The sequence below is a fragment of the Streptomyces sp. ME19-01-6 genome (assembly GCF_033793745.1).
Classification (GTDB): domain Bacteria; phylum Actinomycetota; class Actinomycetes; order Streptomycetales; family Streptomycetaceae; genus Streptomyces.
In genome coordinates this window covers 745885-801614 of the sequence record NZ_JARAXF010000001.1, presented here as the reverse complement: position 1 = coordinate 801614, position 55730 = coordinate 745885, and the positions used below count along the sequence as shown (strand labels likewise).

Annotated in this window: 54 protein-coding genes, 2 pseudogenes and 1 riboswitch (1 of these 57 running past the window's edge); of the genes and pseudogenes, 26 read left to right on the top strand and 30 right to left on the bottom strand. The window is 72.5% G+C overall.

Annotated elements, in window-relative coordinates; all coding sequences use genetic code 11:
• Window positions 1–177, bottom strand: the 5' portion of a protein-coding gene (locus PV419_RS03765; protein ID WP_319686170.1) for a Zn-dependent alcohol dehydrogenase. Its footprint begins 909 nt before the window's first position; only the first 177 of its 1086 coding nucleotides appear in the window; it begins with the start codon at window positions 175–177; its stop codon lies off the left edge, out of view.
• A 33-nt stretch (window positions 178–210) separates the two neighbouring features.
• A complete protein-coding gene (locus PV419_RS03760) occupies window positions 211–1086 on the bottom strand; it encodes a MaoC/PaaZ C-terminal domain-containing protein (RefSeq protein WP_319686169.1) in 876 nt (291 codons plus the stop codon).
• A 337-nt stretch (window positions 1087–1423) separates the two neighbouring features.
• On the opposite strand from PV419_RS03760, the gene PV419_RS03755 reads away from it, so the two are divergent.
• Window positions 1424–2677 (top strand): sensor histidine kinase, encoded by a 1254-nt coding sequence (locus PV419_RS03755; protein ID WP_319686168.1) that lies wholly within the window; start codon window positions 1424–1426, stop codon window positions 2675–2677.
• A complete protein-coding gene (locus PV419_RS03750) occupies window positions 2674–3279 on the top strand; it encodes a response regulator transcription factor (protein ID WP_319686167.1) in 606 nt (201 codons plus the stop codon). The genes PV419_RS03755 and PV419_RS03750 overlap by 4 nt, the downstream gene beginning before the upstream one ends.
• 73 nt (window positions 3280–3352) lie before the next feature.
• On the opposite strand, the gene PV419_RS03745 is transcribed toward PV419_RS03750, so the two are convergent.
• The 6 genes from PV419_RS03745 to PV419_RS03720 all read right to left on the bottom strand — a co-directional run bounded on the left by PV419_RS03745 (window position 3353) and on the right by PV419_RS03720 (window position 10630).
• A complete protein-coding gene (locus tag PV419_RS03745) occupies window positions 3353–4333 on the bottom strand; it encodes a hypothetical protein (protein ID WP_319686166.1) in 981 nt (326 codons plus the stop codon).
• A complete protein-coding gene (locus PV419_RS03740; RefSeq protein ID WP_319686165.1) occupies window positions 4330–4869 on the bottom strand; it encodes a SigE family RNA polymerase sigma factor in 540 nt (179 codons plus the stop codon). The genes PV419_RS03745 and PV419_RS03740 overlap by 4 nt, the downstream gene beginning before the upstream one ends.
• 65 nt (window positions 4870–4934) lie before the next feature.
• Window positions 4935–6407 (bottom strand): MFS transporter, encoded by a 1473-nt coding sequence (locus PV419_RS03735; protein ID WP_319686164.1) that lies wholly within the window; start codon window positions 6405–6407, stop codon window positions 4935–4937.
• A 121-nt stretch (window positions 6408–6528) separates the two neighbouring features.
• Window positions 6529–8964 (bottom strand): acyl-CoA dehydrogenase, encoded by a 2436-nt coding sequence (locus tag PV419_RS03730; RefSeq protein ID WP_319686163.1) that lies wholly within the window; start codon window positions 8962–8964, stop codon window positions 6529–6531.
• A 93-nt stretch (window positions 8965–9057) separates the two neighbouring features.
• Window positions 9058–9513, bottom strand: a complete 456-nt coding sequence (locus PV419_RS03725; protein WP_319686162.1) for a MerR family transcriptional regulator — start codon at window positions 9511–9513, stop codon at window positions 9058–9060.
• 55 nt (window positions 9514–9568) lie between these two features.
• Window positions 9569–10630 carry an NADP-dependent oxidoreductase gene (locus tag PV419_RS03720; protein WP_319686161.1) on the bottom strand — a complete coding sequence of 354 codons (1062 nt, stop codon included), beginning with the start codon at window positions 10628–10630 and terminating at the stop codon, window positions 9569–9571.
• 103 nt (window positions 10631–10733) lie between these two features.
• On the opposite strand from PV419_RS03720, the gene PV419_RS03715 reads away from it, so the two are divergent.
• From PV419_RS03715 to PV419_RS03695, 5 genes are all read left to right on the top strand, one after another.
• A complete protein-coding gene (locus PV419_RS03715; RefSeq protein ID WP_319686160.1) occupies window positions 10734–11408 on the top strand; it encodes a class I SAM-dependent methyltransferase in 675 nt (224 codons plus the stop codon).
• Window positions 11409–11640: 232 nt separating this feature from the next.
• A complete protein-coding gene (locus PV419_RS03710; protein WP_319686159.1) occupies window positions 11641–12549 on the top strand; it encodes an N-acetylmuramoyl-L-alanine amidase in 909 nt (302 codons plus the stop codon).
• Window positions 12550–12714: 165 nt separating this feature from the next.
• The gene (locus PV419_RS03705) at window positions 12715–13539 is read left to right on the top strand and encodes a DUF5336 domain-containing protein (protein ID WP_319686158.1); all 825 of its coding nucleotides are present in this window, start codon (window positions 12715–12717) and stop codon (window positions 13537–13539) included.
• A 170-nt stretch (window positions 13540–13709) separates the two neighbouring features.
• A complete protein-coding gene (locus PV419_RS03700) occupies window positions 13710–14720 on the top strand; it encodes an LLM class F420-dependent oxidoreductase (RefSeq protein WP_319686157.1) in 1011 nt (336 codons plus the stop codon).
• 42 nt (window positions 14721–14762) lie between these two features.
• Window positions 14763–15056 (top strand): hypothetical protein, encoded by a 294-nt coding sequence (locus tag PV419_RS03695; protein ID WP_319686156.1) that lies wholly within the window; start codon window positions 14763–14765, stop codon window positions 15054–15056.
• Window positions 15057–15098: 42 nt separating this feature from the next.
• On the opposite strand, the gene PV419_RS03690 is transcribed toward PV419_RS03695, so the two are convergent.
• From PV419_RS03690 to PV419_RS03680, 3 genes are read right to left on the bottom strand one after another with little or no spacing between them, the layout of a single operon-like run.
• Window positions 15099–16196 carry a prenyltransferase/squalene oxidase repeat-containing protein gene (locus PV419_RS03690; RefSeq protein WP_319686155.1) on the bottom strand — a complete coding sequence of 366 codons (1098 nt, stop codon included), beginning with the start codon at window positions 16194–16196 and terminating at the stop codon, window positions 15099–15101.
• Complete coding sequence (locus tag PV419_RS03685) at window positions 16193–16927, bottom strand: class I SAM-dependent methyltransferase (protein ID WP_319686154.1); 735 nt, start codon at window positions 16925–16927, stop codon at window positions 16193–16195. The genes PV419_RS03690 and PV419_RS03685 overlap by 4 nt, the downstream gene beginning before the upstream one ends.
• Before the next feature lie 60 nt (window positions 16928–16987).
• Window positions 16988–18370 (bottom strand): glycosyltransferase family 4 protein, encoded by a 1383-nt coding sequence (locus PV419_RS03680; RefSeq protein ID WP_319686153.1) that lies wholly within the window; start codon window positions 18368–18370, stop codon window positions 16988–16990.
• Between the two features lie 395 nt (window positions 18371–18765).
• Here PV419_RS03680 and PV419_RS03675 point away from each other — a divergent pair, with 395 nt between their 5' ends.
• Together PV419_RS03675 and PV419_RS03670 are read left to right on the top strand one after the other, a co-directional pair.
• Window positions 18766–19437, top strand: coding sequence for a TetR family transcriptional regulator (locus PV419_RS03675; protein WP_319686152.1), 672 nt, complete (start codon window positions 18766–18768; stop codon window positions 19435–19437).
• A gap of 123 nt (window positions 19438–19560) precedes the next feature.
• The gene (locus tag PV419_RS03670; RefSeq protein ID WP_319686214.1) at window positions 19561–20193 is read left to right on the top strand and encodes a response regulator transcription factor; all 633 of its coding nucleotides are present in this window, start codon (window positions 19561–19563) and stop codon (window positions 20191–20193) included.
• Here the strand turns inward: PV419_RS03670 and PV419_RS03665 are convergent.
• The 6 genes from PV419_RS03665 to PV419_RS03640 form a co-directional block, all read right to left on the bottom strand.
• A complete protein-coding gene (locus PV419_RS03665; protein ID WP_319686213.1) occupies window positions 20170–21990 on the bottom strand; it encodes an ABC transporter ATP-binding protein in 1821 nt (606 codons plus the stop codon). The genes PV419_RS03670 and PV419_RS03665 overlap by 24 nt on opposite strands.
• A 97-nt stretch (window positions 21991–22087) precedes the next feature.
• Complete coding sequence (locus PV419_RS03660; RefSeq protein WP_319686151.1) at window positions 22088–23911, bottom strand: ABC transporter ATP-binding protein; 1824 nt, start codon at window positions 23909–23911, stop codon at window positions 22088–22090.
• Window positions 23912–24139: 228 nt separating this feature from the next.
• The gene (locus PV419_RS03655; protein WP_014180165.1) at window positions 24140–24274 is read right to left on the bottom strand and encodes a SapB/AmfS family lanthipeptide; all 135 of its coding nucleotides are present in this window, start codon (window positions 24272–24274) and stop codon (window positions 24140–24142) included.
• 94 nt (window positions 24275–24368) lie between these two features.
• Window positions 24369–27047, bottom strand: coding sequence for a class III lanthionine synthetase LanKC (gene lanKC / locus PV419_RS03650; RefSeq protein WP_319686150.1), 2679 nt, complete (start codon window positions 27045–27047; stop codon window positions 24369–24371).
• A 176-nt stretch (window positions 27048–27223) separates the two neighbouring features.
• Window positions 27224–27484: a ferredoxin gene (locus tag PV419_RS03645; RefSeq protein ID WP_319686149.1), complete on the bottom strand. Its 261-nt coding sequence runs from the start codon at window positions 27482–27484 to the stop codon at window positions 27224–27226.
• The gene (locus PV419_RS03640; protein ID WP_319686148.1) at window positions 27484–28950 is read right to left on the bottom strand and encodes an aldehyde dehydrogenase; all 1467 of its coding nucleotides are present in this window, start codon (window positions 28948–28950) and stop codon (window positions 27484–27486) included. The genes PV419_RS03645 and PV419_RS03640 overlap by 1 nt, the downstream gene beginning before the upstream one ends.
• A gap of 127 nt (window positions 28951–29077) precedes the next feature.
• On the opposite strand from PV419_RS03640, the gene PV419_RS03635 reads away from it, so the two are divergent.
• From PV419_RS03635 to PV419_RS03625, 3 genes are all read left to right on the top strand, one after another.
• Entirely contained in the window at window positions 29078–30169 is a 1092-nt protein-coding gene (locus PV419_RS03635; RefSeq protein ID WP_319686147.1) for an MBL fold metallo-hydrolase, read from the top strand.
• Window positions 30170–30398: 229 nt separating this feature from the next.
• Window positions 30399–31841, top strand: a complete 1443-nt coding sequence (locus PV419_RS03630; RefSeq protein ID WP_319686146.1) for a cytochrome P450 — start codon at window positions 30399–30401, stop codon at window positions 31839–31841.
• A complete protein-coding gene (locus PV419_RS03625; RefSeq protein WP_319686145.1) occupies window positions 31805–32974 on the top strand; it encodes a cytochrome P450 in 1170 nt (389 codons plus the stop codon). The genes PV419_RS03630 and PV419_RS03625 overlap by 37 nt, the downstream gene beginning before the upstream one ends.
• 41 nt (window positions 32975–33015) lie before the next feature.
• Here PV419_RS03625 and PV419_RS03620 read toward each other — a convergent pair.
• From PV419_RS03620 to PV419_RS03610, 3 genes and pseudogenes are all read right to left on the bottom strand, one after another.
• A pseudogene (locus PV419_RS03620) lies at window positions 33016–33298 on the bottom strand (GNAT family N-acetyltransferase); the annotation flags it as partial.
• A 14-nt stretch (window positions 33299–33312) separates the two neighbouring features.
• On the bottom strand, window positions 33313–33459 hold the full coding sequence (locus PV419_RS03615; RefSeq protein ID WP_319686144.1) for a hypothetical protein: 147 nt from the start codon (window positions 33457–33459) through the stop codon (window positions 33313–33315).
• Between the two features lie 9 nt (window positions 33460–33468).
• Complete coding sequence (locus PV419_RS03610) at window positions 33469–34347, bottom strand: NAD(P)H-binding protein (protein WP_319686143.1); 879 nt, start codon at window positions 34345–34347, stop codon at window positions 33469–33471.
• 126 nt (window positions 34348–34473) lie between these two features.
• Between PV419_RS03610 and PV419_RS03605 the strand changes: the two genes are divergently transcribed.
• Window positions 34474–34929 (top strand): MarR family winged helix-turn-helix transcriptional regulator, encoded by a 456-nt coding sequence (locus PV419_RS03605; protein WP_319686142.1) that lies wholly within the window; start codon window positions 34474–34476, stop codon window positions 34927–34929.
• 219 nt (window positions 34930–35148) lie between these two features.
• On the opposite strand, the gene PV419_RS03600 is transcribed toward PV419_RS03605, so the two are convergent.
• From PV419_RS03600 to PV419_RS03590, 3 genes are all read right to left on the bottom strand, one after another.
• Complete coding sequence (locus PV419_RS03600; RefSeq protein ID WP_319686212.1) at window positions 35149–36357, bottom strand: transposase; 1209 nt, start codon at window positions 36355–36357, stop codon at window positions 35149–35151.
• The gene (tnpA, locus tag PV419_RS03595; protein ID WP_415925216.1) at window positions 36354–36788 is read right to left on the bottom strand and encodes an IS200/IS605 family transposase; all 435 of its coding nucleotides are present in this window, start codon (window positions 36786–36788) and stop codon (window positions 36354–36356) included. Before tnpA ends, PV419_RS03600 begins: the two co-directional genes overlap by 4 nt.
• Before the next feature lie 161 nt (window positions 36789–36949).
• Window positions 36950–37921, bottom strand: a complete 972-nt coding sequence (locus PV419_RS03590; protein ID WP_319686140.1) for a helix-turn-helix transcriptional regulator — start codon at window positions 37919–37921, stop codon at window positions 36950–36952.
• Between the two features lie 63 nt (window positions 37922–37984).
• Between PV419_RS03590 and PV419_RS03585 the strand changes: the two genes are divergently transcribed.
• Together PV419_RS03585 and PV419_RS03580 are read left to right on the top strand one after the other, a co-directional pair.
• Window positions 37985–39229, top strand: a complete 1245-nt coding sequence (locus PV419_RS03585; RefSeq protein ID WP_319686139.1) for an epoxide hydrolase — start codon at window positions 37985–37987, stop codon at window positions 39227–39229.
• Window positions 39230–39387: 158 nt separating this feature from the next.
• On the top strand, window positions 39388–39909 hold the full coding sequence (locus PV419_RS03580; RefSeq protein ID WP_319686138.1) for a GNAT family N-acetyltransferase: 522 nt from the start codon (window positions 39388–39390) through the stop codon (window positions 39907–39909).
• Between the two features lie 36 nt (window positions 39910–39945).
• Here PV419_RS03580 and PV419_RS03575 read toward each other — a convergent pair whose 3' ends face one another.
• The gene (locus PV419_RS03575) at window positions 39946–40938 is read right to left on the bottom strand and encodes a YafY family protein (RefSeq protein ID WP_319686137.1); all 993 of its coding nucleotides are present in this window, start codon (window positions 40936–40938) and stop codon (window positions 39946–39948) included.
• Window positions 40939–41000: 62 nt separating this feature from the next.
• On the opposite strand from PV419_RS03575, the gene PV419_RS03570 reads away from it, so the two are divergent.
• Window positions 41001–41732, top strand: a complete 732-nt coding sequence (locus PV419_RS03570; protein WP_319686136.1) for an alpha/beta hydrolase — start codon at window positions 41001–41003, stop codon at window positions 41730–41732.
• Window positions 41733–42019: 287 nt separating this feature from the next.
• Here the strand turns inward: PV419_RS03570 and PV419_RS03565 are convergent, their stop codons facing one another.
• Together PV419_RS03565 and PV419_RS03560 are read right to left on the bottom strand one after the other, a co-directional pair.
• The gene (locus PV419_RS03565; RefSeq protein ID WP_319686135.1) at window positions 42020–42580 is read right to left on the bottom strand and encodes a GNAT family N-acetyltransferase; all 561 of its coding nucleotides are present in this window, start codon (window positions 42578–42580) and stop codon (window positions 42020–42022) included.
• Window positions 42577–43839, bottom strand: a complete 1263-nt coding sequence (locus PV419_RS03560; RefSeq protein WP_319686134.1) for a Tat pathway signal protein — start codon at window positions 43837–43839, stop codon at window positions 42577–42579. The genes PV419_RS03565 and PV419_RS03560 overlap by 4 nt, the downstream gene beginning before the upstream one ends.
• Window positions 43840–44023: 184 nt before the next feature.
• On the opposite strand from PV419_RS03560, the gene PV419_RS03555 reads away from it, so the two are divergent.
• From PV419_RS03555 to PV419_RS03545, 3 genes are read left to right on the top strand one after another with little or no spacing between them, the layout of a single operon-like run.
• Window positions 44024–44485 (top strand): ATP-binding protein, encoded by a 462-nt coding sequence (locus tag PV419_RS03555; protein ID WP_319686133.1) that lies wholly within the window; start codon window positions 44024–44026, stop codon window positions 44483–44485.
• A 59-nt stretch (window positions 44486–44544) separates the two neighbouring features.
• Window positions 44545–44682, top strand: coding sequence for a hypothetical protein (locus PV419_RS03550; protein ID WP_319686132.1), 138 nt, complete (start codon window positions 44545–44547; stop codon window positions 44680–44682).
• Window positions 44679–45866 carry a methyltransferase domain-containing protein gene (locus tag PV419_RS03545; RefSeq protein WP_319686131.1) on the top strand — a complete coding sequence of 396 codons (1188 nt, stop codon included), beginning with the start codon at window positions 44679–44681 and terminating at the stop codon, window positions 45864–45866. The genes PV419_RS03550 and PV419_RS03545 overlap by 4 nt, the downstream gene beginning before the upstream one ends.
• A 40-nt stretch (window positions 45867–45906) precedes the next feature.
• On the opposite strand, the gene PV419_RS03540 is transcribed toward PV419_RS03545, so the two are convergent.
• The 3 genes from PV419_RS03540 to PV419_RS03530 all read right to left on the bottom strand — a co-directional run bounded on the left by PV419_RS03540 (window position 45907) and on the right by PV419_RS03530 (window position 47782).
• Window positions 45907–46755 carry a class I SAM-dependent methyltransferase gene (locus tag PV419_RS03540; protein WP_319686211.1) on the bottom strand — a complete coding sequence of 283 codons (849 nt, stop codon included), beginning with the start codon at window positions 46753–46755 and terminating at the stop codon, window positions 45907–45909.
• 47 nt (window positions 46756–46802) lie between these two features.
• Window positions 46803–47426, bottom strand: coding sequence for an RraA family protein (locus PV419_RS03535; protein ID WP_319686130.1), 624 nt, complete (start codon window positions 47424–47426; stop codon window positions 46803–46805).
• Between the two features lie 89 nt (window positions 47427–47515).
• Window positions 47516–47782 carry an LppP/LprE family lipoprotein gene (locus tag PV419_RS03530; RefSeq protein WP_319686129.1) on the bottom strand — a complete coding sequence of 89 codons (267 nt, stop codon included), beginning with the start codon at window positions 47780–47782 and terminating at the stop codon, window positions 47516–47518.
• Between the two features lie 228 nt (window positions 47783–48010).
• On the opposite strand from PV419_RS03530, the pseudogene PV419_RS03525 reads away from it, so the two are divergent.
• Together PV419_RS03525 and PV419_RS03520 are read left to right on the top strand one after the other, a co-directional pair.
• Window positions 48011–48157, top strand: a pseudogene (locus PV419_RS03525) (hypothetical protein); the annotation flags it as partial.
• Between the two features lie 59 nt (window positions 48158–48216).
• Entirely contained in the window at window positions 48217–48600 is a 384-nt protein-coding gene (locus PV419_RS03520) for a hypothetical protein (RefSeq protein WP_319686219.1), read from the top strand.
• Here PV419_RS03520 and PV419_RS03515 read toward each other — a convergent pair.
• A complete protein-coding gene (locus PV419_RS03515; RefSeq protein WP_319686128.1) occupies window positions 48572–49393 on the bottom strand; it encodes a DUF5984 family protein in 822 nt (273 codons plus the stop codon). The genes PV419_RS03520 and PV419_RS03515 overlap by 29 nt on opposite strands.
• A 114-nt stretch (window positions 49394–49507) precedes the next feature.
• Window positions 49508–49587: riboswitch (cobalamin riboswitch) on the top strand.
• Window positions 49588–49771: 184 nt separating this feature from the next.
• Between PV419_RS03515 and PV419_RS03510 the strand changes: the two genes are divergently transcribed.
• The 5 genes from PV419_RS03510 (at window position 49772) to PV419_RS03490 (ending at window position 55620) form a co-directional block, all read left to right on the top strand.
• Window positions 49772–51091, top strand: coding sequence for a prenyltransferase/squalene oxidase repeat-containing protein (locus tag PV419_RS03510; protein WP_319686127.1), 1320 nt, complete (start codon window positions 49772–49774; stop codon window positions 51089–51091).
• Window positions 51091–51765, top strand: coding sequence for an SCO2322 family protein (locus tag PV419_RS03505; RefSeq protein ID WP_319686126.1), 675 nt, complete (start codon window positions 51091–51093; stop codon window positions 51763–51765). The genes PV419_RS03510 and PV419_RS03505 overlap by 1 nt, the downstream gene beginning before the upstream one ends.
• A complete protein-coding gene (locus PV419_RS03500) occupies window positions 51762–52901 on the top strand; it encodes an energy-coupling factor transporter transmembrane component T (protein ID WP_319686125.1) in 1140 nt (379 codons plus the stop codon). The genes PV419_RS03505 and PV419_RS03500 overlap by 4 nt, the downstream gene beginning before the upstream one ends.
• Entirely contained in the window at window positions 52898–54562 is a 1665-nt protein-coding gene (locus PV419_RS03495; protein ID WP_319686124.1) for an ABC transporter ATP-binding protein, read from the top strand. The genes PV419_RS03500 and PV419_RS03495 overlap by 4 nt, the downstream gene beginning before the upstream one ends.
• Window positions 54563–54861: 299 nt before the next feature.
• On the top strand, window positions 54862–55620 hold the full coding sequence (locus PV419_RS03490) for an ECF transporter S component (RefSeq protein WP_319686210.1): 759 nt from the start codon (window positions 54862–54864) through the stop codon (window positions 55618–55620).
• Window positions 55621–55730: the final 110 nt, after the last annotated feature.

The following is a 55730-nucleotide window of genomic DNA, read 5'->3' as shown; positions in this document are numbered from 1 at the left end:
GGGGACGAAGGGCCCGGGCTGGGGCAGTACGCCGCTCATGGCGGACAGGTCGGAGTGGCACAGCCCGGTGGCCTTGACGCGCAGTCTGACCTTTCCCGGGCCGAAGCCCACCGCCTCCATGTCGTCCAGGACTTCGAGCTTGTCCTGCCCTGTCTCGTGCAGTACGGCTGCGCGCACAGCGGCTCCTCTCGTCGGTGCGAGGTCTGCTTCTCAGTCGTGCTCGGCGGTGTGCTCGACGACCGTGTCGGTCAGGACCGGCGCGTCGTCCCGTTCAACGGCCGTGGCCAGCACCTGGACGCGGCCCGGCGCGCCGGAGTCCCGCCACATCCGGATGCGCAGCGTCTCGCCGGGGAAGACGACTCCGGCGAACCGCGTGGTGTACGAGCGGACGCGGGCGACGTCACCGCCCAGGGCGGTGTCCACGACGGCCTTGAGCGCGATCCCGTACGAGCACAGGCCATGCAGAATCGGCCGGTCGAAGCCCGCGACCTTGGCGAACTCGGGGTCGGCGTGGAGCGGGTTCCAGTCCCCGGAGAGGCGGTAGAGCAGCGCCTGGTCCTCGCGGATCGGGCGCTCGACAGTCAGGTCGGGCTCGCGGGCGGGGGGCTCGATCCGGTCGGCGGGTCCACGTTCGCCGCCGAAACCGCCCTCTCCGCGTACGAAGATCCGGGTGTCGCAGGTCCACAGCGGCCCGTCCGCGTCGGCGACGTCGCTGCGCAGCACGATGACCGCGGCCTTGCCCTTGTCGTAGACGGCGGCGACCTTGGACGTCTGGGTGGCGTCCCCGGCGAGCGGGATGGGCCGGTGCAGCGCGATGGTCTGGCCGCCGTGCAGGACGGCGGCGAGGTCGACGTCGACGCCGGGGGCGCTCAGGCCGCCGGCCAGCGCCATGCCGCCGCCCGCGACCGTCGCGAAGCTGGGGAGAACGTGCAGCTTGCTCTCGAGGGTGTAGCGGAGCTCGTCGGGGTCGGTGGCCGGGATGCCCGCCCCCACGCCCAGGTGGTAGAGCTGGATGTCCTTGTGGCCCCAGGTCAGAGCCGTCGTCCTGGGTTCGGCCGAGACGGCCTTGGCGGCGTCGATGGGCATTGCTGAGAGCACTCCTCGCCACGGTGTGGAAGACCCCGGCCCGCCCGTCCGCACCGTCGGCCGCGCCGGGGTCGTAACTGGTCGGCCTCTGCCGGTTCCGCGTACGGGCGCGTGCGGGCACGTACGGCAGCCCGCGCGGCGGAGCCGCGTATCGACACTGGAACGCGTTCTAGCCGATGGCCCCCTGTATAGCCCAATCCCCATGCACTGGGAAGACCGCTGACGGTTTGTCAGATCGGGTGCCCGCCCCTTCGCGCCCACCCGGGACAAATGTCACCGTCCGGACCCTGACAACCGGGTCTGCCCTGCTCACCGACGACTTCCGTAATCTCTGACCATGCCTGCGAGTACCACTGATATCGAGCGCCGCAAGCCGCCCGGCCCACACGCCTTCCTGCCCTGGCTCTTCATGCTCACAGGTGACGTCCAGGACCTGATCCGGGGGAAGACCCCACTGCCGTGGCTCGGCGCCGCCGGGGTGGCCGCCTTCTGCGCGCTGTACGCCACCGCGGTCTACACCGGCCTCGACAAGCGGCGCCGCCACACCCCGCTGTGCATCGGCTCGCTCGCCGGGCTGGCCGCCGTCACCTACGCCCTGTCCATCGGCTACGCCGGCAACTGGCTGCTCTGCTTCCCGCTGCTGTCGCTGGCCACCGGCATCGTGGTCCGCCGCCGCCGGCTGGGGCCGCTGCTGCTGGGGTACGCGGCCTCCGCCGGAATCGTCTCCGGCTGGCGCGGCGGCGCGGACGACGCGCTGACGGTCGCCTACGGAACGGTCATGTCCGGCCTGGTCACGGCGGCGATCCTGTCGCTCTTCGACACCGTCGCCGAGCTGCGCGCGACCCGCCAGGAGCTGGCCCGCAGCGCCGTCGAGAAGGAGCGGCTGCGCTTCTCCCGCGACCTGCACGACCTGCTGGGCCACACCATGTCCGTCGTGGTGGTCAAGGCCGAGGCCGTACGCCGCCTCGCCCCGCGCGACCTGGACGCCGCGCTGGGCCAGGCCGCCGACATCGAGGCCGTCGGCCGCCAGGCCCTCACCGAGATCCGGGAAGCTGTCACCGGCTACCGCGAGGGCAGCCTGGCGACGGAGCTGGACCGGGCCCGCTCGCTGCTCGACGCCTCGGGCATCGACTCCGTCGTCCGCCGTTCGGGGCCGCCGCTGCCCCCGCAGGCCGAGGCGCTGCTGGGCTGGGTGGTCCGCGAGGGGGTCACCAATGTGGTGCGGCACAGCAGGGCGGGCCGGTGCGAGATCGAGGTCCTTCAGCAGGCCGATCAGGTGCGTCTGGAGATCGTCGACGACGGAAACGGCGTAGGCTCCCGTTCCGCCGGTACGACCGTGTCCGCCGGAACGGGAGGTACGGGCCTCAAGGGCCTGGCCGAGCGGCTGGCCGCGGCGGGCGGCTCGCTGGAGTCCGGACCGGCCGGGCGCCGTGGCTTCCGGCTCGCGGCGGCGCTGCCGGTGGACGGGGGCAACGAGGACAACGGGGACGACGGGGACGACGGGGACGACGGGGACGACGGGGACAACGAGTCAGACGGGGAAGACGGGGTCAAGGATCCGATGGACGTCAAGGAGGTCCGCCCGGCGTGATCAAGCTACTGCTCGCCGAGGACCAGGGCATGATGCGGGGCGCGCTGGCCCTGCTGCTCGGTCTGGAGCCCGACTTCGAGATCGTTGCGCAGGTCGGCGACGGCGACGAGATCGTGCCCCGCGCGCTCGAGACGCGGCCGGACGTGGCCCTCCTCGACATCGAACTCCCGGGCCTCAGCGGCCTGGACGCCGCCGCCGCGCTGCGCAAGGCACTCCCGGACTGCCATGTGCTGATCCTGACCACCTTCGGCCGCCCCGGCTATCTGCGCCGCGCGATGGAGGCGGGGGCCTCCGGGTTCCTGGTCAAGGACGGGCCGGTCGAGGAGCTGGCCGTCGCGGTCCGCCGGGTGCTCGCGGGCGAGCGGGTCATCGACCCGGGCCTGGCCGCGGCCGCCCTGAGCGCGGGCCCCAACCCGCTGACGCCGCGTGAGCGGGACGTGCTGACGGCGGCGGTGGACGGGGCGACCGTCTCCGACATCGCCGCCAAGGTCCATCTGTCGCCCGCCACCGTCCGCAACTACCTGTCATCGGCCATCGGCAAGACCCAGACCCGCAACCGCATGGAGGCGGTGCGGGCGGCGCGCCAGAACGGCTGGCTGTGACGGCGGGCCCGGGCGGCCCCGCGGCGTGCCCCGCGGCGTGCCCCGCGGTCGCCCCGCGGGGCCGCCCGCCCCGTCACCTCAGGCCGGTGATCTTCACCGATGTCCCCCAACTTGTCCTCGTCACGGCCTTCAGCTGCTCCTTCGTCACGACCGCCGGCCGCTTCTTCTCCAGCTGCTTCTTCTGGACCGCCGGATTCTTCTCCAGGTCCTCCAGCCGCACGGCGGGCCCCATCCGCGTCCGCTTTCCCTTGGCGTCGTAGAGGTCGATGAAATGGTCCGGCACCCCGTGGGCCGGGCGCTCGCTCACGATCCAGCGAACGTCGGTGCCCTTCACCGGGACCACCTTCGGCTCATCGGTCGAACCGTCCTTCCAGTGGACCACCACGCGCTTCACCTTCGGCGCCAGCCACGCCAGGCCCACCGGACCGGCCTCGGCGCCCTGGTGCTGATACGAGCCGCCCAGCAGCGTCTCTCCCTTGCCGGGCTTCGGCGACACCCAGTCCGCCATCCTCCGCGGCTTCCCCGTGCCCTCGGTCACCCGGGTGGAGAACCAGGTCACGCCGATGCGCAGGGTCTTCGGGTACTTCCCCTCCCACTTGCCGTCCAGCAGCGGGTAGGCGTCCCCCCGGCGCATCGCCAGGTCGTACTGGCGATGCGCCTCCCCCTTGTTCCGCGCGGGCCCGTAGACGGTGACCGAGACCTGCCACGGCGTACCGTCGACCTTCCCCTTGCCGACCACGGTCGTGACCGGCTGCAGCGCGCCCGGCGCCAACGCCGGGGCGGCGCCGGCCGTCGCCGTCCCTCCCTGGCCGAGGTCGCCGGACTGCCCCAGGCCCAGGCCTCCGGCCGCCAGCACGGCCGCGACCGCAAGGGCGGTGGCCCCGGCCCGGCGGCGTGCCCTGCGCCGGCGGCCGTCGCGGACCACGTCCGGGTAGGGCGCGGGGCCGATGGTCACCTCGTCCGCGACCGTGGCCAGCCGGCCCGCCAGTTCAGCCGCTTCCCGGCTCCCATCCCTCCGGTGCTCGGGCTCCACGTACCACGACTCCCTGTTCATCGCACCTCCCCGTGACCCGCGGTCACGTCTTCGCGCGCCAGCGCGGCCCGCAGCTTCGCCAGCCCCTTCGCCGCCTGACTCTTGACCGTTCCGACCGAGCAGCCCATGGCGACCGCGACCTGTGACTCGCTGAGGTCCTCCCAGTACCGCAGGACCACGGCCTGGCGCTGCCGGGGCGGGAGCCGCGCCAGGGCGTGGCGCAGCATCTCCCGGTCGTCGGCCAGGGTGATCCGGTCCCGGTCGGGCAGCTGCCAGCCGGCCGTGTCGTCCGGGCCGAGGGTCAGGAGCTCCTTCAGCTTTCTGCGGTGCCGCCGCGCGTGCTCGTTGACGAGGACGCGGCGTACGTAGGCGTCCGGCTCGTCCGCTGCGCGGACCCGTCGCCATGCGACATAGACGCGGACCAGGGCCGACTGGACCAGGTCCTCGGCCGTGTGCTGCTCACCGCAGAGCAGATACGCGGTGCGCAGCAGCCGCGGCCATCGCGTGGTGACGAACTCCCGGAACTCCTCGTCCCGGTCCGCCGTCGTGTCCCCCATGGGCACCTCCTCGTCCTACGGAGTCCACGAAGGCGGCCAACCGTTGCCCGGCCGCGGAGGAATTGTCAGGCCCGCCTGCGCGGCAGGGCCACGGCCATCAGGATGACGGCGGCCGCGATGATGCCCGAGGCGACGGTGAACGCGTGGCTGTACCCGGCCGCCAGCGCCACCGGCCCCGGCCCGTCCCCGCTGCCGCCGCTGCCGCCCCCGGCCGCGTTCGTGTTCGCGGTGGTGGAGATGCGCTCGGCGGCGACCGTGGTCAGCACGGTCAGGCCGAGCGCGCCGCCGATCTGACGGCTGGTGTTGACCAGGCCCGCCACCAGCCCGGCCTCGGACGGTGCGGCGCCCGAGGTGGCGGCCGTGGCCAGCGGGGTCATCATCAGGCCGGAGCCGAGCGACATGACGATCGCGGGGCCCAGGACCGTACCGGCGAAGGTGCCGTCGGCGTCCATCCGGCTCTGCCAGGCGTAGCCGATAACGGCCAGGATCCCGCCGGTCATCGCCAGCGCCTTGCCGCTGACCACCGCCATCAGCCGGGGGGCGAGCTTGGAGCCGAGGACGATGGACAGGGTGTGCGGGAGGAAGGCAAGACCGGCCTCGATGGGGCTGAAGTGCAGCACGTTCTGCAAGTAAAGGGACATGAAGTACCACATCGCGAACATGCCGCCGCCGCACACCAGCATCACCGCGTTCGCCGCCCAGACCGCTCTGATGCGGAACAGCCCGAGCGGCATCAGCGGCGCCCGGGTGCGCGCCTCGACGGCGAGGAAGACGCCGAGCAGCGCCAACCCGCCGAGCAGCGGTACGAGCGAGGCGGTGGCGGCCCAGCCGTGCCCCTCGGTCTGCACGATGCCGTACGCGAGCGCGGAGACCCCCGCCGTGACGAGGACCGCGCCCGGTACGTCGAGCCGGCGCCCGGCCGCCGCCCGGCTCTCGGCCAGCCACACCGTGGCGGCGACCAGCACCAGCGCGCCCACGGGGACATTGACCAGCAGCACCCAGCGCCAGGAGAGGTAGTCGGTGAGCAGCCCGCCGACCAGCCCGCCCGCGGCGCCGCCGCCCGCGCCGACCGCCGCCCAGGTGCCGATGGCCCGGGTGCGGGCCGCGCCGCCCGGGAAGGTCGTGGTGAGGATGGTGAGGGTGGCCGGGGAGAGCACGGCCGCGCCCAGGCCCTGGACGGCCCGGGCGGCGACCAATTGCCAGGGCTCCCGGGCGAGTCCGCCCGCCAGGCTGGCGGCGGTGAACAGGCCGAGGCCGACGAGGAAGGCGCGCTTGCGCCCGAAGAGGTCGGCGGCCCGGCCGCCGAGCAGCAGGAATCCGGCGAAGGTGAGCGCGTAGGCGTTGACCACCCACTGCAGCGCGGTCTCGCCGAGCCCGAGGTCCGTACGCATCGACGGCAGCGCGACATTGACCACGGACACGTCCAGGACGACCAGGAACTGCCCCGCGCACGCGGCCAGCAGCACGGCCCAGGCCGGTGGGGTGACACCTGGTGCGGCGGATGAGTTGTCCGTGGTGGAGGGGGTGTGGGCGGACATGGCCGTGATGCTTGCACCGAGCTCTGCGCACTGCATCGTATTTTTGTCGTACCTATGGGGGCTGTTGGGTGTAGGTCTCACGCAGTAGGCGCGCTTCCCCGAGCGCGAGCCGGGGCGCGCGCTACGCGGGCGCCGGGTCGCGAGGCAGTCCCAGCATCCGCTCCGCGACGACGTTCAGCTGCACCTGCGTCGTACCACCGGCGATGGTCAGGCAGCGGGACATCAGAAAGCCGTGCAGCGCCCGCTCCCCCGCTCCCTCGCGCACCGCGCCCGCCGGACCCAGCAGTTCTAGGGCAAGCTCGGCGACCTTCTGCTGGTGTGCGGTCTGGATGAGCTTACGGACGCTCGCGCCGGCCCCCGGCTCCACGCCGGACACCTGCCGCAAGGTGGTGCGCAGCCCCAGGCACGCCAGCGCGTGTGCCTCAGCGGCCAGCGCCCCGATCCGCTCCCGCACCCAGTCGTCGGCGTCGGCTGAGTTGTCGGTGTCCGCCGTGCGCGCGATCAGGGCCTCCAGGCCGGTGTCGAAGGTCAGCTGGTCGGCCATGTGGACGCGCTCGTTGCCGAGCGTGTTGCGGGCCACCGCCCAGCCGCCGTCCACCTCGCCCACCACCGCGTCGTGCGGCAGCAGGACCTCGTCCAGATAGACCTCGTTGAAGAGCGACTCCCCGGTGATCTCCCGCAGCGGACGGATGTCGATTCCGGCCATCCGCGCCATGTCGACGAGGAAGTAGGTGAGCCCCTTGTGCTTGGGTGCCCGGGGGTTCGTACGGGCCAGCAGGATGCCGTGGTGCGCCCGCCGCGCCCCCGACGTCCACACCTTCTGCCCGCTCACTCGCCACCCCTCCTCGGTCCGCTCGGCCTTCGTCCGCAGCGCCGCCAGGTCGGACCCCGCCTCCGGCTCCGAGAACAGCTGGCACCACCGCAGCTCGCCGCGGAGCGTCGGCAGCAGATAGCGCTCCCGCTGCTCCGGCGTCCCGTACGCGATGAGCGAGGGCACGACCCAGGTGGCAACCCCCAGGTCGCTGAGGGCCACCCCCGCGTCGGCCAGCTCCCGCTGCACCGCGAGCTGCTGTACGGGGCCGGCGCCGAGCCCGTACGGGGGCGGCAGATGCGGGGCGGCGTGGCCGGTGGGCGCGAGGGCGCGGCGGGCGGCGCCCGGATCCAGGCCGCGTGCCGCCTCGATCACGGCGCGCGCCTGCGTCCGGTACCACTCGTAGGCCCGGCGGACCTCCCCCTCGGCCGGAAGCTCGAACCGCAGCTCCCGCCGCGCGCCCGCGGCGGCCAGCCGGGCGGCCCGCAGCCGGTGCGTGCCGCCCGTGCCGAGCAGGGCCCGCGCGGCGGTCGCGCGGCGGAGGTGGAGGTGGGCGTCGTGCTCCCAGGTGAAGCCGGTCCCGCCGAGGATCTGGATGCAGTCCTTGGCGCATCCGTGGGCGGCGTCGAGCGCGGTGGCGGCGGCCAGCGCGGCGGTCAGGGCGCGCGGGCTCTGCCGTTCGCGCGTCGCCGACTCCGCGCGTGTCGGCGGCTCACCACATGTCGGCGACCCGTCGCCCGGCGGCGGCTCCTCGCGCGCTGCCGGTTCCTCGCCCCGCGCCCGTTCCTCGCCCGCCGCGCGGGCCGCGTCCCAGGTGAGGGCGCGCGCCTGCTCGACGCGTACGAGCATGTCGGCGCACAGGTGCTTGACGGCCTGGAACTGGCCGATGGGCCGCCCGAACTGCTCGCGCGTCCTGGCGTGCGCGGCCGCGGTCTCCAGAGCCCACGCCGCCGTCCCGCACGCCTCGGCCGCGAAGAGCACCGCGGCCAGGTCCCGCACCAGCTCCGGGTCCACGGCGAGCGCCCGATCGGCGGGAACGGCCGTGCGCGAGGCGCTGACCTCTGCGGTGGGGCGGGTCGGGTCGGCGCTGTCGTGGGCGCGGATCTCCAGGTCGCGGGCGTCGACGGCGAACCACGCGATGCCGTCGGCGGTCGCGGCGGCCAGCACGACGAGGTCGGCGTCGGCCGCGCCGAGCACGGGCGGCGCGCACCCGTCCAGCACCCAGCCCCGCGCCGCGCCGACGGCCGCCTCGCCGGGCGCCGCGGAGGTGGTAGACGCCGCGGTGCCGCCGGGCGTCTCTGCGTCGACGGTCGCCGCAGAGGTGCCGGGCGCCGTCGTGTCGACCAGCGCCGTCGGGGTGGCGGTCAGCGATCCGGCGCTTAGGGCGACCGCGCCGACGCGCGTGCCCCCGGCGAGCGCGGCGGTCAACTCGCCCTGCCCCGCGCGCGCCAGCACCGCCGAGGCCAGCACGGTCGGCAGATACGGCCCGGGGAGCACCGCCCGCCCGGTCTCCTCCAGGACGACGGCGAGGTCGAGCAACTGGCCGCCGCCCCCTCCGTACACCTCCGGCAGATGCGGCCCGAGCAGGCCCTGCGCGGCCATCCCGTCCCAGTAGGCGGGCCGCCCCGAGCCGCCCGCGGGGGCGTCCAGCAGCTTGCGCACCTCCTCGGGTGGCACGGCCCGAGCGGCCCACCCCCGCACCGCGCGCGCCAGTTCCCGCTGGTCTTCCGTGATGGCGATGCCCACGGAGCGCCTCCCTCGGATCTCGGAACTCTCGGCCTGCCTCTAATCTGACGGATGGTCAGAAATGAGGGAAGGCCGGCGCCTGAGGGACGCGGCTCAGGCCGCCGACTCGTCGGCGGCGTCCACACTGTCGGCTGTGTCGACGGCGTCCGCGCTGTCCGCCCTGGCGACGGTATCCGCGCTGTCCGCGGGCGCTGCCAGCCAGGGCATCCGACGGACGAGGATGCCTCGGAGCCTGATGAGCGAAGCGATCCGCGCGTCCAACTCGACCACCCGCTGCGCGCCGACGCCATAGCCGTCGGCGCACGTCGGCGAGTAGGTGAACACCTCGGGCAGGTTGTCGTCGAGGTAGGCCACGAAGGACTTCACGTCTTCGACGGTGAACCCGGAGGCCAGCAGGTCGCGGATGTTGCGGACCCGGGTCACCGCGCCCGGCCCGTACACGCGGTAGCCGTTGCCGGTCCGCTCGGACTCCAGCAGCCCCTGCGCCTCGTAGTAGCGCAGGGCGCGGGGCGTGGCCCCCGTCCGCGTCGCCAGTTCCCCGATCAGCATCGCCGTCACCTCCGCACCCACCCTAAGATCCGCGACCTCCGGCTGTTCCCCGAGGTCAACTTCCGAGCCGGACCACCGTCTTCCCGGTGTACGCGCCGCCGACCATGTCCAGGAGCGTCCGCGGCGCGGCGGCCAGTCCGTCGATCACCGTCTCCTCGTGGACGATCGCCCCGTCGCGCAGCCAGGCGCGGAACTGCGGGCCGAACTCCGCGGCGCGCTCCAGGTGGTCGCCCATCGTGAAGCCGCGGATGGTCAGCCGCTTGCCGAGGACGGCGAGCAGATCGCCGGGCCCGTCGTCGGGACGGGCCGTGCTCTGCCGGCCCAGGGCTCCGCAGACGGCGATGCGGCCGTGCACGTTCATGACCTCGATCGCGGCGCGCAGCTGCTCGCCGCCCACGTTGTCGAAGTAGACGTCGATGCCGTCGGGGGCCGCCTCGCGCAGCCGGTCGACCACCGGCCCGTCGTGGTAGTCGAACGCCGCGTCGAAACCGAGCTTCCCGGTCAGATGGGCGACCTTCTCCGGCGATCCGGCGCTGCCGATCACCCGGGCCGCGCCCTTGAGTCGGGCGATCTGCCCGGCCATGCTCCCGGTCGCCCCGGCCGCACTGGAGACGAAGACGGTGTCGCCGGGGCGCAGCCGCGCCGCGTCCATGAGCCCGACGTAGGCGACCAGCCCGAAGCTCAGGTGGGTGGAGGGGGTCGGATAGGCGTCCTTGTCGACGCGGCGGTACGCCCCGGCCGGGGCCAGGGCGTACTCTCGCCAGCCCATCCGGTGCACCACCAGATCGCCCTCGCCCAGGGACGGGTCCGCCGAGGCGACCACCTCGCCGACGGCGTCCCCGTACATCACCTCGCCGACCTCGTAGCGCGGCATCGGCAGGCCGGACTCGCCGGTCATCAGCATCAGCATGCCGGGGTCGAGCGACATGAAGAGATTGCGCACCAGCACCTGACCCGGTGCCGGATCAGGAACGGCCACCTCGGCGAGGTCGAAGTCGCCGAGCGCGGGAAGCCCGTCGGGCCGGGCGGCGAGCCGGATCTCCAGCCCCGTGCGGGGGCCACGGCGGGAGGGGTCGGACGTAACGGACAGGGCGGTGCCCTTCGAAGTTGTGATCATGTCGGCGACGCTAGGGATTGACCCATGGGTCAAGGTCAAGCCCGGCCGCCGCATCCCACCACCCCCGCCGCCCTGCCGCCGGGCGGTAAGGCACGATGACCGGGTGACCCAGCCTGCCTCCGCTCCCACCGAGACCCCCGACGCCCCCACGCTCGCCGCCTTCCAGGCCGCGAAGGGCTTCATGCCCGTGGACGAGGGCCTCGCCCTGTACGCCGCCGCCGCGAGCGCGGCCACCGCGCTGCGGCTGCCGCTCCTGGAGGTCGGCACGTACTGCGGCCGCTCCACGATCCTGCTGGCCGCCGCCGCCCGCGCGGCGGGCACGGTCGCGGTCACCGTCGACCACCACCGCGGCTCCGAGGAGCAGCAGCCCGGCTGGGAGTACCACGACCCGGAGGTCGTCGACCCGGAGGTCGGCCGGATGGACACCCTGCCGACCTTCCGCCGCACCCTCCACGCCGCCGGCCTCGAAGACCACGTGATCGCCCTCGTCGGCCGGTCCCCGCAGGTCGCGGCCATATGGGGCGGGCCGGTCGGCCTGGTGTTCATCGACGGCGGCCACACCGACGAGCACGCGACGGCCGATTACGAGGGCTGGGCCCCGCATCTGGCCCCCGGCGGGCTCCTCGTGATCCACGACGTGTTCCCCGACCCCGCCGACGGCGGCCAGGCCCCGTACCGGATCTACCGCCGCGCGCTCGCCTCCGGCGCCTTCACCGAGGTCTCCGTGACCGGCTCACTGCGCGTCCTGCGCCGCACGGGCGGAGACGTGCCCAGCTGATCTCTCCCCTGCCCCCGCCCCTTGCCGCTCCAGGGGCTTCGCCCCTGACCCCGGGATTCCGGGGAGGGCCCCCGGAGCGGGCAGGGGAGCCGCGCCGGCCCGCCGGGCGCCCGCCGGCACGCGGCGCCGGAAGCCCGCCCCGGGCATCCGCCCCGCGCCGGACACGCGCCCCGAAGCCGCGCCTTGACGACCCGGCCGCGCCCGCCGAGCCCACGCGACTACCATCGCCCGAGTGTCGAACGGAAGCTTTCCCCCCAGCCCCGGCCGCCGCGGCGGCACCCTCTCGGTCGTGTTGACCGCGCTGGTGCCCGTCTGTCTCGCCGGCTGGCTGGTCTGGGATTCCATGGGCGACTCGAAGAGCGGCGGCACCAGCTCCCTGCCGACCGCCGACAGCACCTCGATCACCCCGCCCGCAAGCGGTGGCCCATCGAGCACGGCCACAAGACATCCGAAGGACGACTCCGGCCGGCCGCTCGCCGGCAAGGTCGTGGTCATCGACCCCGGCCATAATCCACACAACCGCGACCACCCCTCCGAGATCGCCCGAAGCGTCGACATCGGCACGACGAAGAAGGAGTGTGACACCACGGGCACGGCCACCAATTCCGGCTATTCCGAGGCGTCCTTCACCCTCGACGTCTCACGCCGCGTGCGCACCCTGCTCCAAGACCGGGGCGCCAAGGTCGTCTTCACCCAGGACGGCGACCGGCCGCACGGGCCCTGCGTGGACGAGCGGGCGGAGATCGGCAACAAGGCGCACGCCGACGCGGCCGTCTCCGTGCACGCGGACGGCGCGGCCGCCGGGCAGCGCGGCTTCCATGTCATCCTGCCCGCCTCCGTACGCGGCGGCGGGGCCGACACCTCCAAGATCACCGGCCCGTCCCACCGCCTCGGCACGCGGCTGGTCACGGAATTCAGCGAGGCGACCGGAGCGAAGCCCGCCAACTACATGGGCGACGGCACCGGCCTGAAGGTCCGCGATGACCTCGGCGGACTCAACCTCTCGACGGTTCCGAAGGTGTTCATCGAGTGTGGCAACATGCGTGACCCGAAGGACGCCGCACAACTGACCGACGCGGCGTGGCGGGAGCGCGCCGCACGGGGGATCACACAGGGCATTACGGACTTCTTGGGCGGGTAACGCAACAACTCCCCGAACGGCAGGTCACGACCGGGACACCGATCGGACACCCCTGCTCACCGGTGACAGATTCACCCGTACGATGGGGCACCACCCCCGACGCCTTCGCGCCACGCGCCCGGCGACTGCCGTCCGTACCGACGAAACCGACAAAGGACCTCTACGTTGAACATCCGCTCCCTCACTCGAGGCGACGGCGTGGTGATCGGAGCAGCGGTGTTGCTGTTCATCGCCTCGTTCCTCGACTTCTACTCGCCCGATAACTGCGGCTCGTACTGTGACGGCATCGACATGCCGAACGCCTGGGACGCGGACACGCTTCGCTTTGTCCTGCCGTCGATCATCCTGGCCGGTCTGCTCGGCGCGGGTCTCGTCGTGGCCGGCCGCTTCCAGCCGGAGTCCCGCAAGGTCAGCGGACTCACCCTCGGTCAGTGGGGCGCGGGCCTGGCAGTGAGCGCCGCTTGGGCCTCGCTGTGGTCCTTGTTCACCGTGCCCGACGGTGGCAGCATGGGCCCCGGCGCGATCATCTCGCTGCTGGCCAATCTCGCCCTGGCGGCGGGCGTCATCCTGACCCCGCGCCTCCCCGCCCTGCAGGCCCCGCTCGCGGGCGCCGGCGGCCCGGCAGCCCCGTCCCCGTACGGTGCCGCCCCGCAGCCCGGTTACGGCTACCCGGGCCCGGGTGCCCAGCCCGGCGCCCCGGCTCCGTACGGTGCCCAGCCCGGCCAGCCCGCTCAGCCGTTCGGCGCCCAGCCGGGCCCGAGCCAGCCGGCCCCGCCGGCCGCGGCCGGCTCGGACTTCACTCCGTTCTGGTTCGCGGTGCCGGTGGCCCGCCCGCTGTACGCGGAGGACGGCTCCTCGTCAACCATCGCCGAGCTGGCCCCCGGTACCTGGTACCTCGCGGTGGAGCAGCGCGGTCAGGCGCTGGTCGCCCAGACGCAGGACGGCCGTCGCGGCGTGCTGCAGGACACCACGGGGATCCAGCGCGGCTGACACCGCTCGCGCGAGCCATATGCTCGACCCGGCTCGCTGATCACCACGTCAACGGCTCCTCGCCCGGTCAAGGGCGAGGGGCCGTTGCCATTCCCGGGTCCGGCCCGTACAGTCCGCCGCATCACCTGACACACCGTCAGACACCATGCGATGCGGGACGGAGGGACGCCATGCGGCTCGGACTGGCGCTCGGCTACTGGGGCCGCGGCCCCGACCCCCGCCACCTGGAACTCGCCCGGCAGGCCGAACGGTTCGGCTATCACTCCGTATGGACGGCCGAGTCCTGGGGTTCGGACGTCTTCACCCCGCTCACCTGGATCGCCGCCCACACCACCCGGGTCAAGCTGGGCACGGCCATCGCGCAGATGGCCGCCCGCACCCCCACCGCCACCGCGATGCACGCCCTCACCCTCGACCACCTCTCCGGTGGCCGGATGATGCTCGGCCTCGGGCTGTCGGGCCCGCAGGTCGTCGAGGGCTGGTACGGGCGGCCGTTCCCGAAGAGCCCACTGACCGCCACCCGCGAGTATGTGGAGGTCATCCGCCAAGTGCTGCGCCGGGAGGCCCCGGTGCGGCTGGACGGGCGCTTCCATCCGCACCCGTACGCCGGGCCGGACGCCGGCGGCCTCGGCAAGCCCCTCAAGCCGATCGTCCACCCGCTCCGGCCCGACCTGCCCGTGCTGCTCGGCGCGGAGGGCCCCAAGAACATCGCGCAGACGGTGCGGATCGCCGACGGCTGGCTGCCGCTGTACTGGTCGCCGGGGCGCACGGAGCTGTACGAGGCGGCGCTCGCCGAGGCGCCCGAGGGGTTCACGGTGGCGCCCATGGCCCAGGCCCGGGTCTGTGCGGACGTCTCTGAGGGACTGCTGCCGGTCAAGGCCATGCTCGGCTTCTACATCGGCGGCATGGGCCACTCCGCCCGTAACTTCCACGCCGACCTGATGGGGCGCATGGGCTACGAGGCGGAGGCGCGACGGGTCCAGGAGCTCTTCCTCGCGGGCCGCCGCGCGGAGGCGGTCCAGGCGGTGCCGGACGCCTTCGCCGACGAGATCTCGCTGGTCGGGCCGCGCGAGCGGATCGCGGAGCGGCTGGAGCTGTGGCGCAAGGGCCCGGTGACCGACCTGCTGGTGACCGCGCCCGACCCAAAGACCCTGCGGACGCTGGCCGAGCTCAACAGCTGAGGCGCGGCGTTTGGCTTCCGCCGACCGGGCAACCCGTCCGGCATGTCCCGAAGTTATCGCTATGGAAGCAATGAGGCAGCTCGAGTGGTGGCGGTCGCGGCGGACGTGACCGCGGTCATCCTCGGACTGTGGATCCTCTTCTCCCTCCTCGACGCCAACCGCGCGAACGACCTGGTGTCCTTCGTCCATGACGCCGCCCGGTGGCTGGCGAGCTGGTCGTACGACCTGTTCACCATGGACACCGACTGGCTGCGGACCGTACTGAACTACGGTCTGCCCGCCCTCGTCTACGTGATCGTCGGCCATGCGCTGGCCGCGCGCATCCGGCGGAACTGAGGCGGCGCGGCCCGAAGCGGTACGGCGGCCGAGGCCCGGCCGCTATCCGCAGCAGTCCGAGTCCAGCCCGCGCGGCAGCCGCTCCCCGCCGAAGACCACCGTGGTCGCCTCGTCCCCGCCCAGCGCTGCCGCCGCCAGCAGCAGCGAGCCCGCGGTCCAGGTGGTGCGCTCCTCGGGCCAGACGGCGTCGTCCTCGAAGACGTAGCCCGTCCAGTACATCCCGTCCTCCGCGCGCAGCGGGGACTGGATCCACCGCAGTATCTCCACCGCCCGGTCGGACTCCCCCATCACCCACAGCGCGAGGGCGAGTTCACAGCTCTCGCCGCCGGTGACCCAGGGGTTGGTGGACAGGCAGCGCACGCCCAGGCCGGGGACGACGAAGCGGTCCCAGTCCGCCTCGATGCGCTCCTTGGCCGCGGCGCCGGTGAGGGCCCCGCCGAGCACCGGGTAGTACCAGTCCATCGAGTAGTGGTCCTTGTTGAGGAACCGCTCGGGGTGGTGGCGGATGGCGTGCCCCAGCAGCCCCGCCGACAGCTCCCAGTCCGGCTGGGGCTCCTCGCGGTGCTCCGCGATGGCCAGGGCGCAGCGCAGCGCCTGGTAGATGGAGGAGGAGCCGGTGAGCAGGGCGTCGGTGGCCGCGCTGCCGTCGGCCTCGCGCCGCCAGCCGATCTGCCCGCCGGGCTGCTGCAGGCCGAGGACGAACTCGACGGCGGCGGCGACGGTCGGCCAGACGCGGTCCAGGAAGGCGTCGTCGCCGGTGGCCAGGTAGTGGTGCCAGACGCCGACGGCGATGTAGGCGCAGAAGTTGGACTCCCGGCCGGGGTCGTCGGGGTGCGCCGCGTCGACCCCGTTCGCGGTGTCGGGGTAGGCGGCGCACCAGGACCCGTCGGGGTTCTGGTGGCGGGCCAGCCAGTCGTACGCGGCCTCGGCGCGCTCCCGCTCGCCCGCCGTGTCCAGCGCCATCGCGGCCTCGATGTGGTCCCACGGGTCGAGGTGATGGCCGCGGAACCACGGGATGGCCCCGTCGCCGCGCTGGACGGCGGCGATGCCCGCGACCGTCCGCGTGACCTGCTCCGCGGTCAGCACGCCGGGCAGGACGAGGCGTTCGGTGCGGCCGGGCCCAGGGCCGAAGGCCGTCACGCCTCCTCCTGGGAGGGGGTGTGCGGCTTGGTCGCGTACGCCACGAAGCTCTTGCCGATGACCGGGTTCAGGGCCCGCTCGGCGACCCGGGTGGCCAGCGGCTTCTTCATGATGTCCCACACCAGCAGCTTGTGGTACGCCCGGACGGGCAGGGCCTTGTCGTTGTCCACCCCGAAGGCGCATTTGAGCCACCAGTAGGGGCTGTGCAGCGCGTGGGCGTGGTGGGTGCCGTAGGGGCGCAGCCCGGCCTCGCGCATCCTGCCGAGGAGTTCCTCGGCGCGGTAGATGCGGATGTGGCCGCCCTCGACCTCGTGGTACGCGTCGGACAGCGTCCAGCAGACCTTCTCAGGACCGTAGCGCGGCACGGTGACCGCGATCCGGCCGCCGGGGCGCAGCACCCGCACCATCTCCGCCAGCACCCCCTTGTCGTCGGGGATGTGCTCCATCACCTCGGAGATGATGACGACGTCGAAGCTGTCGTCGGGGAAGGGCAGGGACAGCGCGTCGCCCTCCATGGCGGTGGCCGTCGCGCCCGCGGGGGCCTCGCCCGCCTCCTTCATGGCGGCGAACCACTTGGCGACTTCCCGTATCTCCTCGCCGTTGCGGTCGAGGGCGACGACCCGCGCGCCGCGCCGGTAACACTCGAAGGCGTGCCGGCCGGCGCCGCAGCCCAGGTCGAGTACGCGATCGCCGGGGGCGAGCGGGAAGCGGGAGAAATCGACGGTCAGCACGGTGATCTGCCTTCTGATCTGGGGGATTCCGGCGGGTCGGGCTGCGGGAAGGGAGGGCGGTCAGACGGGGCGACGGGCGGCGGCGCGGGCCGCGGGCCGGGGGCGGGGGGCTCCGGCCCGCGCCGCGATGGCCTCGCGGTAGCGCTCCACCGTGCCGATCGCGGCCCGCTCCCAGGTGAAGTGCTCAAGGACCCGCTCACGGCCCGCCGCGCCCAGCTTCCGGCGCAGCTCCGCGTCGTCCAGGAGCCGGGTGAGCGCGGCGGCGAGCGCGCCCGCGTCGCCGGGCGGCACCGCGAGGCAGGTCTCGCCGTCGGGGCCGGCGACCTCGGGGATCGCGCCGCCGGTGGTGGCGACCAGCGGGGTGCCGGTGGCCATGGCCTCGGCGGCGGGGAGCGAGAACCCCTCGTACAGCGAGGGCACACAGGCGATCTGCGCGCCGCGCACCAGGTCGACGAGTTCGGCGTCGCTGATGCCCTTGACGAAGTCGACGGCGCCTTCGAGCCCGTACCGGGTCACGGCCTCGGCCACCGGGCCGGTCTCGGGGCGCTTGCCGACGACGACCAGATGCGCGTCGGGGTTCTCGGTGCGGACCTTCGCGAGCGCCTCCACGAGGTGGACCAGGCCCTTGAGCGGTACGTCCGCACTGGAGGTGGTGACGATCCGGCCGGGCACCTCGGGCACGGCGGGGTCCGGGGAGAACAGCCGGGTGTCCGCGCCTATGTGCACCACGTGCACCCGGCCCGGGCGCACCCCGAGCTGGTCGGCGATCTCCCGGCGGGAGGAGCCGGAGACGGTGAGCACGGAGGGCAGCCGCCGGGCCACCCGCTTCTGCATCCGGGTGAAGCCGTACCAGCGGCGCACCGAGGCGCGGCGCTTCCAGTCGGGCGCGGCGTCCAGGTCCAGCCGGCGGTCGACGGTGATCGGGTGGTGGATGGTGGTGACCAGCGGGAAGCCGGCGCGGTCCAGGTCCAGCAGGCCGTAGCCGAGGGTCTGGTTGTCGTGGACGACATCGAACTCACCGCGGCGGGCGGCCAGATGACGGCGGGCCCGCAGGCTGAAGGTCAGCGGCTCGGGGAAGCCGCCGGTCCACATCGTGGCGACCTCCAGGGCGTCGATCCAGTCGCGGAACTCCTCGCGCCGGGGCGTGCGGAAGGGGTCCGGCTGCCGGTAGAGGTCGAGGCTGGGCAGCTCGGTGAGGGTGACGCCCTCCTGGTCGTCGAGGACCGGGTACGGCTGGGAGCCGATGACCTCCACGGTGTGGCCGAGCCGGGCGAGTTCGCGGGAGAGGTGGCGTACGTAGACGCCCTGGCCCCCGCAGAACGGATTCCCCTTGTAGGTGAGCAGCGCGATCCGCAACGGTCCGTCCGGGTCCCTGTCGACGGTGACTGGAGGCGGGTCGGGAAGCGGTTCGGTGCCGGTCTCCTGCGCGGCCTCAGCGGTCACTCGGGCCCCCTCCTAGGTGCAACTCAGCGGGAGCGTAACCGCTCGCGTTTATCTAGAACAAGTTTCACTAGCAGATCGCCCGAGAAGTCTTGAAGATACCTGGTCAGGACATCGGCGCCGCCGCCGGGACGGGTGATCCGCACCCTGCGGACGCAGGTCGGGAGGTTCGGGGCGCGCGCGGGCGGCTCCCCCGGATACTCGCCAGTAGGGCCGCCACCTGTCTCAACTGCGCAAACGCCGGTGTGGCGGGTGACCCGCCGCGCTAACCTAGAACGAGTTTCAGTGGCTCCCGGACACCCGACACACCCCGTGACCCGTTGGCACACCCCGTCCCGGCCCCCGGGGACCGGTCGGCCGCCGGCGGATCACACCTGTACCGCACCGAAGTGAGACAGATGACCGCAGAAGCCAAGCCGGCCTCCCTGCAGCTGACCGAGCGGCAGGAGGCGCGCCGTCGGCGCATCCTGCACGCCAGTGCCCGGCTGGCCAGCCGCGGCGGCTTCGACGCGGTGCAGATGCGCGAGGTCGCCGAGAACTCGGGCGTGGCACTGGGCACGCTCTACCGCTACTTCCCGTCCAAGGTCCACCTGCTGGTGGCGACCATGCAGGACCAGCTGCAGCACATGCACGAGACGCTGCGCAAGCACCCCCCGACCGAGGAGGAGCCGACCACCCGGGTCGCCCAGACCCTGATGCGGGCCTTCCGGGCGCTGCAGCGCGAGCCGCATCTGGCGGACGCGATGGTTCGGGCGCTCACCTTCGCCGACCGCTCGGTCAGCCCGGAGGTGGACACCGTCTCCCGGCTCACCACCGCGATCATCCTCGACGCGATGGGGCTGGACGGGCCGCCGACCCCCGAGCAGCTCTCCGCCGTGCGCGTCATCGAGCACACCTGGCACTCGGCGCTGATCACCTGGCTGTCGGGGCGGGCCTCCATCGCCCAAGTGAAGATCGACATCGAGACGGTCTGCCGCCTCATCGACCTCACCGCCCCGCGCGGGGCGGGCGGCGGGGACGGCGCGCCGGGGGCGCAGACGGCGCGCGATCGGGCAGAGAAGCGCGAATGAGCTCTTTCGTGCGCCTGTGCGCCCCCCATTGGCTCAATATGCGCGTTCATGACAGGCGCAACCCCGGTAATCATCAACGACGCCCGGGACCGGGCAAACCACACGGGGTGGGAGGGGGCGCACGTGATCCGGGTACTTCTGGTGCATGACTCTTGCTTGCTGCGATCCGCGTTGGCAGCACTGATCGAAGCAGAACCGGACATCGAGGTGACGACGACATCATGGCGTGACGCGCGTAGCAGAGCCCGCACCGTACGACCGCACGTATGCGTGGTGGACACGGACTGTCCGGGCTCCAAGGGGGCCACGAGAAAAGGGGAGTTAGCCAGAATATACGGGGGAATATCCGAGGGGATGTCCGGCAAGGACAGCCGGTGCGAACTGCTGGTGCTGGCGGACGCGGAGCGGCCGGGGCGGCTGCGGCGGGCCCACGAGGCGCGGGCGCTCGGCTACATCGACCGGAACGCCTCGCCGGACCGGCTGCTGGACGGCATCCGGTGCGTCGCGAACAAGGAGCGTTTCATCGACGACTCCCTGGGCTACGGCTTTCTCCAGGCGGCCCAAATGCCGCTGACCGCGCGGGAGCTGAGCGTGCTCTCACTGGCCGCCGAAGGCGCCTCGATCGCCGAGATCGCCCGCAGCCTGCACCTGTCCAACGGGACCATACGCAACTACATGGCCGCGATCACCCGGAAGACCGGGGCGCGCAACCGCGTGGACGCCATCCGCATCTCACGGGGCGAGGGCTGGGTCTGACGCCCCGGCGCCCGACCGGCTCCCCGAGCTTTCCCAGCTTCCCGCGAGGTCGCGGTAGAGCGCCGAGCTCTCCAGCAGCTCGGCATGGCGGCCGCAGACCGTCTGCCGGCCGTCCATGACCAGCACGCGCTCCGCGCGGCGCGCCGAGCTCACGCGGTGGGCGATCACGATCAGGGTGGTGCCGGGACGCCGCGCGAAGGCCCGCTCCGCACGGGCCTCGGCGGCCGGGTCGAGATGGCAGGTCGCCTCGTCGAGCAGCACCACGGGAGCGGGCGAGAGATACGCGCGGGCGAGCGCGATCAGCTGGCGCTCCCCCGCGGACAGGGCGGCCGGGTCGACGTCGGCGTACGGCCCGCCGATCCGGGCCAGCAGCGCGTCGAGCCCCATGGTCTCGGCGGCGGCGAGGAGTTCGGCGTCCGTACGCGCGCCTGAGGCGGTGCCCGTGTCCGTGTCCGTGTCCGTGTCCGTGTCCGTGTCCGTGTCCGTGTCCGTGTCCGTGTCCGTGTCCGTGTCCGTGTCCGTGTCCGTGTCCGTGTCCGGGCACAGGTAACGGAGGTTGTCGGCGAGGGTGCCGGAGAAGACGTACGCCTCCTGCGGAATCAGCACCCGCAGCGCGGCCGGCCGTACGGCGCCGGGCCCTCGTACGGGCTCCCCGCACACCCGGACCTCGCCCGAGCGCGGCTCCAGCAGCCCCGCGATCAGCCCCGCGAGCGTGGACTTGCCGATGCCGCTCGGACCGACCACGGCCAGATGGCCGCCCGCCGGGATGTCGAGGTCCAGGTCCTCGACGACCGGGGCGGCCCGGTCGCCGTACGCGAAGGTGACCGAGCGCAGCTCAACAGCGGCGGAGGTGGGGCGCGCCGGCGCGCGGGCCGCCGCCTCGCCCGGGCCCGATTCGACCCCGTCGGGTACCGTCCCGGCCAGCCGCCGGATCACCACCGCCAGCCGGGAGCCGCCCGTGCCGAGCGCCTGCATCAGGCTCTGCAGGGCGGGCAGCAGCGACTGCTGCAGATAGGCCAGGGCCCCCACCAGCGCGCCCGTCGTCACCCCCCGCTCCAGCAGCCACGGGGCGGCCACCAGCATCAGCACGACGGGCAGCCGCCCGCCGACCCCGATGGCGACCACCCGCACCACGCCCCAGCGGGCGAGGGCGCGCGCCGCCCGGTACTCGGCGTCGATCCGCTCCCCCGCGTCCGCCCCGATCCGCTCCTCCGCCCCCGCCGCCGTGATGTCCCGCAGCCCGGAGGCGACGGCGCCCAGCTTCTCCGCGATGTTCTCGTCCGCTTCGAGGAACGCCTCCTGACGGCGGGCCATCGGGCGCAGCGTCGCCAAGAACAGCGCCAGCCCGAGGACCAGCGGCGGGAGGACGACGAGCAGCAGGACCGGGGCGAGCGAGAAGAGGCCGACGAGGGCGCCGGCGGCGACGAACACGAACGAACGGGAGACCATGACCAGGCCCGCGAAGGTGTCGCGGGCGATCTCCACCTGATGGGTGAGCCGGGAGACCGCCGTGCTGCCCCCACCACCCGCACCCCCACCGCCCCCCACGGCGTGCGTCACCACCCGGCGTACGAGCGCGTCGCGCAGCGGCTCGACGAGGGCGGCCATCGCCCGGTAGACGCGGCCGGTGCCGTACGCGCCGAGGGCCACGGCCAGCGCGGCGAGCCCCAGCCAGGCCAGCCCGACGCCCCGCTCCCCCGCCAGGAAGCCGTCGTCCAGCGCCCGGGCCAGCGCGTATCCGCCCACGAACGTCTGTCCGGATTCCAGCACCGACCACGCCGCGAGCCGCAGCAGCACCCGGCGCCGCCCGCGCAGAAAGCGAATGCCCTCGGCATATGGCCCCGGCCTACCCCCGCGCTCCCCGACCCGGCCGCCCGTTTTGTCCGGCCCGAATTCAGCCACCCTGAATTCCCCCGTCCACTTGCGGCACTTCGGTTCCGTCCGGCTTGCCGGAGATCTCCGGTGCGGCGAACACCGCCCGGTAGCCGTCCAACTCCCAGAGTTCGGCGTGGCGCCCGGCCGCCCGTACCCGCCCGTCCTCCAGCCAGACCACCAGATCCGCGCGGGCCGCCGTCGCCGCGCGATGGGCGACGATCACCCGGGTACGGGGCCGGGCGCCCAGGAGGTGGCCGGACAGCGCCTGGGTCACCCGCAACTCGGTGACGGTGTCCAGGCTCGAGGTGGCGTCGTCGAGGATCAGCACCCGGCCCTGGTGGGCGAACGCCCGTGCCAGGCCCAGGCGTTGGGTCTCGCCACCCGACAGCGGGGCCTTGGCGCAGGGCGTGTCGTACCCGTCCGGGAGCAGCCGTACGAAGTCGTCGGCGCAGGCCGCGCGCGCCGCCCGGACGACCCGCCCGGGCGGTGGCGGGGCCGGTCCCATCGCGATGGTCCCGCCGATCGTGCCGCCGAGCAGCGCGGGGCGCTCGAAGGCGTAGCCGATCGCTCGGCGCAACGCGTCGTGGGTGAGTTCGGGCAGCGGCACGCCGTCGAGCAGCACCTCGCCGCCGTCCGGGTCGGCGAGCCGCCCGGCGATCGCGGCCAGCGTCGACTTGCCGGACCCGGAGCGGCCGACCACGGCGAGGCAGCGCCCGCCCGGCACCACCACGTCGACACCGCACAGCACCGCACGCCCGCCGCGCGCCGCCCGGACCCCGCGCAGCTCCAGCGTCCCGTCCCCCGGCGGCAGCGAGCGCGTGCCGTACGCGGTGGCGGGCTCGGCCAGGACGGGCGCGAAGCGGCGGGCGGCGGTGCGGCTGCGCACCAGGCCGTTGAGGTGGCCGACCAGCATGCCGATGCCGGTGGCCAGCACCGCGTAGCGGGCGGCGGCCAGCAGATCGCCGACGCTCAGCTCCCCCGCCGTCAGCCGCAGCCCGGCCACGGCGACCACGGCGATCTGCAGCAGCGGCACGATCGCGGCGGCCCACGCGGCGGAGCGCCCCTGGACCCGCCACATGCGATGCCCCTGACGGCTGAGCTCGGGCAGCGGCGCGAGCACCCGCGCCCGCTCCCTGCCGCCCGTCCCCGCCGCCGCGATGGTCCGCGCCCCGCCCAGCGCCTCCACCAGACGGCCCGCGATCTCGCCCTGGCTGTGCTGGTAGCGGGCGACGCTGTCGGTGGTGTCCCGGACGAACGAGCGCAGCAGGACGGCGAGAAGCGGCAGCCCGACGAGGAAGGCGACGGCGAGCCACGGGTCGATGAGAGCCAGCGCGACCAGCCCACCGACCGGGGTGACGACGGCGGCCAGCGCGGAGGCGAGCGCGGTCGGCGCGGTCCCGGCCTGCGCGGCGTTGCCCACGAGCCGGGTCACCAGATCCCCGGCCGCGAGCCGCCGCCCCGCGCGCGGCCCGGCGCTCAGCGTATGGCGCAGCAGGCGGCGGCGCAGCCAGGCGATGGAGCGGGCGTTGGCGGTGCCGGTGAGGAGCGAGTCCAGCGCGTCCAGCACCACGAGCAGACAGGTGAGCCCCGCGCTCCCGAGCACCCAGCGCCGGGCCTCGGCACCGTGGGCATCGGCGAGCAGGACGTCGAGCGTACGGCCGAGGACGGCGGGGAGGGCGAGCCCGACGGCGGCGGACGCGGTGGTGAGGCAGAAGACGGCGACGACACGCCCCGCGCTGTGCCGCAGCGCCCCCCGCAACAGCCGCTCGCCCGTACGGCCGGCGGGCGGGTGGGGGGCGGCGGCGGTGTCTGTGGTGGCGTCCGCCGGGGTGGAAGAGGCCATGCGGGGCAGGTCCTCGCCTCCTCGCGAGTGGGGTGTCGTGCGGGCGGCGGTCCGGCCGAGCACGGCCGGCGACGCCGGGCGGCGCGGGCGCCCGCCCGAAATCGCGCAGGCCCCGCGCCGGTCCGGAAGCCCGGCGCGGGGCCGCGGGGTGCGGTGGGCCGATCCCCGCGTGGACGCGGTCCCGGCGGGTCGTGCCGCCGGGACCGCGTTGGTGCCGGACCGGTCAGGTCACAGGCACAGGAGGTTGCTGTGCGAGCTGTGCTTGTCACAGAGCAGCAGGCTCACGCTGCTTTCGCCGCCGCCACCGCCGCCGAAGTCCTCGGACTCCTCGGTCTCGAGCGTCTGGAGGTCGAGCAGTGTCATGGTCGTTCCTCTCTCTCAATATCCCTGGGGATGGGTTTCTTGTGTTTCCTTGCGTGGTGCGTTTTCTTGCTGCGACCCCTGGCGGGGGCCGGTCCTAGGGCCGCCTGAGCGGCGGCAGGAAGGGCAGGCCGACCGGTTCGGCCTGCGGCGGGGCGCAGGCCGCGCCGAGTGCGAGCAGGCAGCCCGCGGTTCCGGTGGCCAGATCCATCGAGAGGCGCATCATCTGTTCGCCGGGGAAGGCGAGATGCCCCTGGTACGGCACGGCGTACCAGCCCAGGCCCGCGATCTGCGCCGCGAGCCGTCCGGGCGCGAGGTTGGGGGTGGTGGTGCGGCCGAGGTGCAGCACCATCCCGGCGCGGCCGTTGAACAGCCCCGGCTGGGCGTAGTAGCGCAGCGACGCCGCGGCCGCGATGCCACCGCGTGCCGCCTCGAAGTCGGGGTCGGCGCGGTGCGCGAGCCAGCTGTCGAGGACCATCCCGATCCCGACGCTTCCCGCGCCCAGGTACGGCATGGTGCGGAAGCCCTCGTCGACGAGCAGCGTGCCGTGCCGGTCCCGGACGCAGCGGTCCAGGTCCTGGCGGAGCGCGGCGGCGGCGAGGTCGAGCAGCGCCGGGTCGCCGGAGTGCTCGTACAGCCGCAGGAAGAGCAGCGCCGGGCCGCTCGCGCCGTGCAGCAGTCCGGCCCGCTTGCCGGTCAGCCGCACCCCGGCCTCCCCGTCCGCCCGGTCCCCGCCCAGCCGGTCGGCGAGCAGCCGCGCCGCCTCCCAGGCCCGCTCGCGCAGCCCCGCCTCGCCGGTCGCCCGGGCGAGGTGGTCCAAGGTCAGGCCGACGCCCGCGAGGCCGCCGTGCAGGTCCGGTGCAAGCCGCTGCCACTTCTCGTCGAGGACCCGCTCGACGATCTCCAGCGCGCGCTCGGTGTGGCCGAGCCGCTCCAGGACGTACGCCACGCCCGCCAGCCCGTCGTAGAAGCCGAGCGGGGTGCCGCGCGGGGGCGGGGCGGTGTGCCGCAGCAGCCACTCCTCCCCCGCCTCGAACCGCCCGGCGCCGGTCTGGTCGAGCGCGTGGAGAACACCTGCCGCGCCGTGCGCCACCCCGAGCCCGCCGCCGTCGGCGAACTGGCCGATGTCGCCCGGGAAGAGCCGGTCGTCGCGCTCGGGCGTGGCCGAGGCGCGGATGGCGCGGGCCATCGAGTCACGGCTGCGGGGCCAGTCCGCGGGGTCCACGGGCACATACGAGCCGCCGCCGCGGCCCGTCGCCCCCGTCGAGCCACCGTGCTCACCATCGCTACCCACCGCACCCGCCGAGCCACCGTGCCCGCCGCCCGCGATCACCTCCACCGCCTCGTCCAGGAAGGCCCGGTCGACCGGGAACTGCCCGGCCGCCACCTCCGCCAGGTGCGCCGCCTTCCCGCGGTCCACCACCAGCAGCGTGGTCATCGGTACGAAGAGGGCGAGCCGCAGACACGCGAGCGCGTAGCGGTCCACCTCGAACCCCCGGCGGTCGAGCGGGGCGACGAAGCCGGGGTGGGCGATGGCCTGCCGCCGCCCCTCGCCGATGTGCGCGGCCGCCTCGAAGTCCAGCAGCATGACGGACGACTCGTCGGGGCTGACCATGATGTTGAACATGTGCAGGTCGTTGAAGACCACCCCGCGTCCGTGGACCGCGGCGACGGCCTCCTCGACCATGCCGTGGATCCGCAGCGCCCAGCGGGTGTACTCGGCGACCGCGGCCGGGTCCGGCTCGGCGGCCAACAGCGGGTGGCGCTGCGCGAAGAAGGAGTTGAGGGTGCGGCCCGCGACATGGTCCATCACCAGGAAGCGGTGGTCGCCGAGGGTGAACCAGTCACGCACCTCCGGCGCCACGCCCAGCCCCGACAGCCGCTCCAGGGCGGCCTTCTCCCGCTCCAGTCGGGTGACGGCGTCCGCCCCGTCCGAGGCCAGCCCGGCGTACGGGCGCGCCTCCTTGAGGACCACCTTCGCTCCGGTGCGGGTGTCCGTCCCCACGTAGACCCCGCCGCCGTTGGAGAAGTGCAGGGCCTTCTCGATGCGGTACGGGAGGTCGGCGACCGTGGTGGCGTTGCGGGCGGCCAGCTGCGGCGCGAGGAAGTCGGGCAGCGTCACCCACTCGGGGAGGTGGAAGGCGGGGTCGCGGCGGTCCGGGACGAGCCTGCCGGACGGGTCCTCGATGGCGGGCACCAGCGTGCCGCCGGCGCCGGAGCCGTCGGCGTCATCGACACAGTAGCGCTGTGCGAAGCCGCCGTAGCGCACATACAGCGGGCCGTCCTGCCAGCGCAGATCGGTCAGGATGTACGGGCCTGGCTCGCCCGCCAGCAGGTCGCCCAATTCACGGAGAATGGTGTGGAGTTCCACCTCGTCGGCCGGGTAGATCGTGGCGAACTTCCCGCTGGAGCCGCGCCCCGCGTATTTCGAGTTGCGCAGGTGCAGCGCATGCGCGGTGGGCACGAATTTAAAGGGTATTTCCCTGGGCACGCAGTAGTCCCAGACCTTGGCCGCGGTCTTTTCCGCGTTGTCGAGACAGGCCGAGACATGCACTTTCCAGCCCTGGCTCGGCCGGCCCGGCCGGGGAGTCCCGTCCGGCAGTACGGGGTTGACGTGCAGCCAGTCCCCGGAGGTGAACGTCTCCCACCCGTCCGGGACGGCGCGCTGGGCGGCCTCGTAGCCGGATGCGGAGTCCCCCGCATCGGCGGACAGTCGGTCGGGGGTCTCATAGAAATATCTGTCGGCAAGACAGAAGACCTCATACCTTTTGTCCATCGCGTCCCCCTCGGCGTGATGGCCTAGAGATTTCCACGCCACCACCGAGGGGAACAGTCACATCCGTCACGAAGAGACCGTGCAATACGCATGAGTAAGTTCGATGAACTGCAGTTCGAAATGCATGAACTGCAGTTCGAAATTTACCGCGCCCCGTCCATCGGGGCACGGCTCGGCTATTCGTCCGGGGGGAATACCTGCTCGCCCCGGGAGCCGCCGCCCCCGCCCGCCTCACCGCCGATGAGCCGGATGGCGATGGCCTCGACCGGGCACCCCTCGGCCGCCGTCAGCACCGCCTCCGACGCGTCCGTCTCCGCCGCGACCGGATGCGACTGCCGAGCCGCGTCGAGCCGGAACCCACCGGGCGCGGCACTCACACACAGCCCCGAGCCGATGCAGACGTCGCGGTCCACCTCGACCTGCCAGCGGTCGCCCATCAGCCCTGCTCCCCGTCCCAGCCCTGCGGCAGGTGGATCATCTTGTGCTCCAGGAACGAGGAGAAGCCCTCGGGCCCGAACTCCCGCCCCAGGCCGGAGTTCTTGTAGCCGCCGAACGGCCCGAGCATGTCGAGGCTGAAGGTGTTGACGGAGTACGTACCGGTACGGATCCGGCGCGCGAGCTCGATGCCGTGCGCCACGTCCGCGGTCCATACGCTGCCGGACAGGCCGTAGTCGGAGTCGTCGGCGATGCGCACCGCCTCTTCCTCCTCCCCGTACGGCAGCAGGCAGATCACCGGCCCGAAGATCTCCTCGCGGGCGATCCGCATGCCGTTGTCGACGTCGCCGAACAGCGTCGGCTCGACGTACCAGCCCTTGTCACGGTCCGCCGGGCGCCCGCCGCCCGTCAGGACCTTGGCGCCCTCCCGCTGCCCGGTGGCGATGTAGTCCAGCGACCGCTGCTGCTGGCGCCGCGCCACCAGCGGGCCGACCTGGGTCGCGGGGTCCAGCGGGTCGCCGACGACCAGGGCCGAGGCGGCGGCCGCGAAGCGGTCGGCGATCTCGTCGTAGTGGCTGCGCGGGGCGAGGATACGGGTCTGGGCGACGCACGCCTGTCCGTTGTTCATCCACGCGTTGGGCACGATCCCGGCGACCGCCGCGTCCAGGTCGGCGTCGGGCAGGATCACCGCGGCGGACTTCCCGCCCAGCTCCAGCGTCACCCGGGTCAGATTGCGCGAGGCGACCTCCATGACCCGCTTGCCCCCCGCGACCGAGCCGGTGAAGGACACCTTGTCCACGCCCGGGTGCCCGACCAGGTACTCACTGACCTCGCGGTCCGCCGGGAGGATCGACAGCACCCCCTCAGGCAGCCCGGCCTCGGCCACAATCTCCGCCAGGATGTAGGAGTCCAGCGGGGTCTCCGGCGACGGCTTGAGGATCGCCGAGCAGCCTGCCAGCAGCGCGGGCGCCAGCTTCGCCGCCGCCGTGAACTGCGGGACGTTCCACGGCACCACGGCCGCGACCACCCCGACCGGCTCGCGCCGCACCAGCAGCGGGCCCAGGACCCCGGCGCGCCGTTCCTCGAAGACGAAGTCGCGCGCCACCGTGATCGCGGAATCCCACACCATCAGCGCGCCGAGCGCCTGGCCCAGCACGCTCCAGGAGTACGGGGAGCCGTTCTGCGCGCTGATGGCCTTGGCGATCTCCTCGTGGCGGGCGGCGACGGCGTCCTTGACGCGGGTGACGACCGCGATCCGCTCCTCCAGCGACGCCCGGGCCCAGGGCCCCTCCTCGAAGGCGGTGCGCGCCGCCGCGACCGCGCGGTCCACGTCCTCGCGCGAGGCGTGCGGCACCCGCCCGATGACCGCCTCGGTGTGCGGCGAGACGACCTCGATCACATCCGTGCCGGCCGGATCGGCCAATGCGCCGCCGATGAAGAGCTGTCCGTGCTCGATGAGGTCGCTCATCGCCGAGCCTCCCGCCCGCTCACCCTGATCTGACATTGATCTGACGCTCCATCAGAACTGATACCAGTTCTCGTTATAGTGGGCAATGCTTGCGTTGCTCGACGAGCGGCCGGGAGAGGGGACATCCATGACGGGGGCAGGGGCAGCGAGGGAAGCGGGAGCGGCAGGGGCATCAGGAGTAACCGACCACGGCGGCGGGGTGTGGAGCATCCCGGTCCCCATCCCGGACAACCCCCTCGGCCACACCCTCGTCCACCTCCTTGACACCGACCGCGGCCCGGTCCTCATCGACACCGGCTGGGACGACCCGACCTCCTGGGACACCCTCACCGCCGGCCTCGCCGCCTGCGGCACCTCGGTGTCCGACGTCCACGGCGTGCTCGTCACCCACCACCACCCCGACCACCACGGGCTGTCCGCCCAGGTCCGTGAGGCCTCCGGCGCGTGGATCGCCATGCACGAAGCCGACGCCGAGGTCGTACGCCGCACCCGCGAGGCAGAGCCCACCCGCTGGCTGGACTATCTCGCCGTGAAGCTCACCGCCGCCGGAGCCCCTAAGGAGCACCTCGCCCCGCTGCGCGAAGCCCGCGCGTCGGGCCATACTGGCACCCTCCCAGGCAGCCGCGCCGCCCAGCCCGACCGCCATATCACCCCCGGAGAACTCCTCGATCTGCCCGGCCGCCGGCTGCGCGCCATCTGGACACCCGGCCACACACCCGGCCATGTCTGTCTGCACCTCGAGGAGGCCCACCCGGCGGCCGCCGAGGGCATGCCCGGCCATGGCCGCCTGTTCTCCGGCGACCATCTGCTGCCCGAGATCAGCCCGCACATCGGCCTGTACGAGGACCCCGACGACGCGACCGTGACCGACCCCCTCGGCGACTACGTGGACTCCCTCGAACGCGTCGCCGCCCTCGACCCGGCCGAGGTGCTCCCCGCCCACCAGCACGCCTTCACCGACGCCCCGGGCCGGGTCCGGGCACTGCTGCGCCACCACGAGGAGCGCCTGGCCGGGCTGCGCGCCCTGCTGCTCGGCGCGCCGCTGACGCCGTGGCAGCTGGCCGAGGCCATGGAGTGGAACCGCCCCTGGGCCGACATCCCCTACGGATCGCGCAACATCGCGGTCTCGGAGGCCGAGGCGCATCTGCGCCGCCTGGTGAAGCAGGGCCGGGCGGAGCCGGTGCCGGGCACGGACCCGGCGGCGTACCGGGCGGTGTGACCGCCGCCCTCCAATCCGCGGCGGCGGTGGCGGCGACGACGGGTCGGCTCGGTGGCATACCAGGCGGTTTGAGTCTCTCTCAGGGGTGGAGGCGTCGGTGATCCACAGCTAGCCTTACCCCCGTTCGGCCGTGCCGTACGACGTCTCCGCCTCACGGGATCGAGCCGGGCCCACCCCCCGCCATGCCAATGCCATGCCCCGTTCATCCCAGCCCCACCCAGGAGCACGTGTGCCGACCTCCACCCCCGACGCCGGTCCGACGCCGCCCCCCGGCTGTCCCGCACACTCCGGCCCGTACAGCGAACCGGGCCAGCCCGAGCCGCTGTACGGGCCCGAGTTCGCCACCGACCCCTCCGCCGTCTACGCACGGCTGCGCGCGTACGGGCCCGTCGCGCCCGTGGAGCTCTCCCCCGGTGTCCACGCCTCGCTCGTCACGAGCTACGCCACCGCGCTGGAGATCATGCGCAACACCGAGACCTTTCCCAGGGACCCACGCCGCTGGGAAGCCCTCGCCGACGGCACGGTCCCCATGGACAACCCCGTCGTCCCGATGATGGCCTACCGGCCGAACGCCATGTACACCGACGGCGAGGTGCACGAGCGGTTTCGCAGCGCGGTGTCCGACACCCTCAACCGGCTGAACCCGCACGCCCTGCGCACCTATGTCGAGCAGAGCGCCGACCTCCTCATCGACCTCTTCGGCCCTGAGGGCGAGGCCGAACTGCTCACCGAGTACTGCGCCCGACTCCCGCTGCTCGTCTTCAACCAGCTCTTCGGCTGTCCGCCCGAGCTCAGCGAGAAGCTGGTCAAGGCCATGGCCGCGATCTTCGATGCCGACGAGGACACCGAGCAGGCCAACGCCCTCCTCAGCGAGACCCTCTTCGCTCTCGTCGCCATGAAGCGGGCCGACCCCCAGGCGGACATCACCTCCTGGCTGCTGGCCCACCCCGCCCGGCTCGACGACGAGGAGATGGTCCATCAGATCGCCCTGCTCACGGGCGGCGGCACCGAGCCGGTGCAGAACCTGATCTGCAACGCGCTGCGACTGCTGCTGTCCGACGACCGGTTCGCGGGCGACCTGTCGGGCGGAACCATGCCGGTCGACGAGGCGCTCGACGAAGTGCTGTGGACCGACCCGCCCATAGCCAACTACGCCACCCACTTCCCGGCCCGCGACGTCACCGTCGCCGGACACCGGCTGCTCAAGGGCACCCCCGTCCTCATCAGCATGGCCGCCGCCAACAACGACCCGCACCTGGTCTCCGACCGCCGCGGCAACCGCGCCCACCTGGCCTTCGGCGCGGGCCCGCACGCCTGCCCCGCGAAGGACCCGGCACGGATCATCGCCTCCACCGCCATCGAGAAGCTTCTCGACCGCCTTCCGGACATCGAGCTGGCCACCGAGCCCGACCAACTGCGCTGGCGTCACGGCCCCTTCCACCGCTCCCTGGCCGCACTGCCGGTACGTTTCCCTCCGGTAGCCGCCAAGTACGATGACGCGGATGCCGTGGTGACCGACCAGAACCCCGGAGGCAATACGTGGAACCCCAGCCCCAGCCCTTCGTCCTCGACGCCCACGGACACGACATCCACGGGGAGGGAGCACGCCTCCGGAAGCGCGGCCCGGCGACCCTGGTGGAACTCCCTGACAGCGTGGTGGCGTGGGCGGTAACCGACCCCGCCCTCCTCAAGCGGCTGCTCACCGACCCGCGCGTCTCCAAAGACCCCCGCCGGCACTGGCCGGCGTTCATGCGCGGCGAGATCCCCGCGACCTGGCCCCTGATCGCCTGGGTCGCGGTGGAGAACATGTTCACCGCCTACGGCGCCGACCACACCCGGCTGCGCAAGCTCGTCGCCAAGGCCTTCACCACCCGCCGCACGGCCGCGCTGCGCCCCCGTATCGAGAGCCTGGTGTCCGGTTTACTGGACGACCTCGCGGCCACCGGTCCCGACGCGGTGGTCGACCTGAAAGCGGCGTACTGCTTCACGATCCCGATCGGTGTCATATGCGAGCTGCTCGGCATCCCCGAGGGCGAGATGCGCGAGCGCGAGCTCGGGTTCATCGACACCATATTCCGTACCAACGCGGGGCCCGAGGAGGCCCTCGCCGCCTTCCAGGGCCACGAGGCCCTGCTGCACGAAGTCGTGGCGCTCAAGCGGGAGACCCCGGGCGACGACATCACCAGCGACCTCATCGCCGTCCGCGACGAGGACGGCTCCCGCCTCACCGAGCAGGAACTCGCCGACACCGTCGGCCTGCTGATCGCCGCCGGCTACGAAACCACGGTCCAGCTCCTCGACAAGGCCGTCCACGCCATGCTGACCCACCCCGACCAGCTCGCCCTGGTCCGCTCGGGCCAGGTCTCCTGGGACGAGGTCATCGAGGAGACCCTGCGCGCCGAGCCACCGGTGGCCAACCTGCCGCTGCGCTACGCCGTCGAGGACATCGAGCTCCCGGACGTCACCATCAAGCAGGGCGACGCGATCCTCGTCTCCCTCGCCGCCGCCAACCGCCACCCCGACCTCCACGGCGACGACGCCGACCGCTTCGACATCACCCGAGCCGCCAAGGAGCACCTGGCCTTCGGCCACGGCGTCCATTACTGCATGGGCGCCCCCCTGGGCCGCCTCGAAGCCCAGATCGCCCTCCCCGCCCTCTTCGACCGCTTCCCCGACCTCCGGCTCGCGGTCCCCCCGCAGAACCTCCGCCCCGTCCCCACCTTCATCTCCAACGGCCACCAGACACTTCCGGTGTGCATGGGCAAGGAGGCGGCCGCGACACCGACCGCCGGCCCGGTCGGCTGACACCCCCGGGGAGCGGCACGCCGCTCCCCGGGCTCGGCTTCTCATCCGGCCGGACGAGCCGTCTGCCGCTCCCAGTCCTCCCTCGTCAGCCGGTACTCGACTTCGCCGTGCTCGGAGCCGTCGATCGCCTCGGGCCAGTCTCCGAAGTAGCCGCGGACAAAGGTCAGCCCCGCCTTCTCCATCACGCGGCGCGACCCGGCGTTGACGGCCATCGTGTTCGCGGTCACCAGTTGGACACGAGCTCGGTGAACCCCTGGCGAATCAACGCCCGCGCCCCTTCGGTGGCATAGCCGCACCCCACGCGGCGGCCCGCAGGCGATATCCGAATCGTGCACCGCTCACGCCCACCCGTTTGCCTCGCCGTACGCGAGGGGTTCCCGCAGCCGGTCGCCGAGGCCCCGGACGAGAGCGTCGAGTGGCAGCCCCCGGGCGAACACAACATTCACCTCATGGCCGGGGAAGGAGCCCTGTATCCAGTTGGTCATGCCCGCACCTTAGGCACCGGGACCGACAGCCGGGCGAGGCCGCCGGAACGCGTCGGCGTTACGGGCGCACCAGTCCGCGAAGGTCCGCGGCCCGCGCCCGAGCAGCCGCTCCACGGTGTCCGTCCGGAACCCGACGGTGTCGGCGCGCATGAGGGCGAAGCCCTCCGTAATGGCGTCGGCGAGTGCCTGGGGTGCCCCGTTGGGGAAGCGGAACCGTACGGCCTCCGCCGGTGTGGCGGCCTGTCGGACCTCGATGTCGCGGCCGACCGTCTCGGAGATGATCCGGACCTGCTCGGCGACGGTGAACGTCTCGTCGCCGGTGAGGACGTACTCCTCGCCCTGGTGGCCCTCCTCGGTCAGGGCGAGGGCGGCGACCGCGGCGATGTCGGCCGGGTCGATCGGCGCGTAGCGGCCCGGGCCGACCGGGTCGAGGACGTGGTTTCCCTCGCGGATGGTGGGCAGCCAGTCGAGGGCGTTGGTCATGAAGCCGCCGGGCCGCAGGAATGTGACGGGTATGCCGGAGGCGCGGATGATCTTCTCGCGTTCGTGGTGCCAGCGACCCATGGCGGGGATCGGGTCCATGACGACGTGGAAAGAGGACAGGTGCACGATGTGGCGAACCCCGGCGGCCTCGGCGGCGGCAACGGCGGCGGTCGTGTAGTCGGTGCCGATGCCCTGCGTGAGCAGGAAGAGTTTGTCGACGCCGACAAAGGCGGGGGGCAGTGTCGCGGGTTGCCCCAGGTCGCCGACGACGCGCTCGGCGCGCTCGGGCAGTCCGGCGGCGCGGGCGGGGTCGCGGACGAGGAGACGTGACTTCGCGCCCTTCGCGTCGAGTGCGCGAGTGAGTTCACGGCCGATGTTCCCGGTGGCTCCGGTGACCAGTATCATCGTGGCTCCCCCATGTCGTTTGCCGTCTAGCGAATCCGGAAGAAACGTTAGCCGGTGAATGATTAGCCGTCAATCGACTTGCTCACGACTCGGGCATCCGCTCCCGCGCATCACCGAAAGGCCGCGATGTCACAGTTCCTGGACCTGCACGGCAGAACGTCGAAGGTGCTCCGGGCCCTGACCGACGCGGCCATGCGACGCCATGGGCTGCACGTCGGTCAGAACCACCTGCTCGCCGCGCTGTGGGAGCGGGACGGCAGCACACCCGGCGAAGTCGCCGCCGCCCTGAACGTCACGACACCCACCGTCGTCAAGATGGCCGACCGGATGACCGCGGCCGGGCTGCTCACCCGTCGCCGCGACGACCGGGACAACCGCCTCGTCCGGCTCTGGCTCACCGACGCGGGGCGTGCGCTGCAGAAACCGGTCGAGGCGGAGCGACGGCTGATCGAGGAGAAGGTCACCGCCGATCTCACCGAGGCCGAACTCGAATCCCTCATGACGGCCCTGGCGAAGGTCCATCGGGCGGCGAGCGAGCTACTGAGCGAGCCGATCGACCACGGCGACTCGGCCAATACCTGACACAGGCTCAAGAGCGGGAGTGGGGGACAAGAGAGCCCACGGCAAGAGCGGTGAGCATGCGAGTCGACACCTGATCCCCCTCAGGTTGGAAACCCGAGCCGCATCATAGGTCCCCGTGCCGGGGATCGACCAAGAGCGCGACGCGCTCGCCCGGCGGCCGTGGCGCATCCGACCGTGACTCCACCCACGCGTAAACGCGTGAACTTCCTGCGTCGGTGGCTAAGCCGCCGTGCAGAGGACCAGCCCGGCCCTGCTGAGGACGTTGAGGGCGCCTACGTGGTCGGCGTTCGCGAGGAAGCCGCACTCGGTGCACTCGAACTTTGCTTGGCTGACGCGGTTCTCCTTGGCGACGTGCCCGCATTCAGGGCAGGTGCGGGAGGTGTTGCGGGCCTCCACCGGAATCACGCGGCGAGCGGCACTCTCAGCCTTCTGCGCCAGGATCCCGAAGAACAGTCCCCAACCCGCGTCGAGGATGCTGCGATTCAGCCCGGCCTTGGCAGCGGCCCCGTTCGGCAGGAACGCGCCCGCCTGCTCGGGGTCGGGCTTGGATGCTGGGCTCTTGGTCATTCCAGCCGTGTTCAGCTTCTCGTGCGCGATCACGTCGTGATCGCGGATCAGCTCGTTCGCTGCCTTGTGGTGGTGATCCAGGCGCTGACGGCGGATCTTGGCGTGCAGTTTGGCGACCGTCCGGGCGGCGGCACGGTGCTTCTTCGTCCGCCGTTTCGTTCGCCTGGGGAACGTCGAAAGGTGCTGCTGAGCTTCGGCCAGCGCCTCGGCGGACGCTTCGAGGAAGCGCGGGTTTTCGAAGTGCTCACCGCTGGATGTGGTCAGGAAGTGGGTCACGCCCATGTCGATGCCGACGATCGAGCCGGTGGCCGGAAGGGGCTCGGCGGGTACCTCGTCGCAGGCGAGGATGACGTACCAGTGCCTGCCCTCCCGTTTGACGCTTATCGTCTTCACCCGGCCGCGTACCGGGCGGTGCTGGTGCACGCGGACATGCCCGACGCCTTGCAGGCGTACGCGGGTCTGACGGTCGTGCGGGGTGGAGTCCCAGCGGCAGCCGTCGCCGTCCTTCGGGAACTCCACCGTGTCGAAGTGACCGACGCCCTTGAACCTGGGATAGCCCGGCGTCTGACCGGCCTTCACCCGGCGGAAGAACGCGGCGAACGCCTTGTTCAGCCTGCGCAGCGTCGCCTGCTGCGAGGAAAACGACCAGCGGCCCTGCCGCTCGGGGTCGAAGGTGCGGATCTCTTTGAGCTGCGCGGACTGCTGCCCGTAGCTGATGCTCGTCTTCGAGCTGTGCCGGTAGGCGTCCCGGCGTTCCTGCAAGGCTCCGTTGTAGAGCGAGCAGTGATCGGCCAGCATCTCGCCAAGCGCCTGCTCCTGGCGCACGGTGGGGCGAAGACGGAACTTGTAGGCCCGCATCACGAGCGGGCCTCCTCGTCCTTCTTCCAGGGGCGTTCCCACTGCGTGTTGATGTACTTCTCCACCGTTGCCGCCGACACGGCGCCGACCGATGCGGCGAAGTACGACGACGACCACAAGGTGGGCATCCGCGACTTCAAGTGCGGGAACTCTTCCCGCAGCACGCGAGAGGTGAAGCCCTTGAACTGGTTCGCGACATACGAGGCGGACGATTTCGGATCGTGTTTGACGAACAGGTGCACGTGGTCCGGCATCACCTCAAGGGCGATAATCTCCCACCCGCGCTCTTCGGCCTTGACTCGGATCAGTTCGTCCAGGCGTTCCGCGACCCGGCCACCGAGGACCGGACGGCGATACTTCGGGCACCACACCACGTGAAGCCCGAGGTCGTACACGCCGCCGGAGAACCGGCGAACCTTCCGGGTCGCAGCCACACGATCACTATACACGCGCCACAGGTCTAGTGCGGGTGGTTCACGGCTCAGCTCAACCGCACAGACCCGTGAGACAGTTGATGTCAGAGCAGCCCAAAGAAGCGATTCCCCACCCCGCTAAAGCGGGGCGTCCCCTCGCTAGATATCGGATGGAGGGTCGCTTACTCCCTCCCGTCGCCACCGCGAAAGGCGCGCCGGCAGCGCGCGGCGTGGGCGCGCAGGGCGTCGGCCAGTTCGGGCGGGCCGTCGGTGAGGGTGAAGTCGAGGTCCACCGAGGTGATCATCCACATCAGGTTCCAGACGGAGTCCGCGCCGAGGTGCAGCAGACAGCCCCGCCCGTCCACGGCCTCGATCGCGCCCATGCCCGGCCAGACCCGTTCGGCCGCCTCCTCGGCGGACGCGTGCAGCGTGACCGTGGCCTGGTACGGCCAGGCGCGGTGGGAGAGCTGCCGGGACAGATACGCGGCGACGTCGCCGTCGGGCGCCGGCCGGGGGGTGAACCGCGGGCCGGTCGGCGTGCGCGGGGTGAGCCGGTCCACGCGGAAGGTGCGCCAGTCGTCGCGGCCGGTGTCCCAGGCGACGAGGTACCAGTGGCGGTCGAAGTGGACGAGGCGGTGGGGTTCTACGGAGCGGACGGTGGCGCCGGTGCGCGGGCTGGAGTAGTCGAAGCGGAGGCGTTCGCCTCGCCTGCACGCGTCCGCGATCACCATCAGCGTGTCCGGTGGCACCTCCGGTCCGGTCGGCCCGATGCGCAGCGTGGCCTGCTTCAGCGCGTCCACGCGGTGCCGCAGCCGGGACGGCAGCACCTGCTCCAGCTTGGCCATGGCGCGCAGCGACGCCTCCTCGATGCCCGCGACCGCTCCGCCGGCCGCCGTCCGCAGGGCGATCGCCGCCGCGACGGCCTCGTCGTCGTCGAACTGCAGCGGAGGCAGGGACGCACCGGCCCCCAGACGGTAGCCGGCGACTCCCCGCGTGGCGTGCACCGGGTAGCCGAGTTCGCGCAGCCGGTCCACGTCGCGGCGCACCGTGCGCGTCGAGACGCCGAAGCGCTTGGCGAGTTCGGCGCCGGTCCATTCCCGGCGCGTCTGCAGAAGCGACAGCAAGCGCAGCAGCCGCGCCGAGGTCTCCACCATTCCCCCGAGGTTGCCACGAACTTGGGAACGTATCTGTCCTAAGCCCCTCCTAGCCTTCCGGTCATGGCACAGAACACCGCCCACGACGACACTGTCCGCCCCTTCCGCATCGCGATCGCGCAGGACCGGATCGACGACCTCAACGCCCGCCTCGCCAACGCCCGTTGGCCGGGCGAGCTGCCGGGCGTCGGCTGGAGCCGCGGGGTTCCGGTGGGCTATCTGAAGGAGCTCGCCGACTACTGGCGCGCCTCGTACGACTGGCGCGAGCAGGAGGCCGCCCTCAACGCCCACCCGCAGTTCGTCACCACCGTCGACGGGCAGAACCTGCACTTCCTCCACGTACGCTCCCCCGAACCGGACGCCACCCCGCTGATGCTGCTGCACGGCTGGCCCGGCGGCTTCACCGACTTCCTCGACGTCATCGGGCCGCTGTCCGACCCCCGGTCACACGGCGGGGACCCGGCCGACGCCTTCCATCTGATCATCCCCTCGCTCCCGGGGTTCGGCTTCTCCACGCCGCTGGCCGGCCCCGGGATGAACGCGGCCCGGATGGCCGAAGTGCTGGACCAGCTGATGGCCCGGCTGGGCTACCGGCGGTACGGCGTCCAGGGGTACGACACCGGGTCCTGGGTGGCGCCCCAGCTGGGCAAGCAGGCACCCGAGCGCGTCATCGGCATACACCTCAACGCGATGATCACCTTTCCGATCGGAGCGGAGGGCGAGACGGACGGCCTGAGCGAGCCCGACCAGCGCCGCTGGCAGCGCCTGCAGCACGCCAACGACGGCTACCTGCAGTGCAACGCCAAACGGCCGCAGACGGTGGCATACGGCCTGCATGACTCACCGGTGGGTCAACTCGCCTGGATAGTCGAGAAGTTCAAGGAACTGACCTGGCCGGAGGAGGGCCTGCCGGAGGAGAGCATCGCCCGGGATCGCATGCTGACCGACGTCTCGCTGTACTGGTTCACCGGCACGGCCGGGTCGGCGGCGCAGGTCTACTACGAGGAGATGTCCGCGACGGCATGGACCGACTCGGGCGAGGACGGCGCCGACTGGGGCAATGACGGCACCGACGGCAACGACGGCGCCGACTGGAGCGGCGGAGGAGGCGACTGGACCCCACAGCGCGGCACGGTCCCCACGGCCGTACTGGTCTCGGCCCACGATGTGAGCGTGCGGCGGTGGGCCGAGCGCGATCACAACATCACGGCCTGGACCGAGCTGGAGGAGGGCGGCCACTTCCTGGCGATGGAGGCGCCGGAGGTCCTGACCGCCGACGTCCGTTCGTTCTTCCGGAAGCTGCGCTGAGATGCAGTTACTATGATCACTCCGACGCGAGAGACGCGTGATCACGTGACGAGGAGGTTGATGAATATGGCCGCCGTAGGCCTCCATCGGTATGCCCTCGTCCGGGCCGCGCGGTAGCAGCGTGCGGTCCGGGTCGTTCCAACGACCAGGAGTAACACGTGTCTTCCCCTCCCGCAACAGCATCAGCCCACGATGATCTGACCACCGACCGCCTCGTCCTTCGGACGTGGACCACCGCCGAGGCCACCGCGGTCGTCGGCGACACCAGGTCGGTGGACTGGGCGGACGACTTCCCCGCCGAGGGCGATCGGGTGATCGCGGGCCTCTTCGGCCAGCACCCGGACTGGCTCGGCGCGTACGGCCACCGCCTGATCATCGAGCGTGACAGTGGCCTGGTGGTGGGCTCGCTCGGCCTGTTCTGGCCGCCGAGCGAGGGCACCGTCGACATCGGATACGGCATCGTGGCCTCCCGCCGCGGCAGAGGCTACGCCACCGAGGCCACCCGGGCCCTGGCGGAGTTCGCCCTCACCGCGCCGGATGTCCACACCGTCTCCGCCACCGTGGAGCTGCCGAACCCGTCGTCCTTCCGCGTACTGGAGAAGGCGGGCTTCCACCACGTGGCCACCGAGGACAACGTAGCCCGTTTCAGGATCACGAAGCCGGACCTCGACCGGCGGTGACCCAGTGGGGCCGGCGCCATGCCGCCGGCCCCACCGCTACATCTCACCCATAGCGTCGGCGCAGGTCGCGAGTCGGCGGGCCAGGGCGCGTACGTGGTGACGTAGTGCGTCCGGGTACTCGATCACGAACGGGAGGTCCAGCCAGGCGAGCACGGAGGCGACCCAGTCCAGCCGCTCGGCCCGCAGCAGGATCCGTACCCACGGGCCGCCCTCCTGCGCCGAGTCGGCCGGGAGCTCCCGCACGGTGGCGATCCCGGCCGGGAGCCGGGAGCGGATCCGCTCGGCCGTGCCCTGGACCCGCAGCGACACCTCGTGCAGGTAGGGCACCTCGGCGAGCCCGGACAGCACCCGGGCGGCCGCGTCGAACCCCTGGGGCACCTCGTACGACCCCGGCAGCTCCGTCGCGGCCTCGATCCGGTCCAGCCGGAACGTACGCACCTCGCCGCTGTCCGAGTCCGCCCCTGTCACGTACCAGCGCCCGGAGTGGGCGACGATCCCGTACGGGTGGACGGTGCGCTCGCTGCGCCGCCCGTTCCAGGCGGTGTAGGTGAGGGCGACCGGCCGGCGGTCCCGCGCGGCCTCCGCGAGCATCAGCAGCACGCCCGTCTCCGGGGTGGTCACGGGGCAGGCCGGGGCGGTGAAGTCGGCGGTGGCCAGCAGCGCGTCCAGGCGGCGGCCAAGCGCCTCGGGCAGCACCCGGCGCACCTTGGCGGCGGCGCTCTCCGTCGCCGCGACGGACGTGGTCACCAGCCCGGCCCGCCGACCGGCGACCAGGCCGAGCAGCACGGCCAGCGCCTCTTCGTCGGTGAGCATCAGCGGGGGCATCCGGTAGCCGGGGGCGAGCCGGTAGCCGCCGTACCGGCCGCGCACCGACCGGACCGGGACGTCCAGATCGATCAGGTGGTCGACGTAGCGCCGGACGGTGCGCTCGTCCACGCCGAGCCGGTCGGCCAGGTCGGCGACGGTGCGGGTGCCGCCGGTCTGAAGGATCTCCAGCAGGGCGAGCACGCGGGCGGTCGGTCGGGTCATGCGCGAAGTCTCCCGCGTATACCGGGCGGATCCTGTCCGGTATCCCTCCTAGCGTGTGGGCCATGGCAACCTACGTACTGCTCCCCGGCTTCTGGCTCGGCGCCTGGGCCTGGCGCCCGGTGACAGCCGAGCTGCGCGGCCACGGGCACGACGTCCGCCCGCTCAGCCTGACCGGCCTGGGCGAGCGCGCACACCTGGCCCGGCCCGACACCGACCTGGAGACGCACATCACCGATGTGCTCAACCTGATCCGTTACGAGGACCTGCACGAGGTGGTGCTGGTCGGGCACAGCTACGCCGGGTCGGTGGTGATCCCGAGCGTGGCGGACCGGATACCGGAACGGATCGCTCAACTGGTGTTCATCGACAGCGGGCCGCTGCCGGACGGAATGTCCCAAGCGCAGTTCTCCCCGCCGGAGGATCAAGCGCGCAACGCCGAGCTGGTACGCACGGCGGGGCACGGCTGGCAACTGCCGCCCCCGCCGTGGCAGGAGCTGGCCTCCCGGGTGTCCGGCTTGCCCGCCGACATGCTTGAGCGCCTGACGCGACTGTCGACGCCGCAGCCCTGGGCCACCGCCACCACCCCGGTCCGGCTGACCGGCGCCTGGGAGAAGCTGCCGAGGCTGCATGTGCTGTGCAGCTTCCCGATCGAACAGGTCCAGGCGATGGCCGCCACCGTCCCCGCCTTCCGGCACATGACCGACGAGGGCCTGACCTACCGGGACCTGCCCGGCTGGCACTGGCCGATGTTCGACCGGCCCGGCGAACTGGCGGCGATCCTGCACGAGGCATAGACGATCGCGAGGACCTGGCCATCGTGCCCGTGGTGGTCTTCGGCGACGAGGGCGGAATCGGCATAGTCGCCAAAGACCTCCGGGATCTGTTCCGGCAACTCGGCTGCGACTGGCGGCAGTGGCCTTCCTGGGACGGAGCCCAGTTCGTGAGGCCCGACGCGGACGACGAGCCCAGTCCCCGCCATGGGGAGTACGTCACGTGGCTGGAGGAGACCTTCGACCTCACCCCGCCGGACAACCCGGGCGACCTCCTGGCTCTCGCCCGGCGCCCGGCTCGTATCGGCGGCTCAAGCGATGCGCACCGGGCGCATCATGACCGCGAAGACTGGCGAGTCGGGGAAGGGCTGCTGTGTCGCGATCTGCTCGTATCCCCACGCCTCGTATACGGCTTGGAGGCGACCATCTGCGACCAGCGGGTTGACCAACAGCGTGACGCGCTGTTCGTTCCGTCCGGCGAGAAGTTCCTCATGAATACGGCGGGCGACACCGATGCGACGCCACGGTGCGCGAACAAGGATTTCGTTCAGAGCCAGCGTACGGATACCTGTCTCCTCCACGTAATGATCCGGTAGAGGCGGCACCATATCCTCCCACCAAGCGGTATCGGCGCCGAGCGGCGTGGCAAAGGCATAACCCACCGGCTCCTCACTCTGGTAAGCGATGACTGATTCCCAGCCGGTACGAGAGGCGTACCGGCTCAGCCGTTCGTTGAAGCGCTCGACGGCATAGAAAGGCCGGTCCATCATGCCGAACCCACCACGCACTTCGACGTGAATGTCGAGCAGGAGTTGCCGGACGTCCTCTACGTCGGTCACATGGCGGAAGGTGAGGGCGTTGGTGCCGGTCATGCGATCTCCGTCCTGTGGTCGCGCCAGGCTCGGGCTTCGGGAGTTTTGGGGGCCATGGCGTTCAACCGATGGGTAAATTCGCCAAGGAGCTCGCGAACGCGGCCTCGCTGGGCCATCTCTGGAGCCACGGCCTGAGCGGCAGCAACAGCCGGTTCGATGTCACCCTGGCCTAGTTGGGCGAGCGCGAGATTGGCGTGGGTAAGGGCACGGTTGCGCTTCAGGTCAGGGCGTAGACGAGCTAGGCAACGGTGGGCGCGGTGTTCAGCCTCGGCCCATCTGCCGAGGCTGAGATGAGCGAACAAAGCCAAGCTGTCGAGCTCGGCTTGGTCGAAGAAGTGCATCCATGCGGGACGGGACAGAAAATGATCGGCGCGGTCGAACGCGTCCTGCGCCTGGTCAATGGACCGCAAGGCAGCCGTGGATTCCCCGGAGTCGGCATGGTCGACAGCAAGCCGTGCCAAAGCGAGCGAGGTAAAGAGCGGGTCGCGGCGGGTGATCGCCGTCGCACGGGAGGCTTCGGACGCAGCCATGGCGTCGGCGTGGCGGCCGAACTGGCGGTAGAGGGACCCCGCGTGACCCCAGACCCTGAACTGGACGGCGGAGTTTCCCGCGAGACCGGCGAGGGTGACCGCCTGGTTCAGATGGCCCTGGGCAGCATCCAAACGGCGGCCGTCGATAGCGGCCCACATGGCGCTCGAAGTGAACGCGGAGGCGACAGCGTAAAGCTCAGAGCGGATGCGGCTTGACGCCGTCCCGCGCTGTTGCAGGTCCAGCGTTTCCCGGACGAGCGCAAGGGCGTGTTGCTCAAGTTCCGGGGTGCCCCCATAGCGGTCGTCCTTGGAGACAAGGGTGGCAAGCTTCTCGTTCAGACGTTCCACGTCGGTGGAGCCGAGGCGGCGCGGTCTCTCGGTCGCTGACGTGGTGAGGGACGCGCCGGCGGCCGTCGCCGCCGCAAGGAAGGCACGTCGGTACACGGGATCCTCTTCCGGTGACGCGGGCGGGTCGGGTTGGCGCCCCCGGGGGCGGAACCCTAACTGCAAAGATGTTCGACCCGTGACCCGCGCCAAGGCAACACGCTGCCGCGCATGCGGCCAGGTGATCTCGCCCGAGAGCCATCGGAAGACGCCCCGCTCGGTGCATGTCCCATACGAGCCAGTGAACTCCGCGATAACCGAATTGACCTGCGTCGCGAGCCCATTGGCGCTCACCCCGTGCTCGGCCATCCAGGCGGCAAGCGCCTCGTTCCGTGTTCGCGTCATGACAGAACGTTAAGGGATGGCTCCACTCGCCGGGGAACCAGAAGAGTCAAAACGACAGAGTCCGCCTTCTGAGCCCTTGCCGAGTCCGGCATACCCCCACCGCAGCGCCTGCCGGTTACCTGGACAAGCGCGGACGCGTTGGCACCCTTCGCCACCGGCCTCCGTTCCCCAGGAAGGACCGACGATGCCTCCAAAGCCCTCCAGCGACACCGTCGCCACTGGCCCTACGGCCGACCACCGCGTGCGCCCCGCCGCGACCGGCCGCCCCTCCTACAGCCAGAGCATGCCGTGCGAGGCAACGTCGGTCATACGCGCCCGTCGCCTGGCGGAGGCGGCGTGCGCAGCGTGGGGGCTGCCGGATCTCGCCGCCCCGGCGGCGCTGATCGTGTCGGAGCTGGTCACCAACGCCATCGCGCACAGCGGCAGCCGCTGCCTGCGCGTCACCGTCTCGCGCCCGGGCCCGCGCTGGATCCGCGTAGCCGTCACCGACAAATCCCACGTCCTCCCCACACCTCGCATGGCAGACGCCGACGACGAGAACGGGCGCGGTCTCGCCATCGTCGAGGCCGTCTCCGACCGGTGGGGCACGGACCGACTGCCCTGGGGGAAGCGGGTGTGGGGCGAGCTGCGGGTCGGGCGCGAGTAGTAAGCGGCGCTTCGACGTGGGGAACCGCCCTGCGTCGGCAGAGCAAAGGAGAGCACACAGTGAAGGTCATCCTGCGCAACAGCGACGGCGGGAACGGCGACAAGCTGCCGGGACAGCCCTACCCTGGCCCGCATCAGCCGCCGTCCCCCGATGGCGGCCCCGGTGTCCCCAACCCGCCCAAGGTCGCTGCCCTGTGACGACAGACGCACGCAAGGAGCGCCCCAGCCGTATGGAGCTGGGGCGTGCCCTCAGGTCCGCCGGCTTCCTGTCCCCGGACTGGGCGCCCGCGTTCCAAGCCGTACCCCGCTCCGCGTTCCTGCCTGACGTGATGTGGCCGTTCGACATGAGCACAGGCCGGAGCGTTGCCGTCAGCAAGGCAGACAATCCGGGGGCATGGCAGGGCTGTGCCGACTCCGACGCTCCCATCGTCACGCAATGGGACGACGGGGAGCACTCGGGAGCGGAACCAGGGGAGGTCTCCACCAGCTCCGCGTCCATGCCGAGTGTGGTGTTCTCCATGCTCAGGGACCTGGACGTACAGCCCAAAAAACAAGTCTTGGAAATCGGCACGGGCACGGGCTGGAATGCCGCCCTGTTGGCTCACCGGCTCGGCGTGGAGAACGTCGTCACGGTGGAGGTCGACGAAGCCGTGGCGTCAGCGGCGCGGACGGCTCTTGAGCGTTTCGGGTCGCCCGTCCGAGTCGTCCACGGGGACGGCTTTGAGGGCTACCCCGAGGCCGCGCCGTACGACCGGATCATCGCGACCTGCGGGCTGCGGGCGATCCCGTTCGCGTGGGTGCGGCAGAGCAGACCGCAAGGGGTCATCGTCGCCCCCTGGGGGACGCACTTCAGCAACGGGGACGCCGTCGTACGGCTGGTCGTCGCCGACGACGGGCAGAGCGCGTCCGGGGCGTTCACAGGCCCCGTGGAGTTCATGAAGCTGCGGGCGCAGCGCCGCCCGCCCGTGCTGCACTCCGAGTACGTCGCGGGCAGCGTGGCCGATGGTGACGAGTCTTCCACCACGGTCACGGAAGAAGAGTTCGTGGGCAGCCGGTTCAGCCCGCACCGCTTCGCGCTGGGAGTGTGTGTCCGTGATTGCGGAAGCGTCGTCGCCGACAAGGACGACGGAACACGGCCGGTGTGGTTGTACGGGCTCACCGATCGCTCATGGGCGTGTGTGCAGTTCCGCGACGGGGCGACGGCGCGTGTCTGGCAGTCGGGCCCGCGCCGGCTGTGGGATGAAGCGGAAGCGGCCTATCGGTGGTGGGAGGATCAGGACCGCCCTGGGTTCGGCCGCTTCGGGCTGACCGTGGATGGTGACGGCGAGCGGGTGTGGCTGGACTCGCCGGCCAACCCCGTGCCCGCCCGTGTGACCCCTTGACAGCCCAGCCGCCCGGCCCGGTGAGCGATCGCCGTCCTGATCACAGCGCAGCCGGGTCCCTCCCCCAGACGAAGAGCTCGGTGCTCGGCTGGCGTTCGGAGAACCGGCCCGATGGGGAGGCCTCGCGCAGGAGTTGGCGCAGATCCGCCTCGAAGTCGTCACGGCGCGAGCCGAACAGATGCGGAGCGGAGAACGACATGGAGAACACCCCCGCGACCGCGTCGTCCCACGTACGGACCAGCGCCTGCCCACCGGGAACGACATGGCGCTGGGGACCGGAGAATCCCGCCCGCGCGAACACCGCCGCCTCACCGCCGGTCGTCCCCTGCGGCAACACCCCCTGGCCGGCCCGTCGGACCGGTCCCAGGTAGCGCCTGACCAGCTCCTCCATCGCGGCGTAGGGCACGGGCGGGTGGGGAAGACCGTCGGTGGTTCGGGTCTCGGTCTTCAGGTCCGAGATATGTACCAGCGCCCCGCCGGGTCGGAGCATGTCCTTGATGGTTGCCGCCACCAGTTCGCGATCCATCCAGTGGAAGGACTGGGCGAAGGTGGCGACGGTGAAGGTGCCGAGGCCCGCGGGCAGTTCCTCGGCGCGGGTCCGCGCCCACCGCGTCTTTCCGGTGACTCCCGCCATGGCGGCCTCGCGGCCGGCTTCGGCGATCATGCCGCTGTCCGGGTCCACGCCGACGACCTCGCGGAACAGATGCGCCAGGCTCAGGGCGATGGTGCCCGGGCCGCATCCCACGTCGATGAGGCGCCCTTGCCCGTCGAGTGGCAGAGCCTTGGCGAGCGCGTCCGCGAGCCCGGGGGCGTACGGGAGCCTCCCGCGTCGGTAGTAGGCGGCCGTGCCCGAGAACAGCGTGTCGTCCCACGTCCAGCCCGCGACCATGTTCACCCTCGGCCCTCCGGTAGAGATACAGCGATATATGTGGTCGCTCAGCCCTCGAAGCCCTTGTCGCTCAGGATCTTGTCGATGCGGGCACGGTGCGCCGCCTCCCACGCGTCGAGGGATTCCTCGGCCTCCTTGGCCAACTTCACCCGCGCGGCGAGGAGCACCTCCTGTTGGCGGGCGTGGGGAGTGACCACGATGCCCTCCTCGTCGGCCACCACGATGTCTCCGGCGTTCACATCGACACCGCCGCACCGCACCTGGACATTGAGCGGCTGGGCGGCCGCCTTGGTGCCCGGGATGGGGATGACTCCCCTGGCGAAGACGGGGAAGCCCATCTCGCGTACCTCGCCGAGGTCACGTATCACCCCGTCGAGCACGAACGCCGCGATCCCCCGGCGCTGGGCGACGGCACAGACGTTTCCTCCGGCGAGGGCGTGGTCCACGTCTCCCGACTCGACGACGATGATCGAGCCGGGCTCCGCGCGGTGGATGGCCGCGTGGAGCATGAGGTTGTCACCGGGAGGGCACCGCACGGTGAACGCGAGGCCGGCGACGCGCGGCGTCGGGGACCAGAGTGGGCGGATGCCGATGTCCACGACCTGCTCGCGGCCCAGGATGTCGGCGAGGGTGGTCGGGGGGATGTTCTCGAAGCCGGCCGGATCGGTCATGTTGCGCCTTCTTCCGTCTTCTTCCGTCTTCTTTTATGGACGAGGGGGCCCGGCGGACCACCCTCGTCCATGATCGCGCATGACGGTGGCTAACGGACCGGCTCATTGTGCTGTTCGAAGCCCGGCGGGGACGGGGCGGCCGCGAGGGCCCCGCCGCTCCAGCGGACCTGGTAGCGGGCGGTGCCGCCCGAGGGGCAGCAGTTCGGGTCGCTGTCCTTGAAGATGGGGCGGGCGAGCGTGACCGTCTTGCCGTCCTGCGCTTCGACCGCCATCGCCCCTGGTCCGCTCGCCTGGCCCACGTACCGGTTTCCGTGGAGGAAGAACACGGGGTCGCGGCCGCCGCCGCGACCCAGCACCGCATACCGGGTCCATAGGTCTTACTCACTCAGCTCTCCGCATTCCCCCGCGGCGCGGCCGCAGCACAGCGCCGATTCCGTAGCAGCGGAAGCACAACCGTGACTGCCCTGAGAAGTGAGAATGGTATTAACCACGCAACGCACCTTCACGGCAAGTCGGTTGCCCCCTACGCCCGACAGTCGATGAAGGATCATTGAGACGCACCCGATCAGCAGGAGGAGGCGACGGTGTCCGGCACCGACGGAGGCGGAGGCGAGCGCGTGGCAGGGCTGACGCGGCGGGAGCGGCTACGCGCGGAGCTCGAACGCGACGCCAAGGCGGCCGCACGCCGGATCACCGCCGCTGAGGGGGCCGAAGGGCTCACCGTGGCGGCCGTGGCCCGCAGCGTCGGGGTGACCTCCCCTGCCCTCTACCGCTACTTCGAGGGCAGCTCATGGGCGCCGCCTATCCCAAGGCGGCCGCCGCGTCCGCCGACGACATCCCGCACGCCATATCGCGCGAGCTGGGCGGGGTGTTCGGGCAGCTCTTCACCCGGCTGTGGCGCGAGCAGCGTCTGGCCCACCCGTCCGACCAAGAGATCGACCCGGTCCTGGCACGGCAGTTGCGGACGTACCGCGAGGTCGTCGGCCTCGATGTGCCCATCGGCGTCGTGTTCCTGATGCTCACCTGCTGGCGTCAGATCTACGGCATGCTCTGCCTGGCCGTCTACAGCCACATGTCCTTCGCCCTGGACGACCCGGTGCCGCTGTTCGAGGACATGATGGACCGTCTCCTCGGCATCCTCGGCCTCATCCGGAGCCCTCGTCTCCGCCACTGAGCAGCGAGGCCGCGCCCGCCCGTACGGCGGCCCAGTCGGTGACGTACGTGTACCGCCGGGCCCGCTCCAGCCACCCCGCCCGGTCCCGGTGCTCGCGGCGCAGCTGCTCCAGGTCGAGTTCGATGCCCGGCGGCGGGCCCGCCGCCTCCAACTCTCCGATCCGCCGCTCCATCGCCTCCCGCAGCCCGCGGTCGAACTCGGCCACGGCGGCGACGAAGGCGCTGGTCGGCAGGGTCGTCCGGCCGGTGGCCGGGCCGGCGAACTCGATCTCGTTCTCGGGGTCGGATTGATACGCCCAGCTGATGTTCATGACGTCGTCCTCCCCGGCGACGGTCCGCCAGCAGTGGACGTACGGTGCGACCCGCAGATACCCCATGTCCAGGGCACGGTCGCGGTGCCACCCCGCCGCGGCCTCGGCCGCGGCCTCGGCTTCGGCCTCGGCTTCGGCCTCCGGGGTCTCCTCCCAGTACCAGTCGGCGGGGTCGCCGGCCACGAAGTCGGCCAGGTCCTCGGGCACCGGCTCCAGGGCCGCCGGCAGGAGCGCGAGCAGGTCCTCCCACAGCCTGACCACGTAGTAGTCCACATACGGGTGCGCCGGGCCGCCGCCCTCGCCGCCCCGCAGCCGTCGCACCGTGCGCTCTGAGTAGCGCAGCAGCTCGTGCTCGCCGAGGTCGATCGCGTACCAGCCGTCGGTCAGCCCGAACCAGTGCAGTACGGGGTGCTCGCGCCGCCCCCACGGCCGTACCTCGGCCAAGGGGGTCAGGCCGAAACGGAACCGGATGTCCTGATCCATAGGGAGAGTATGGGCCCGTCCCGCAGCCCGCCCCCAAAGGGCCCGACCGCCGTGGTCCGGCCCGGTTCGGCGCCGGATAAAGTATCCGTGAAAACTTCATCCGCGTCCGATCGGGGGAAGCCGGTGAGAATCCGGCGCTGACCCGCAACCGTGAGTACGGGCTGTGTGCCGCAGGGCGTACGAGCCGGAGCACCTGGTCGGGCGCACCGCAGGCTCCCGCCGTCGGCCCGTCCGGCGGCGGCACCGTCGAGGTATGCGGAACTGAGCCCGGTGTCATCGCGTTCGTGCGTCCCTCGGCGTGCGGGGTGGACGGCCGTGCACGGCCGCGTACCGATGTCCAGCCACCGCCGAGACCATCGACCGAGAGGCACCGTCGCCATGAACGTACGCCGCAGCGCCACGGCTCTGGCCGCCCTGGCCACCCTGTGCACGGCCGCCGCCCCCGCCGCGTTCGCCGACGCCTCGCCCTCCCCGAAGCCGTCCGGCTCATCGGCACTGCCCAAGGGGCTTTACGGCACCAAGGACCCGAAGTTCGACGGGGTGTGGCGGCAGTCACTCGCGCTGCTCGCCCAGGACGCGGTCGGGGTCACCCCGGCGAGGTCGGCCATCGACTGGCTGGCCGGCCAGCAGTGCGAGGACGGCGGCTTCGCCGCGTACCGGGCCGACGCCGCGAAGTCGTGCGACCCGAAGAAGGGCGAGTTCACCGACGCGACGGCGGCGGCGGTGCAGGCGCTGGCCGCGGTCGGCGGGCGCAGCGCCGCCGTCGAGAAGGGCGTCGGCTGGCTGAAGAAGCACCAGAACGACGACGGCGGCTGGGGCATGAACCCGGGCAGCCCGAGCGACGCCAACTCCACCTCCGCCGCCGTCGGCGCCTTCGCCGCCATCGGCCAGGACCCGAAGCAGGTGAAGTCCGCCAAGGGCGGCAAGACGCCGTACGACGTGCTGCTGGGCCTGCAGTTGGGGTGTGAGGCGAAGGAGGGGCAGCGCGGGGCGTTCGCGTATACGGCGGCCAAGGGCGACCCCGGAAAGAAAACCGCCAACGACCTGGCGACCGCGGCCGCCGCGCTGGCCACCGAGGGCAAGGGCTTCGTCTTCGAGCCGGCCGGCAAGGACGACGGCAAGGCCCCGAAGCCGCTGAACTGCGGCGCGGGCAAGGGCGGCAGCGGCAAGCCGGACGGGGCGGCCGAGGCCGCGCAGGCCGCCGCCGCGTATCTGTCGGACACCATGACCGAGCACGGCCGCCATCTGCTGTCCGCCATGCCCGGCGCCAAGGCCCAGCCCGACTTCGGCGGCACGGCCGACGCGATCGTCGCGCTGGCCGCCGGGGAGCACAGCGCGACCGCCGCCAAGCCCCTGCAGTGGCTGCAGAGCGAGAAGAGCGGCGCGCTGGCGTGGGCGAAGGGCGACCCGGGCGCCCTGGCCAAGCTGGTCCTCGCGGCACACGCGGCCGGTGCGGATCCGCGCAGCTTCGGCAGCGTCGACCTCGTCCAGCGGCTGAACGCCACCGGTCCGAAGCCGGAGTCGGTCTCCGCGGCCGGATCACAGTCGGACTCGGGCAAGGACTCGGAGTCGGGCAAGGATGAGAAGGACGACGACAAGGGCGGTGTCGGCGGCGTCTGGTGGACGGTGGGCGTCTTCCTGGTGGCCGGCATCGGCATCGGCTTCCTGCTGAGCGGCCGGAAGAAGCAGCAGCTCTGATGGGTCAACGCGCCGCCCTCTTCTGCGCCGTGCTCATGTCCACGCTGGTGTCCGCGCTCGCGCTCGGCGCCTCGCCCGCGCAGGCCGCGGGCTACCGCTACTGGTCGTTCTGGCAGCGGGAACGGGGCGCCGGCAACTGGACGTACGCCACGCAGGGGCCCGCCACCGCCCGGCCCGGCGACGGCGACACGATCGGGTTCCGGTTCGCGGTGAGCGAGGACTCGGGGGACGCCACCCAGCCGCGCGACTCGGCCGACTTCAAGACGGTCTGCGCGCACACCCCCGCGAAGAATGGCACCAAACGCGTCGCGGTGGTCCTGGACTTTGGCACGGCCGCCGACGCCCCCGACCACCGCACCCCGCCCGAGCCCCGTACGGAGTGCGCGCGGATCGGTCAGGACGCGAGCGCCGGGGACGCGCTGGCGGCCGTCGCCGAGCCGCTGCGCTACAACTCCTCCGCCCTGCTGTGCGCCATCGCCGACTACCCCGCCACGGGCTGCGGCGAGCAGGTCGCCGCCACCAGCGGTGGATCCGGCGGCAGCAGCGGCGGCGGGAACGGCGGGCAGGGCGATGGCGGAGGCGGCCCGTCGGCCGGGCTGATCGGCGGCCTGGCCGCCGTGGTCGCGCTGGGCGCCGCCGCCGTGTGGCAGGCGCGCCGCCACCACCGGCGATGAGCGGCGCCGACCGGACCGCCACCGGACACCCACACACCGCGCGCGGCGCGCTGCACGCCGGGGCCTGGTGGCTGTGGGCCCTCGGGCTGGCCACGGCCGCCTCCCGCACCACCAATCCGCTGCTGCTGGGGCTGCTCGTCACCGTCGCGGGCTATGTGGTCGCCACGTGCCGTACGGACGCGCCGTGGGCGCGCTCGTACGGCGCGTTCCTCAAGCTGGGGCTCGTGGTGCTGGCGATCCGGCTGTGCTTCGCGGTCCTCCTCGGCTCACCGATCCCCGGCACGCACGTACTGGTCACCCTCCCCGAAGTCCCGCTCCCCGACTGGGCGCAGGGCGTGCGCATCGGCGGCCGGGTCACCGCCGAGGGGCTGACCTTCGCGCTGTACGACGGGCTGAAGCTGGCCACCCTCCTGGTGTGCGTCGGCGCCGCGAACGCGCTCGCCAACCCCGCCCGGCTGCTCAAGTCCCTGCCCGGCGCGCTGTACGAGGCGGGAGTGGCGGTCGTGGTCGCGATGACCTTCGCCCCGAACCTGGTCTCCGACGTCCAGCGGCTGCGCGCCGCCCGCCGGCTGCGCGGCCGCCCCGACCGCGGGGTGCGCGCCCTGCTGCAGGTCGGGCTGCCAGTCCTGGAGGGGGCGCTGGAGCGTTCGGTGGCGCTCGCGGCCGCGATGGACGCGCGCGGCTACGGCCGTACCGCCCACGTCCCGCCCGCCGTCGCCCGCGCCACCGCCGCCCTCACCCTCGGCGGGCTGCTCGGCGTCTGCGCCGGTACGTACGGGCTGCTGGCGGCGCAGGGCGCGGGCTTCGGCCTGCCGGTGCTGCTCGCCGGGCTCGCCGCCGCGCTCGGCGGGCTGTGGCTGGGCGGCCGCCGTTCGGTGCGCAGCCGCTACCGGCCGGACCGGTGGGGCGCGCGGGCGTGGCTGGTGTCCGGGTCCGGGGTGGCGGTCGCGGGCCTGATGATCTGGGCGGCCTCGTACGCACCACAGGCCCTGAACCCGCCCGCCGTCCCGCTCACCGCGCCCGTGCTGCCGCTGTGGCCCGCGGCCGGGGTGCTGGTCGGGCTGCTCCCGGCGTTCGTGGCCCCGGGCCCCGTCAAGCCACCCAAGACCCACACCGGCAAGGAGGCCACGCGGTGATCCGCTTCGAGCAGGTGTCCGTCACCTACGACGACGCGGCGCGGCCCGCCCTCCAGGGCGTGGATCTGACCGTTCCGGAGGGGGAGCTGTGTCTGCTCGTCGGCCCCTCGGGAGTCGGCAAGTCGACTCTCCTGGGCGCCGTCTCCGGTCTGGTACCGCACTTCACGGGCGGCACGCTGCACGGGCGGGTCACCGTGGCGGGCCGCGACACCCGGACCCACAAGCCGCGCGAACTGGCCGATGTCGTGGGCACGGTGGGCCAGGACCCGCTGGCCCACTTCGTCACGGACACCGTCGAGGACGAACTCGCGTACGGCATGGAGTCGCTGGGCGTCCCCCCGGACACCATGCGCCGCCGGGTCGAGGAGACCCTGGACCTGCTCGGCCTCGCCGCGCTGCGCGACCGGCCCATCGCGACGCTCTCCGGCGGACAGCGGCAGCGGGTCGCCATCGGCTCGGTGCTCACCACGCACCCGCGCGTCCTGGTCCTCGACGAGCCGACGTCGGCGCTGGACCCCGCGGCGGCCGAGGAGGTCCTGGCGGTGCTGCAGCGGCTCGTGCACGACCTCGGCACCACCGTGCTGATGGCCGAACACCGCCTGGAGCGGGTGGTCCAGTACGCGGACCAGCTGATCCTGCTGCCCTCCCCCGGCGCGGCCCCGGTCGTCGGGGACCCGGCCGCGGTGATGGCGGTCTCGCCCGTCCAGCCGCCCGTGGTCGAGCTCGGCCGCCTGGCGGGCTGGGCCCCCCTCCCGCTGTCCATACGGGACGCCCGCCGCAAGGCGGCCCCGCTGCGGGAGCGGCTGACGCCGCTCGCCCCGGATGGAGAGTCGCGCGGGGCCACCGCCTCGGGGGAACCCGTCGCCGAGGCGGTGCGGCTGGCCGTACGCCACGGGCGGGTCGAGGCGCTGCGCGGCGTGGACCTGACGGTGCGGCCGGGCGAGACGGTGGCGCTGATGGGCCGCAACGGCGCGGGAAAGTCGACCTTGCTGTCCACGCTGGTGGGGATGCACACGCCCGCCTCCGGTTCGGTACGCGTCGGCGCCGCCGGGCCGGGCGGCGGGGGCGTCGGCGGTCGAGGTGTCGTACCGCACCGCACCCGGCCCGCCGAACTGCTGCGCCACGTCGGCCTCGTACCGCAGGAGCCGCGCGACCTGCTCTACGCCGACACCGTCGCGGCGGAGTGCGCGGCGGCCGACCGCGACGCGGGCGCGGCTTCCGGCAGCTGCCGGGAGCTGGTGGGCCGGCTGCTGCCCGGCGTGGCGGACTCGGCGCACCCCCGCGATCTGTCCGAGGGCCAGCGGCTCGCGCTCGCGCTGTCGGTCGTCCTCACCGCGCGTCCGCCGCTGCTCCTGCTCGACGAGCCGACCCGTGGCCTGGACTACGCGGCGAAGGCGCGCCTGATCGAAATCCTGCGCGCGCTGGCCGCGGACGGCCACGCGACCGTCCTGGCCACGCACGACGTGGAGCTGGCCGCCGAACTCGCCCACCGGGTGGTGATCCTGGCTGACGGGGAGGTGGTGGCCGACGGCCCGACGGCGGAGGTGGTGGTGTCCTCCCCCGCGTTCGCCCCGCAGGTCGCCAAGGTGCTGGCCCCGCTGCCGTGGCTGACGGTCCGGCAGGTACGGCGGGCCCTGGGGGAAGCGGAGCGGACCGTATGAGGCTGGGTGGCGACGGCACCGGGCCGGGCCAACCCGGCGTGCGGAGCGAGCCCGGCGCCGACGCCGGGCGGGACCCATTGCGGGATGCCGCCGAGCGCGCCGCCCCGGGGGCCCTCGGTGGCCTCGGCCGTCCCGGTGCCACCGGCGGTCCGGGCCGCGACGCTGATCCCGGCCGCGACGCCGACGCCGGCGGTCACGGTGACCGCGCGCGGGCGTGCGAGCCGGATAAAGCGAACGAGGCGACCGGCGCGGGGCGTCAGGCCCGCGCGGTCCGCCTCGGGCCCCGCTCCGTCGCCGCGCTGGCCCTCGTCTCCGCGATCGGCGTCGCCGCCTTCGGCTGGCCGCTGCTCTCCGACTCCGCGTCCGGGCTCGCCCACTCCGCCGACGCGCCCTGGCTGTTCGCCGCGCTGCTGCCGCTGCTGCTGGCCGTCGTCGTCGCGACGATCGCCGACACCGGTCTCGGCTCCAAGGCCGTCGCGATGCTGGGGGTGCTGGCGGCCGCGGGGGCCGCGCTGCGGCCGCTGGGCGCGGGGACGGCGGGCATCGAGCCGATGTTCTTCCTGATGGTGCTGTCGGGGCGGGTGCTGGGCCCGGGCTTCGGCTTCGTGCTGGGCGCGGTGTCGATGTTCGCCTCAGCGCTGCTGACGGGCGGGGTGGGGCCGTGGATGCCGTTCCAGATGCTGTCCATGGGGTGGGTGGGCATGGGCGCGGGCCTGCTGCCGGGGGCGGATCGGCTGCGCGGGCGGGGGGAGCTGTTGCTGCTCGCCGGGTACGGGGCGGTCGCCTCGGTCTTGTACGGCACGGTGATGAATCTGCAGGGCTGGCCCTATCTGGCCGGGATGGCCTCGGGCGTGTCGTTCGTGCCGGGCGATCCGCTGTCGCACAACCTGGCCCGCTTCGTCGCGTACTGCCTGGCGACGTCTCTCGGCTGGGATCTCCCGCGCGCGGTGGTGACGGTGATACTCACCCTCACCCTCGGCCGTACGGTCCTCAGGGCCCTGCGCCGTGCGACCCGCCGGGCGGCCTTCGACGCGCCGGTCGCCTTCAAGGAGCGCTGAAACCGCGAACGGGCGGTACCGATGAGCAGATCCATCGGTACCGCCCGCCAGCCCCGAGAGCGGCTATCCCTGGTGGTACACGTTCACCGCCCAGTCGGCGACCCACTTCC

What these genes read in the sequence shown, in the direction of transcription:
- PV419_RS03760 (WP_319686169.1), bottom strand. Translation starts at nt 1,086, where the DNA reads ATGCCCATCGACGCCGCCAAGGCCGTCTCGGCCGAACCCAGGACGACG.
- PV419_RS03755 (WP_319686168.1), top strand. Translation starts at nt 1,424, where the DNA reads ATGCCTGCGAGTACCACTGATATCGAGCGCCGCAAGCCGCCCGGCCCA.
- PV419_RS03745 (WP_319686166.1), bottom strand. Translation starts at nt 4,333, where the DNA reads ATGAACAGGGAGTCGTGGTACGTGGAGCCCGAGCACCGGAGGGATGGG.
- PV419_RS03740 (WP_319686165.1), bottom strand. Translation starts at nt 4,869, where the DNA reads ATGGGGGACACGACGGCGGACCGGGACGAGGAGTTCCGGGAGTTCGTC.
- PV419_RS03735 (WP_319686164.1), bottom strand. Translation starts at nt 6,407, where the DNA reads ATGTCCGCCCACACCCCCTCCACCACGGACAACTCATCCGCCGCACCA.
- PV419_RS03725 (WP_319686162.1), bottom strand. Translation starts at nt 9,513, where the DNA reads ATGCTGATCGGGGAACTGGCGACGCGGACGGGGGCCACGCCCCGCGCC.
- PV419_RS03720 (WP_319686161.1), bottom strand. Translation starts at nt 10,630, where the DNA reads ATGATCACAACTTCGAAGGGCACCGCCCTGTCCGTTACGTCCGACCCC.
- PV419_RS03700 (WP_319686157.1), top strand. Translation starts at nt 13,710, where the DNA reads ATGCGGCTCGGACTGGCGCTCGGCTACTGGGGCCGCGGCCCCGACCCC.
- PV419_RS03695 (WP_319686156.1), top strand. Translation starts at nt 14,763, where the DNA reads ATGTCCCGAAGTTATCGCTATGGAAGCAATGAGGCAGCTCGAGTGGTG.
- PV419_RS03675 (WP_319686152.1), top strand. Translation starts at nt 18,766, where the DNA reads ATGACCGCAGAAGCCAAGCCGGCCTCCCTGCAGCTGACCGAGCGGCAG.
- PV419_RS03660 (WP_319686151.1), bottom strand. Translation starts at nt 23,911, where the DNA reads ATGGCCTCTTCCACCCCGGCGGACGCCACCACAGACACCGCCGCCGCC.
- PV419_RS03655 (WP_014180165.1), bottom strand. Translation starts at nt 24,274, where the DNA reads ATGACACTGCTCGACCTCCAGACGCTCGAGACCGAGGAGTCCGAGGAC.
- lanKC (WP_319686150.1), bottom strand. Translation starts at nt 27,047, where the DNA reads ATGGACAAAAGGTATGAGGTCTTCTGTCTTGCCGACAGATATTTCTAT.
- PV419_RS03645 (WP_319686149.1), bottom strand. Translation starts at nt 27,484, where the DNA reads ATGGGCGACCGCTGGCAGGTCGAGGTGGACCGCGACGTCTGCATCGGC.
- PV419_RS03640 (WP_319686148.1), bottom strand. Translation starts at nt 28,950, where the DNA reads ATGAGCGACCTCATCGAGCACGGACAGCTCTTCATCGGCGGCGCATTG.
- PV419_RS03635 (WP_319686147.1), top strand. Translation starts at nt 29,078, where the DNA reads ATGACGGGGGCAGGGGCAGCGAGGGAAGCGGGAGCGGCAGGGGCATCA.
- PV419_RS03615 (WP_319686144.1), bottom strand. Translation starts at nt 33,459, where the DNA reads ATGACCAACTGGATACAGGGCTCCTTCCCCGGCCATGAGGTGAATGTT.
- PV419_RS03610 (WP_319686143.1), bottom strand. Translation starts at nt 34,347, where the DNA reads ATGATACTGGTCACCGGAGCCACCGGGAACATCGGCCGTGAACTCACT.
- PV419_RS03605 (WP_319686142.1), top strand. Translation starts at nt 34,474, where the DNA reads ATGTCACAGTTCCTGGACCTGCACGGCAGAACGTCGAAGGTGCTCCGG.
- PV419_RS03590 (WP_319686140.1), bottom strand. Translation starts at nt 37,921, where the DNA reads ATGGTGGAGACCTCGGCGCGGCTGCTGCGCTTGCTGTCGCTTCTGCAG.
- PV419_RS03585 (WP_319686139.1), top strand. Translation starts at nt 37,985, where the DNA reads ATGGCACAGAACACCGCCCACGACGACACTGTCCGCCCCTTCCGCATC.
- PV419_RS03575 (WP_319686137.1), bottom strand. Translation starts at nt 40,938, where the DNA reads ATGACCCGACCGACCGCCCGCGTGCTCGCCCTGCTGGAGATCCTTCAG.
- PV419_RS03570 (WP_319686136.1), top strand. Translation starts at nt 41,001, where the DNA reads ATGGCAACCTACGTACTGCTCCCCGGCTTCTGGCTCGGCGCCTGGGCC.
- PV419_RS03565 (WP_319686135.1), bottom strand. Translation starts at nt 42,580, where the DNA reads ATGACCGGCACCAACGCCCTCACCTTCCGCCATGTGACCGACGTAGAG.
- PV419_RS03560 (WP_319686134.1), bottom strand. Translation starts at nt 43,839, where the DNA reads ATGACGCGAACACGGAACGAGGCGCTTGCCGCCTGGATGGCCGAGCAC.
- PV419_RS03555 (WP_319686133.1), top strand. Translation starts at nt 44,024, where the DNA reads ATGCCTCCAAAGCCCTCCAGCGACACCGTCGCCACTGGCCCTACGGCC.
- PV419_RS03540 (WP_319686211.1), bottom strand. Translation starts at nt 46,755, where the DNA reads ATGGTCGCGGGCTGGACGTGGGACGACACGCTGTTCTCGGGCACGGCC.
- PV419_RS03535 (WP_319686130.1), bottom strand. Translation starts at nt 47,426, where the DNA reads ATGACCGATCCGGCCGGCTTCGAGAACATCCCCCCGACCACCCTCGCC.
- PV419_RS03520 (WP_319686219.1), top strand. Translation starts at nt 48,217, where the DNA reads ATGGGCGCCGCCTATCCCAAGGCGGCCGCCGCGTCCGCCGACGACATC.
- PV419_RS03515 (WP_319686128.1), bottom strand. Translation starts at nt 49,393, where the DNA reads ATGGATCAGGACATCCGGTTCCGTTTCGGCCTGACCCCCTTGGCCGAG.
- PV419_RS03510 (WP_319686127.1), top strand. Translation starts at nt 49,772, where the DNA reads ATGAACGTACGCCGCAGCGCCACGGCTCTGGCCGCCCTGGCCACCCTG.
- PV419_RS03505 (WP_319686126.1), top strand. Translation starts at nt 51,091, where the DNA reads ATGGGTCAACGCGCCGCCCTCTTCTGCGCCGTGCTCATGTCCACGCTG.
- PV419_RS03500 (WP_319686125.1), top strand. Translation starts at nt 51,762, where the DNA reads ATGAGCGGCGCCGACCGGACCGCCACCGGACACCCACACACCGCGCGC.